This is a genomic window from Aquirufa sp. HETE-40SA, from assembly GCF_054558635.1.
The window spans coordinates 749459-807129 of record NZ_JBPXKN010000001.1 but is presented as its reverse complement, the minus strand read 5'-3'; the positions used below and the strand labels follow the sequence as shown (position 1 = coordinate 807129).

Here is a 57671-nt window from a genome sequence, read left to right as displayed (position 1 = left end):
TTATTTCTTTTATGAATTCCCTTTGCTATTAGCTGATCCTGTTCGGTTTTTTATCCAAATGATCACCCCACCGTTTTCAGGTTTAGCCTCTCATGGAGCAGCCATTGGTTTGTTTACTGCCTATTATTTGTATACTAAAAAGAATAAAGATCAATCCTATTTGTATGTGACAGATCGTATGGTGATAGTAACTGCTTTGGCAGGATTCTTCATCCGATTTGGGAATTTGATGAATTCGGAGATCATTGGAAAACCGACTGATTTGCCTTGGGGATTCAAATTTATGCGGGATTTTGAATTTAATCCGAGTGGATTGGCCTCTTTTGTCGAACCGCGCCATCCCTCACAATTGTATGAAGCGCTTTCTTGTTTAGTGATTTTTGCCTTTTTATTGTGGCTTTGGAGTCGCCAAAAAGAAAAGACACCTCATGGAATATTGACGGGTCTTTTTATGATCATCCTATTTACTTTGCGTTTTTTCTATGAATTTTTGAAAGAAAACCAAAGTTCATTTGAAAATAGTTTGACACTAAATATGGGCCAAATATTATCCATTCCAGCCGTTCTATTCGGAATAGGTGTTCTATTGTACGCAAAGAGAAGGGCTTAATTCGAATAGTCGAATCGCAGGTGATCTAAATTCGGAAGCTGTTTTTTAGGGCGCTTGACCTCGTAATCGTAAATGATCTGACCTAGGTTTTTATAGAAGGGAAATCCTATCGTATCATAATCGTATTTCTCATCGTTGAAGATCTCGTCTTCATTACATAGTACAACAGCCGTCACGATAAATTCGATTTTTTTGTCAAAATCTACCACATAGGCATTGTCCAAAAGGAAACCATAAGCGTCTCCTACTTTATTGAAAATTCGCAAGGAGGGATTCAAATCTGCATTTTTCTCCGATCCATAATACAAGAATTTACAGTAAGTAGCGTATTCCTCCTTGTAGATTGGCTCTTTTGATTCTGTCGGATACATCGACATATAGCGGTAGAGAAAATCGTAATCACCTTTTGATAAATTAAATCGGTCTTTGGCTGGGTAAGCTTCAGGTAGCATAAGTCTTTTTAGAAATTCATGTTGAGCCTGTAAGGGATAAGCGTTTTTTAAACTAAAATCTAATGGATGATCTTCTACTTTACCTGCATCATTCATGGTTCCTTTTCCAATTAAAATGGGAGTTGCAGCACTATATGGTGCCTCATTAAATGCTTCTGGTTGATGGTAAACAGCTTTTCCTGATCCGTCTATTAATTGAATGGGGTTTGTGTATTGATTTTCTAGCCTGGGTAGGGCAGTTTGTAAACGGTGGGTGAGTCTTATACCCTTAAATCCTTTTAAGTACATGGATTCATTGAAAGGCCTTTGGCCTAAAAATTCATATAGGCGGTTATAGGCTTCATTATCAGAGACTAATAAGATCTTTTTGATATAGTGCTCTACGCTGGGTAAACCTGATTTAGCCGAGGAGTCAGTCTTTATTTCATTCTGGGATGGACGATTTTTAAGCGTATGAAAGGTCGTTGATTTATCAATTTTTAAGGCGTTTAGTTTTTCTAAGGCCAAAACACTTGCCGCTAATTTGACTGTACTCGCTGGGTAGAAATATTCGGATGAATCTGACCGGTAGGAATAGGTGGTCAGTGTTGGTTTATTTTTCGCATCTCTATCAATCTGTGTATAGAGGATTTGGAGGCGGTATTTTTCCGGATTGTCCGTTAGTTTCTTGAATTTGTCCGGATGAGAAAGTAATAGCTTCTCTAGGATATTGGTGGGCTTTTGAGCGAATGTACTCATGCTGATCAGTAGTATAAACAGGATTTTAGGCATAGCTTTTAATGGCATCTGTTATCGTATCAATATCTTTTAATGTCAGAGAGGTAGGCAATATAGCACGGCAAACGGGTGGCGCAGTGATATCTGGATAGGCAAATTGGTTCACTAAAATGCCAGATAATTTTAGGTGTTCGAATAGGCCTGGCGCTTTGGAACAAAAGGCAGGATAACCTGCTTGATAGGTAACCGCTACCTCCAAACCCTGGAAGTTTGCTGCGAAGCGATCCGCCAAGGCTTTGCTCTGTTGAGCTTGCTCTTTATAGGCTTCCATCGATTTCAATCCAGCATGACAAAAGGCAGGATTAGGAGGTGAGGAACCCACCCAAAAAGAATCCTTTTTAATCTCTTCTATGACTGCAGCTGCACCTAAAATGACCCCTGCGGGCAAGCCAAATGCTTTAGAAAGTGAGGCCGTTTGAAGTAAATGACCAGCACATGGAAGATAAATATCTTGAATTCCCACTCGATGAGATTCGTCAACGATTAAGTAATTACTTGGGTCCATTTTAGACGCAAAAGAGAAATCAAAGGTTGTAATCCATGGGGTACCTATGCCATCTGTAACCAGTATTTGGCCTTTTTGATGGGTTGAGATCCATTCAGAATAGCTTCCAGCGAATGGTTTATAGGGGTGGCGCCACAAGGCAGGGTGTGCCTGGGGAGCTAGGTTTAAGGTTAATCCTTTTTGTTGTGTGAATTGGACGGCGATTTGGGCGGCAGCTAGACCAGAGGAACACAGGACAGCTGATTCCACCCCGAAATGGGAAGCTAAAGCTTGTTCAAAATCCTCCCAAATGGAGAATTGCAAATTGTTGCGACGGGAGCTGCCGAAGTTTTGGGAATACTGTTCAATTCCTTGTTTTAGCGCATTTTGAAAGGTAGGATGTGCACCAATATTCAAGTAATTCGTACCTCCGAGCCAAAGGTATTCAGATCCTTCAAACACTATTTTCCGACCTGGAATATGATTTTCTGTTAACGAATAGCTCATAGCAAAGTGGCACCGGTTCCGGGTAAATGAGAATAGGAAACTACCCCATAATCGATGGTAATTCCGCTTGAAATAGTATCTTCTACTAATAAACAACCGTCCATATCGACGTAATCTAACAAAGGAAGTAGCTGCGCAATGGCTGAGCAGCCTATGGTTGATTCGGTCATGCAGCCTACCATGACTTTTAGCCCGAGCGTTCTGGCTTTTTTGATCATGCGTAGGGCAGGAGTCAAACCGCCACACTTCATTAATTTAATATTAATACCATGAAAATAGCCCGCACATTTCTCTACATCAGACTCTAGAATGCAGCTCTCGTCTGCAATAATGGGTAAAGTAGATTCTAGGTAAACCCGTTTCATTCCTTCCCAGTTATCCGCTTTCAAGGGTTGCTCAATGAATTCTACTCCTAATTTTTCCAGTTCTGGGGCGAAATAAATGGTTTGTTCAGTAGACCAGGCGGTGTTCGCATCGACTCTGAATACCGCATTTGTTTCTCGGCGCAAGGCTTCTACGATTTCCAAATCATCCGGGGTGCCTAGTTTGATTTTATAAAGAGGGAAGGGGGTCTCCTGCATTTTGGCAACCATTTTCTCCACCGTATCCATGCCTATGGTATAATCCGTAATGGGATTGTTTGTAATATCTAAATCCCAAATTTCGTAAAGTGGCTTATTGTGCGTCTTTCCCCACAGGTCCCAATAGGCGACATCCAGCGCACAAAGGGCGAACGGATGTTCATCTAAGAGTGTTTTAGACATCATCGCCCAAAAATCACTCGGATGGGGAAGTATATCATGTGGTAAAAAATCAATTATGGACTCAATCTGTGCCTTCATCCTTTCCATCGTAACCCCATAGTAAGGGGTCTCAGTCGCCTCTCCAAACCCACTTTTACCACGCCATCTCAATTCCACAATTAAGGTGGGCTGAACATCTCTCGATTCGTGTGCAATCGTGAAGGTGTGTTTTAAGGGTAGATTGAAAGTATGAAGTTTCAGTTCCATACGCGTTTATTTGAGTGGAATATAGGGTAATTTTTTCGACTTATCACCCGCTTTTTGCCAAACTAATCCATCTGCACGAGACCAATTAATCAAGTCCCCTGATCCATTATGCGCTAATACTTCTCCATTCTCTACCGGGATCCATTGATCTAATTCCGCGGAGGGTTTAGGCAAGAATTTGATTTCTTTCACATTGTATTCAGCCCAATCGCCGGATACCCACGGTAAGAAATAGACCCAGAAACAAGTCAGCGTTGAGATCGGATTTCCAGGGAAGGCAAAAACGACTTTTCCGTCAGTACGTGTAGCAACTAACATCGGCTTCCCCGGTTTTTGGCTGATTTTGTGAAATACTGTTTCGAATCCAGCTTCCGCTAATACACCCGGAATTAAATCCTTTTTGCCCGCTGAAACGCCGCCTAATAATAAAATAATGTCATTTGATTCCAAGGCCTTATCGATGCTAGCTTTGATTTTTTCTACTGAATCAGGTAGGTGACTTGAGTTTGCTTTGAAACCTTTGGACAATAACACCGACTTCAGCATCATCACATTGGAACTGCGAATCTGGTGATCTTTCGGTGTCTCATGCAAACCTACGATCTCGTCTCCTGTGGAGAATATGTGTACGTGAGGCTTCGATTCTACTTCAATATGGGCTTTACCCACGGTCGCTGCGATCGCAATTTCCACTGGCCCAATCTTCGTTCTTTTCTTCACTAAAACGGAACCAGCTGGCGCATCAGCGCCTTGCAGGTGAATGAATTGCCCTTTTTCTAAAGGCGTTTTACCTATATAGGTAGCTATTTTCTTCTCAATACTCAGATCTTCTATCTTGATAATCGCCTCTGTGCCACGAGGAGCGGTGGCCCCAGTCATGATTTCTAAAGCACCATCCGTCTTTTTAATCGCTTTCACCGGTTCTCCTGCAAATAAAATACCTTCGATTTTCCAGGTAGGCGCACTAATATCTTTTACAGCAATTCCATCCATCATCACCCGGTCAAAAGGAGGAAAGTCGCGATCTGCCACTATTTTTTCGGCGATGTTCATTCCAAGCGTCTTTGCCAAAGGCATTTTCTCTGTACGGAAAGGAATGGTGATGTTTTTAAGGAGTTCAATCGCTTCAAGTGGGCTGATCATGTGTATGGTTTTATCGTATTTGATAAATTTCGCTATTTTTTGCTAATTCTCCTGTATTTTTGTTTTCTAAATTTCAAATTAGCTATGCCCATAGACTTTTCTCACTTGCAATCAGATGGCACCCCAGGAATGGTGGATGTTAGTGCTAAAAACGAAACGGTTCGGGAAGCGAAAGCGCAGTCCATCGTATTTTTAGGAGCAGAAATTGTGGGGCATTTTGAAGCGGCAGGTTGGCAAAACAAGAAAGGGAGCATACTTCAAACCGCGGTAATTGCAGGTACCATGGCAGCTAAAAAGACATCAGATTTGATTCCTTTGTGTCATCCCTTGGGTTTAGATTCCTGTAAGTTTGAAACAGAAGTTTTAAAAGATCAAATTGTCATTACGTGTATCTGTCGATTGCAAGCTAAGACGGGTGTAGAAATGGAAGCCCTAGTAGGTGCTTCTGTGGCAGCCTTAACGGTATACGATATGTGCAAGTCGGTTTCCAAAGGTATCGTTATCAAAGAAACTAAATTGATCTCTAAATCCGGCGGTAAGTCCGATTTCAAAGCCTAATATGTCTTCTCATCATATCATCCGAGACAAACAAGAACCCGCGCTGATCATCGCGAATGGGGAGGCTTGTTCGTTGGATTTGGTGGAACAATTATTAGAATGGTCACCGACGGTGGTGGTGCTAGATGGGGCGTTGGAGAGAGTCATTTCGCTAGGCATCAAAGTAGACGTCTGGTTAGGCGACTTCGATCACGCTCAGGCAGCTGATTACAGTGATTATCCCTTGAAAAAGGTGCATACGCCGGATCAAAATTTGACAGACTTAGAAAAGGCCTTTGAATATTTAATAGAGGAGGGTTATCCGGCTGTCAATGTCGTTTGGGCGTCAGGAAAGCGCATGGATCACACGCTGAATAATTTTCATTCGCTAGTGCGCTATGGCCGGAAATTGAAGATTGTGTTCTTTGACGATTATTCAACGTCTTATCTATTGCCTCCCTCCTTTGAAAAGTGGTATCAAGCAGGAACTCCGCTGTCACTTATGCCCTATGGCGAAGCATTTCAAGTAAAATCATCCGGTTTAGTCTACGATTTAAATCACCCTGTATTGAGTCTTGGAACTCAGACCAGTTCCAGCAATGAGGCGCGCGAAGATGGGATCGTAAAAATTTCGTACGAAAGCGGGGCGCTTATTTTGATGGAGTGCCACGATTAATTTTGTCCTGTTCTGACGGCTTGTAAAAGACCGGTCTCGAAGGAACCTCTGGAAAGTAATTCTGATCCACCCAATTGCCCGGAAAATCGTGCGGGTATTTATAATCAGCTCCATAATTCAAATCCTTCATCATACGCGTAGGTGCATTGCGTAGATGCAATGGCACCGGTAAATCCCCCGTCTGTTCCACATAGGCCATGGCCTTGTTGATGGCGTTGTAGGCGGAATTGCTTTTGGGAGAAGTCGCTAAATAGATAACCGTCTGAGATAAAATAATCCGAGATTCCGGATTGCCGATCACTCGAATGGAATCGAAGCAAGATTGGGCTAATAAAAGCGCATTGGGATTAGCTAAACCAATATCTTCCGAGGCCAAAATCAACAATCTACGACCAATAAACTCTAAGGATTCGCCACCCGCTAACATCCGCGCTAACCAATACACTGCCGCATCTGGATCAGATCCACGGATCGATTTGATAAACGCCGAAATGATATCGTAATGTTGCTCTCCGTCCTTGTCGTATTGAGCTAGATTCTTTTGTAAACGTTCGGTAACTAAGGCATTCGTCACCTCGAGCTCGTTTCCTCCCTCTGTGGTAAATAATAATTCGAATAGATTCAAAAGCTTTCTGCCATCACCTCCAGAGAAATGAAATAAGGCATCTGTTTCGGTTAGGGTAATTTTTTTATCCTTGAAAAGCGAATCTGTGGCGATCGCTTTTTGAAGCATCGTATGCAGGTGCTCATTCGAAAGTGATTCCAGCACATACACCTGACAACGCGATAAAAGGGCTGAAATAACTTCGAAAGAAGGGTTTTCTGTGGTCGCACCCACTAAGGTGACAATTCCTTTTTCGACTGCATTTAAAAGAGAGTCCTGCTGGGATTTCGAAAAACGGTGAATCTCATCGATGAATAGAATGGGCGATTGAGCCTCGAACATTCGGTTTTTCTTCGCTAATTCCAAGGTCTCCCGCACTTCTTTCACCCCAGATTGCACGGCAGAAAGCGAGTACATCGTTCGCTTAAGTGCACCAGATAATAAGGTTGCCAGCGTCGTTTTTCCCACACCAGGCGGCCCCCAAAGTATACATGAAGGCAAATGCCCCGCCTCGATCGCTTTTCGTAGCGGTGCGTTAGTACCCACAACCTTTTCTTGGCCGATGTATTCATCTAGGGTGGTGGGGCGCATTCGTTCTGCGAGGGGCTGCATCATGATTCGAAGTTACGGGATTTTTGTAAATTAGAAATAGAATTTGTAGCTTGAAGTCCTAAATAAACCTATCAAATATGAATCATTCTAGACGTTCCTTTTTACGCAATTCGGCTATGGGAATTGGGGCTTTGGCCTTCGCTTCTCCAGCCTTGCAAGCTTTAGCAGCTGCGAAATACAAGAAATTAGTGGGAGTTCAATTATACTCCATTCGCGAGGATATGCGAAAAGATCCACAGGGCACCTTAACTGCTTTGGCAGAAATGGGCTATAAATATGTAGAGCACGCGAATTACATTGGCCGTAAATTTTATGGTTGGGAAGCGAATGAATTTAAAAAACGCCTAGATGATTTGGGGATAAAAATGCCTTCAGGTCACACAGTAATGGGTAAACCGCATTGGGATGATGCGAAGAATGATTTTACCGACCTTTGGAAATATACGGTAGAAGATGCCGCTGTCATGGGTCAGGAATTAGTCATTAGCCCATCGATCGACATGGGGATTCGCAAGGATAAGAACTTATTATTAAAGTACATGGATATCTTTAATAAGTCTGGTGAATTATGCCAAAAATCAGGCATGCGTTTCGGCTACCACAATCACGATTTTGAATTCTCTGAGAAATTAGAGGGTGAATTATTATATGACATTATGTTGAATAATACCGATCCTACACTGGTTGCACAACAATTAGATATAGGTAACATGATTAATGGAGGCGGGGTTCCTGCCGAGGTTATGAAGAAATTTCCAGGTCGTTTCGTATCTATGCACGTGAAAGATGAAGTACCTTCATCAGCTGGACATGAGAAATTCGAATCCACTGTTTTAGGAAAGGGCTCTGGCCAAATCGACGTTCAAGCCCTAGTTAAATTAGGAGACAAAGAAGGCGGAACGAAGCATTTTATTATCGAACAAGAATCATATCAAGGATTACAACCATTAGATTGCATGAAGCAAAACATTGCTATCATGAGAGGATGGGGATATAAATAAAAAAAATACTATGAAAAAAATTGTTTTAATCAGCTTACTAGCTGCTCCCTTTTTAGCGGATGCACAATCTAATTTGAAACCTGTTATCGCTCAAAAAGCAGATGCGATGAAAGACAAGGTTATTGCCTGGCGTCGTGATTTTCACGAACATCCAGAATTAGGAAATCAAGAAGTGCGTACAGCAGGAATCGTAGCCGCACATTTACGTTCCTTAGGGATTGAGGTGCAAGAAAAAGTAGCCTTAACGGGCGTGGTGGGAATTCTGAAAGGAGGAAAACCGGGTCCGGTCGTTGCCTTGCGTGCTGACATGGATGGATTGCCGGTAACTGAGCGTGTAGATATTCCCTTTAAATCTAAAGTTGTTGCAGATTTTAATGGTCAAAAAACAGGTGTAATGCACGCCTGCGGTCATGATTCACATGTGGCTATTTTGATGGGTGTCGCAGAGATTTTGGCCTCAGAAAGAGCGAATTTAGCGGGAACCGTTAAATTCATTTTCCAGCCAGCTGAAGAGGGTGTTTACAATGATAAAGGTGAGACCATTCTAGCGGGTGCTGAATTAATGGTAAAAGAGGGCGTTTTAGAAAACCCAAAAGTGGATGTGATATTTGGTTTACACATTGGCGCGGGAAATGACAACGGGGTGATTGAATACAAACCAGGTGCAACGATGGCGGCTGTGGACCAATTGGACATTAAGGTCAAAGGAAAACAAGCGCATGGTGCAAGTCCTTGGACTGGAATTGACCCGATTGTGATTTCATCTCAAATCGTGATGGGGCTTCAAACCATCGTTTCGCGTTCGGTAAATATTACAGAAGATCCTGCGATTGTTACGGTAGGTGCGATTCACAGTGGTATCCGCCAAAATATCATTCCGGAATCTTCTCATATGATTGGTACCATTCGGACTTTTGGCACAGCGCAACGTGAATTAGTGCACAAGCGTATCAAAGATATCGCAACAAATATTGCTGAAAGTGGTGGAGGAAAAGCGGATGTGACCATTGGAACAGGATATCCTATGACCTATAATGATCCGCAATTGGTTGAAAAAATGTTACCTACTTTGCAAGGTGTGAATGGTAAAGATCGAGTAAGAACAGTTCCAGCACACACCGGTGCAGAGGATTTTTCTTTCTTCCAACAAAAAGTTCCTGGGTTCTTCTTCTTTTTGGGGGCAAGACCAGATAATAAAAAAGCGAACGAAGTGGCAGGTCACCACACACCCGACTTTCACCTAGATGAAGGTCAATTCCAAGTCGGTGTTAAAGCCCTTGGTAGTTTAGTTGTGGACTACATGGACATGGCGCAACTGAAGAAAAAGAAATAGATTTTAAGAGACGCGATTTTCGCGTCTCTTTTTTTATACTAGTTTCCTGTAAATCTGATTAATGCTAAATAAATAATTCGACCTACCCTAGGTAAACTAGGGTGATTGGGCCCTTTTGCTTTTGTAGTTTAGCTCATAAAAAAAATTCAACATGTACAAACACGTATCGTATCTCTGGGATGACGCAAAAGTAGCGGCGCTTGCTGGAAATGAAGTCGACCTATTCATCTACCGTTCTAATATTTTAGGAGCGGATTTACGCATTACCAATTATGGCGGGGGAAATACCTCGGTAAAAATTCAAGACAAGGATCCTTTAACCGGATCTGAGACGGAGGTAATGTGGATCAAAGGCTCGGGTGGAGATATCGGCACTTTGAAGAAGTCAGGCTGTGCGGCTTTGTACGTGGATCGATTGCTTTCCTTGACGAATGTGTACCGTGGTTTGGAATACGAAGATGAAATGGTAGAATTGTTTAATCATTGCATTTTTGATTTATCGTCCAAAGCTCCATCCATCGATACGCCCTTGCATGGCTTTTTGCCATTTAAACACATCGACCACTTACATCCAGATGCGGCGATTGCGATCGCAGCGTCTAAAGATGGCGAGCAAATCACGAAAGACTTATTCGACGGACAGATCGGTTGGGTAGGCTGGCAACGTCCTGGTTTCGATTTAGGCTTGCAATTAAAAGCCTGTTTAGACGAGGCAGCCGCACGTGGTGTCCAATTGCGTGGCATTATGTTAGGTTCACATGGATTATTTACGTGGGGAGATACTTCCTACGAATGTTACTTGAATACATTAGAGGTCATCGAGAAATGTGCGGAATATATTGAATCGAAAACAGGATCTGTTTTTGGCGGTGCGCGCATGTCTTCGTTTTCAGCGGAGGAACGTTCGGCGAAGGCAGCTTCTCTGGCACCCGTTTTACGCGGTTTCTGTTCCTCCCACGTGCAAATGGTCGGTCATTTCTCCGACGATGAGCGCGTATTACAATTCATTAATTCGAACGATTTAGACCGTTTAGCTCCATTAGGAACCTCTTGCCCGGATCACTTCTTACGGACAAAAATTTCGCCATTGGTATTGGGATCGGATGTTTCGGTAGAGGCTTTGACCCCTTTATTTGCTGATTACCGTCAGATGTACGGATCGTATTATGATTCTTGCAAACATGCGAATTCTCCAGCCATGCGTGATCCGAATCCCGTGGTGATTTTATACCCGGGTGTGGGGATGTTTACGTTTGCTAAAGACAAGCAAACAGCTCGCGTGGCCTCTGAATTTTATACGAATGCCATCAATGTCATGCGTGGTGCGGAGGCTATTTCTTCCTACACGTCCTTACCTCGTCAAGAGGCTTTTGATATTGAATATTGGTTACTGGAAGAAGCAAAACTTCAACGCATGCCGAAGCCAAAAGCTTTGTCAGGACGTGTGGCGTTTGTCACAGGATCCGGAGGTGGGATCGGTAAGGCGATTGCCAAAAAGATGGCTCAAGAAGGCGCCTGCGTGATTCTAAATGATGTGAATGCAGACCGTTTAGCGGAGGCGAAAGCCGAGTTTATTGGTTTATTCGGTAAGGACGTCGTTTCGACAGTGGTTGCCGATGTGACCAATCAAGAATCGATCGAAGCAGCGATGAAGCAAGCTTGCTTGGATTTCGGTGGGGTTGATTTGATTGTGAACAATGCAGGTATCTCGATTTCCAAAGGAATCCTAGAACATACGCAGGCCGACTGGGACAAATTATATGACATCTTAGTGAAAGGGCAATACCTGGTTTCTCAAGCGTCAATTGCCGTGATGCGCAAGCAAGGATTAGGTGGCGATATCGTGAACATTGTTTCTAAAAATGCCTTCGTGGCAGGTCCGAATAACGTAGGTTATGGTTCAGCGAAAGCAGCTCAGGCACACATGACACGTTTATTAGCTGCCGAATTAGGACCGGATCACATTCGCGTGAACACGGTTAATCCTGATGCGGTAATTGCTGATTCCAATATTTGGGCAGGCGGTTGGGCTGAAGGTCGCGCTAAAGCCTATGGAATTACCGTCGCTGAATTGCCAGCGTATTACGCGAAAAGAACCCTATTAAATGAATCTATTTTACCGGACGATATAGCCAATGCGTGTTTTGCATTCGTGGGAGGCTTGTTGAAAAAGTCAACCGGAAATGCCTTGAACGTGGATGGCGGTGTTGCCGCAGGATTTTTAAGATAGCATGATGAACATTTCGAACCATAATGATGCTTTATTGGCGGGGCACAACCGCCGCCTAGATTTCTTGAAATCCGAGGTAAATTTACCCGCAGGCATTTTACAGAAATTAAAAGATTTCCAAATAGCTATTCCATCCTGGGCCCTAGGTACGGGAGGAACGCGTTTTGGCCGGTTCTCCGGCGGAGGCGAACCCCGTAATTTGGAAGAAAAAATTGCCGATGTCGGTTTGCTACATGCGTTAAATCAATCCTCTGGTGCGATCTCCTTGCATATCCCATGGGATATTCCTACGGATCCCGCGGCGATTCGTTTGCTAGCTGCACAACACGGTTTAGCCTTCGACGCGGTGAACTCGAATACCTTTCAAGATCAAGCAAATCAAACGCACTCGTATAAGTTCGGATCTTTGCAACATGTTTCTGCGGCCACTCGGAAACAGGCGATTGATCATAATATTGAGGTAATTAAGCACGGTGTTTCGCTCGGTTCAAAAGCCTTAACCGTTTGGTTGTCAGATGGTTCTTGTTTTCCAGGTCAGCTGAATTTCCGTCACGCTTATGAGCGCACGGTGGATAGTTTGCGGGAGATTTATGCCGCTTTGCCGTCTGATTGGTCTTTGTATTTGGAATACAAAGCCTATGAGCCGAACTTCTATTCGACGACTGTGGGTGACTGGGGTGCGTCATATTCAATGGTGAATAAATTAGGACCACAGGCGAAGACCTTGGTGGATTTAGGTCACCATTTACCCAATGCAAACATCGAGCAAATTGTTTCGATTCTCTTGATGGAAGGCAAATTAGGAGGTTTCCACTTCAACGACTCGAAATACGGCGATGATGATTTGACAGCAGGTTCGATCAAACCTTACCAGTTGTTCTTGATCTTCAATGAATTAGTGGATGGGATGGATGCGAAGGGAATGAATCATGCTAAAGATTTAGGTTGGATGATCGATGCTTCACACAACGTGAAGGATCCTTTAGAGGATTTATTACAATCGGTGGAGGCAATTCAAATCGCCTACGCGCAGGCTTTATTGGTTGATCGAAAAGCGTTAGAGGAAGCCCGTGAAGCGAATGATGTGGTGCGTTGCCAAGAGATTTTACAAGCGGTATTCCGCACCGATGTACGCGCTTTAGTGGCACAAGCACGTTTGGAATTAGGCGGTGCCTTGGATCCGATTGCTTTGTTCCGTGAGGAGAAAATGCGTGATCAATTAATCAAGGCACGTGGTGCGAAAACGGTAGCGACGGGATTGTAATATGAGTTTGAGAACACCTGTCATCGCGGTATTTGACATTGGGAAGACCAATAAAAAGGTTTTTCTCTGGTCTACTGCGTTTGAGGTTGTTTTTGAAAAGCAGCAGCTTTTTTCCGAGATCTTAGATGAGGATGGTTTTGCTTGCGAGGATCTTTCTGCTTTGCAGCAATGGATTGTATCCACTTTCACCGAGCTCTGCCAAATGCCCGAATTCGAGCTTATCGGTTTGAATTTCTCCGCTTATGGCGCATCGTTTGTGTATGTGGATCGCACGGGAGAGCCTGTTGCGCCTTTGTATAATTATTTAAAACCTGTTAGCTCACCATTTCCCTATGCGGATTTCGGGGGTGAAGAAGAATTTGCCCGCAAAACGGCATCGCCCATTTTAGGGAATTTAAATTCGGGATTGCAGGTTTATGGTTCGACTTTCAAGCCTTTTTGGCCAGAGGTTTTCAAAGCTTTACATTTCCCTAATTACCTTGCTTCCCTGTTTACAGGTAAGTTTTTATCTGAGATTACGTCCATTGGCTGTCATACGGCATTATGGGATTTCGACACGGGTCAATATCATGCTTGGGTCTCTCTTATTGAAGATAAATTAGCTCTACTATCCTCTGCGAGTTTTATACCTATTGATGGGATTAATTACGGTCTCGGATTGCATGATTCATCGGCGGCATTAGTCCCTTATTTGCGCAGCATATCAGCCGATTTTGTGCTTTTATCAACCGGCACCTGGTGCATTGCGATGCATCCTTTCAACGCATCTCCTTTGACTTCAACTGAATTAGCGAATGACGTATTATGTTTTTTACAACCAAACGGCAAACCCGTTAAAGCCTCTCGATTATTTGGAGGACATTTTCACGAAGAGCAGGTTGCGAGGATGGAGAAGCATTTCGGTGGTTCGTTCAAGGATTTGAAATTTTCAGACACCGTTTATGAATTAGTACCGAAAACATCTAGCGTTTTTGAATCAGCCTTTGCCTCGCGTGATTTACATGATTTTCCAGATTTAGCATCGGCGTATGATCAATTCATGGTAGATTTGATAGGCCAACAAATCTTTAGCTTGAACTTGCTGCTGAAAGATGCACCGGTCAAACAATTGTTTGTAGACGGTGGTTTTAGTAAAAACGAATGGTACATGCGCTTATTAGCGCGGGCCTTTCCAGAGCTAGAAGTGTATGCCGCAGAGGTCGCACAAGCCAGCGCTTTAGGTGCGGCTTTACTAGTTTATGAGGGAGAAACCCCCAAGAATTTAATTCAATTGAAACGATATTAGGATGCGCGTTGCCCTGTTTGTTCCCTGTTACATTGACCAATTCTATCCGCAAGTCGCGGTGGCGAGTTTGGAATTGTTGGAGAAACTGGGCTGCGAGGTGGTCGTTCCTACAGATCAAACCTGTTGTGGCCAACCCATGGCCAATTCGGGCTTTGCCTCATCAACGGTAGGTTGCGACGCGAATTTTACCCATAATTTTGAAGGTTTTGATTACATCGTAGGACCGTCAGGCTCTTGCGTATTGCACTTGAAGGAACATCATCCATCGGAAAAAATTCGGAATTCGGTTTATGAGATTTGTGAGTTTTTGACGGACGTACTTCGCATAACGACTTTATCTGCGAAATTTCCACATCGTGTCGGATTGCACCAAAGTTGCCACGGACAGCGCGGCTTGCGTTTAAGTTCGATGTCTGAGCGCAATGAAAAGCCTTTTTCAAAAATACAAGATTTGCTTTCGCTCGTGAATGATGTCGAAGTCGTAATGCCTGCGCGGGAGGATGAATGTTGCGGTTTTGGCGGTACCTTCTGTGTGACGGAAGAAGCCGTTTCGGTTAAGATGGGTCAGGACCGTATCAAAGAACACGATGCGAATGACGTGGAATTTATTACTGGAGCAGATACCTCGTGTTTGATGCATATGGAAGGAATTCTGCGACGTCAGGGATCTAAAGTTCAAGTAAAACACATCGTAGAAATATTGAATCATGCTTAGTCACTCAGAAGCTTCGGAGAATTTCATTGCAGATGCTGAGCGAACCGATTGGCATGATGAAACCTTGTGGTTTGTGCGTGCAAAGCGGGATAAGGCCTCCAAGGTTTTACCTGAATGGGAGGCTATGCGTGAACATGCCTCACAAATCAAGGACCATACCTTAGCGAATCTAGGTGAATATTTACAAGCTTTTGAGTCCAAAGCGATAGCTAACGGAATTCATGTCCATTGGGCCGCTGATGCCGCGGAACACAATGCGATTGTACATGGTATTATAGCCGCACAAGGATCAAAAACGATTGTCAAAAGTAAATCCATGTTGACTGAGGAATGCCATTTAAATGATTATTTGGCATCCAAAGGCATCGAAGTCGTCGATACCGATTTAGGGGAACGCATTGTTCAGTTTAGAAACGAAGCACCAAGCCACATCGTATTGCCCGCGATTCACTTGAAGAAGGAGGATGTGGGGGAAACCTTTCACCAACATTTAGGAACGCCAAAAGGAAATAAGGATCCACAGTTTTTAACGGAGGCGGCGCGCCAACACTTAAGAGGTCATTTCTTGGCCTCTGAAGTAGCCATTACAGGAGTGAATTTTGCGGTGGCAGAAACGGGTGAATTTGTGGTTTGCACTAACGAGGGTAATGCGGATATGGGGGCACATTTAGCTAAAGTCCATATTGCTTGCACGGGTATCGAAAAGATAATTCCTAAAAGAGCAGATTTAGCCGTATTTTTGCGTTTGCTCGCACGCAGCGCTACAGGCCAATTAATCACCACCTATTCTTCTCATTTCCATCAACCTCGCGAAGGGCAACAGATGCATATCGTGTTATTAGACAACGGTCGCACGCGTCAACTCGCCGATCCGAAATACAAGAATTCTTTAAAATGTATCCGCTGCGCGGCTTGTTTTAATACCTGTCCAGTGTATCGTAGGAGTGGGGGGCATAGTTATCACCAACCGGTTGCAGGACCTATCGGATCTATTTTAGCGCCCAATATTGATAAAAAAGCCAATGCCGATTTACCTTTTGCAAGCACGCTGTGTGGTTCTTGTTCGAACGTTTGTCCAGTGAAGATCAATATCCATGAGCAATTGTGGTTTTGGCGTCAAGATTTAATGGAGGCGGGATTAGCACCGGCAGGAAAAACGATTGGAATGAAATTAATGGCATTCACATTAGCAAACCCGGTGATTTACCGAGTAGGAGGATCGCTTCTGCGACGCTTCTCCCACTTGTTAAATACACGATTAAACCCTTGGTACAAGCAACGGGAGATGCCAGTGGCCCCTAAAGAAAGTTTTCAAGAATGGTATAAGAAACGATGAGCGCAAGAGATCAAATTTTAAGGAAAATTGAGCCACTTGAACCAGTGAATCATCCAGGTGATTTTAAAGGTACAACAATTGATTTTGATTTTAGAGCCTCTCTAGAAGTGGTGGGTGCGCGAATTATGACTAAGGAAGAATTAGAAATAGTATTTCCAGGTAGACGTCGATATGACAAAACGTTGGATGGATTGAGTTTAGCAGAGGTGGAGGTGCTGGAGATTGATGGAGAATTTGGGGTGGCAGAAAATGGGGCAATTTGGTTGAAAGAAGAGGCCTTACCACATCGAGTGGCGCCGTTTATTTGCCAACATCTAGTCATCAACGTAAAAAAAATAGTCCCTCACATGCATGCGGCATACGAGGAATTAAAAAAACCGAATTCGAGCTTTGGTTTATTTTTAGCTGGTCCTTCGAAGACCGCCGATATTGAGCAATCGCTCGTGATAGGTGCGCATGGTGCACGAAGTTTGACGGTGGTAATCCACCCATAATTTCGTATTTTTGCCTCCTATGAAGCAAATCGCCTTATTTTTCTTTTTCTTCGTTTATTTAACGGCGAACGCAGTTGAGGGAACAAAGGAGAAAATCCAACGCTACAAACCCTTCATTGATTCTTTGTCATCAGTGTATGGAATACCCGCTAAATTAATCATAGCAGTAGGGATTTGTGAATCGGGTTTTGGACAATCTAAACAATCGATTAAACAGAATAATTACTTCGGTTTACGAGGTAAATATTCCAAAAAAAATAAATCAAGCTACACACATTTTGCACGTCCTGAAGATAGTATAATTGCTTTTTGCGAGGTTTTGGCCAGCAAAAAATACTATCCAAATTTAAAGGGTGATCCAGATTCGATGAAATGGACCAGAGCGATGGCAAAGGCACGCTACGCGGCGAATGCAAAGCGTTGGATAAGCTTAATGAAAAAATCTTTTGCGCGGATAGATTAAGGATAGATTAAGATGAAAAGGTTTTATTTGTTTTGGGCAGCTCTTGGTTTCATTTTAGCGTGTTCTGCGCTGTATTTGTATAGTTATATTCCTAGCACGTATTTAATAGCGGATCAAGAAATCAAGAAGTTATTCGAGATAGAAACACCCGTGGAACAGGTTTCACAAATCATCGAGGTGGCGAAAATTGACACCATTCCTACGTATGTAGTTCCTAAGGATACAGCAAAAATGGTTTACTCTGACATACCAGAGCCTGTTTTGCCTGATTCTAGCCTAAACGATTCTACGCGCCATCGGGTTATCTTAATTGGAGATTCTGAAGCGGGAGGATTAAAAAATGTATTAAATGATTATTGCCAAAGTAACGGTCACAAGCTAGTCGCCACCGTAGAATGGGCATCAGCCACTACGTTGAACTTTGCAAAGTCGGATACCATTTCTAAAATTATCAAACGCTACCGACCTACTTTCGTTTTTGTTTTATTTGGGCTTAATGAAGTTTTAGCAAAGGACTATCTGACAAGAAAAGCACTCGCTAAATCCTTTCATAAACGATTAAACGGCCTTCCTTACGCCTGGATTGGTCCTACGAATTGGGGGTATGATTATGTGGTCTCGGATGCATTTCAGGCTGCCGCGGATTCTGCGGCCTTTTTCTCCTCGAAACACTTAGTTTTACCTAAGGCAACGGACGGCAGACATCCATCCTTGCCTGGTTATCGAATTTGGATGGGAAATGTGGCGAATTGGTTACAAGAATCAAGTCGTTGGAAGATGCGGATGATGCCACCGGGACGTTTTGGGTATCCTAAAAAATACAAAGCTATTGTGTTAAATGCAGCAGATTACAGAGGTTATTGAAAAGGCGATAGGGTCAATCCCATTTGAGCAGCTCCTTCGTGAATTTATGCTGTATTCCACGAAAGAGCCCTGGTTTTTCACGGAGTTTTCTTTCCTATTTGCCTTCGGCCTTTTTTTGTTTTTCTATGCGATTCTATTTACCCAAAATTCATTGCGTAAGATTTATTTAATCGCCTTTAGTTTATTCTTTTATTATAAATCGAGCGGCCCTTTTTTAGTGCTATTTTTGTTTCAAATTGTCATTGACTTTTTTTTCGCTCGGAGAATCGATCAAACGGAGGGAAGCACCAAAAGGGTTTGGGCCTCGTTCGCTGTTCTCTTTAGTTTGTCATTTCTGCTGTACTTCAAATACGCTAACTTTATTTTAGCGAATACCAATTGGCTCTTGTTAACCCATTTCGAACCGGTGGATTTATTTCTGCCCATCGGGATTTCATTTTACACATTCCAATCGATATCCTATGTAGTGGACGTATTTCGCGGAGAGATTCGGTCCTCTAAAAGCTTCCTCGATTATGCCTTTTATATGACCTTCTTTCCTCATTTAGTGGCAGGTCCCATCGTTCGGGCCAAGGATTTTTTAGGCCAAATTAATTCTCCTGAAAGCCCTGATGCGCGTCGCTACAAAGAGAGTTTGTTTCGCATTATTTTGGGACTTTTAAAGAAACTTTTAATTGCAGATTATCTGGGAAAATATGTCGATATGGTTTTCGATAACCCGGCATTTTACAGCGGAGGAGAGAATATTTTAGCTGCCATTGCTTACAGTTTCCAGATCTATTTTGACTTTTCAGGTTATTCAGATATTGCCATTGGTTTAGCATTGTTGTTAGGTTATCGCTTGAAGGAAAATTTTGATAACCCCTATGGATCGTCCAATGTGACTGAATTTTGGCGCAAATGGCACATTTCTCTGTCTTCCTGGTTGCGAGATTACATCTACATTCCATTGGGTGGAAATAGAAAAGGTAGCTTTAATACCTATGTTTTTTTGTTTTTGACGATGTTAATTGGAGGTTTTTGGCACGGGGCTAGTTGGCAATTTGTTTTTTGGGGTGCAGCACATGGATTAGCGCTAGCCTTTCACAAATCGCTGCATAAATACCTGCCGAATGGACGTTTGATGGATTTTCTGGGCGGTATAATCACTTTTATATTTGTCACTTTCTGTTGGATTTTCTTCCGAGCCAGGGATTTTGATACGGCCCTCATTATGCTGAATCAAATGTTTACCCTAACCTCTGAGGTGAATTTTAAGGGTTTTTGGTTTTCTAGAAATGAACTCGCTATCTTGCTAATCGGGTTATTAATATGGATAATACTTCCATCAAACTGGAAGCAAAAAGGCTTTGAAACAAGCTTTTATGTCCCTTCCTTTTTTTGGTTTATCTTCTTATTAATCGCATTACAGTTTATTATTCAATTTCGTGACACCTTAGTTCAACCCTTTATCTACTTTCAATTTTGAGGTATCTCGTCTTTTTTTTATGGATGTCAGCACTGCCTCTTTTTGCCAAAGTGGATTCAGTCCAAGTGTGCCATTCCTGCAATGTCATTCAACGGGATTCAGACCTAAGTACCTTAGCAACAAAATGGAAATCAGGTACCTTAAAAGTGCTGCATCTAGGAGATTCTCACGTTCAGATTGGCCATTTCTCAACAGAGATAAAACGATTATTACAGGTTAAGCAATCAGGCATTCAATTTCCGTACAGTCTTGCCAAAAGTGTAGATGGTCGCATCTTTAAATCAAAAGAGGTAGGTCGATGGGAAGGGACTTCAATTTTACAGCCATCCCAAGGTTGGAATATAGGATTAGCGGGTTATGCCGTCTCTACGCGTGATAGTGCGGCTCAGATTCAGTTTGTTTTAAAAGATTCGCTAGCCAACCTTAATCGAATTCGCATTTGGGCTACTGCAGATTCCTGTTCGATGGAGCCAAATTTAGGTCCTAGTTTTAAACTTTCCCGGCGGGTAACTAGTGGCAAATTTACATTTTGGGATTTTGAAAGCGCTGAAGAGTTGCTCCAATTTTCTCTAAGCCTACAAAAAAGATTAGCCTCACAAGATGTGTTTACCTTTCATGGACTTGAAATTTTATCGGATCAAAAAGGCATTGAATACCTGGACCTAGGAGTGGCGGGAGCACAATTTACGCACCTTAAATCGCGGGGAAATTTGGTTTTAAATCACATTGAAATCTTGAAGCCTGATCTGATTATATGTTCTTTTGGTACCAATGAAGCCTACAATGCAAACTGGAATAGCGAATCGTACCGTCAGGCGCTTCAAACATTTATGCAAGAAGTGAAAGCCAAAACACCTGAAACCGTTTTTCTTTTTACTAGTCCTCCCGATACTCGTAGTCAAAAACGTATTCCGAAATACCAACAAGAAGTCGTTCAAGCCTTAGCTGAAATACAAGTACCTTTTTATGACTTGAATCAAGTGATGGGTGGGTTTGGATCAAGTGAGGAGTGGGTAAAAAATGGGTGTTTTTTAAAGGATCAATTGCACCTAACCAGAGAAGGGTATCAATTACAGGCAAAATTATTTGTTTTGGCCCTATTCAAATCTTGGGGAGACCTTCCAGCTTTCGAAAGTTTGCAAAATCAAGTCAATCAGCACACAGTCAGCATTGGAATTCCTAAATAATTCCTATATTTAGTGCAAAACCTGTTTACACATGTCAGTTTCAAGAAGAAAATTTATAGAACAATCTGTTCTAGGTTTGGCCGCGTTCAGCATTGTGCCACGCCACGTATTAGGAAAGGGCTTTTTAGCGCCTTCTGATCAATTAACGAAAGCGATTATAGGTACCGGAGGAATGGGCCGAGGACACATACCTTATGCAGGTACTCGGGTGGTTGCGCTATGCGATGTAGACAAAAAAAATCTACAGCTTGGTTTAGATAAAGTGGAGAAGGGTGTTAAATCATTCCACGATTACCGGGAGATGATTCAATTGCCAGAAGTAGATATTGTGCATGTGGCTACACCGCCTCATTGGCACGGAATCATGGCAGCGGATGCAGCGAGAGCTGGTAAAGATATTTGGTGTGAGAAGCCGATGACGCGTACAATTGGGGAGGGTAAACGCTTGAAAGAGGCTGTTCAGCAACATGGGCGTATATTCCGATTAAATACCTGGTTCCGTTTTGAAGGTAACTTCTATGGAATGAACACTACAGTCAAGCCGATGAAGAAGGTGGTAGATTCAGGCCTATTAGGCTGGCCATTGAAGTTTACGGTGAGTAAGCATACAGGTTTTGATTGGAAATTTTATTGGGTAGGGAAGACAGACTTGACACCGCAGCCAGTGCCTTTGGAATTAGATTATGAAAGTTGGTTAGGGCCTGCGCCATATAAGCCTTATAATGTACATCGTACCCACCAAACCTTCCGAGGTTATTGGGATTATGATGGAGGTGCTTTAGGCGATATGGGACAACATTACTTGGACCCGATTCAATATATGTTGGGTAAGGATAATGAGTCTCCTGTTTACATCGAAGTGGATGCACCCGTGCAAGACAAAGATGCAGTTGGTATCTTTAATCGCATTACGTATACCTATGCTGATGGATGCCAAATCGTCTTAGATGGAGAAGCAAAAGACGAAAAAGTCGCCTATATTGAAGGACCTAAAGGGAAACTGTACCGGAATATGCAGTCAGATATTCCAGATTTGCAAAAGAAATTAGCCGAGTTTCCAGACCCAGTGATACAACAAACAGATTTTGTCGATTCAGTAAAAAATCGCAAGAAATTTGCCTTGAATGAAGAAAATGGGTACCGTTCTTGCACCTTGATAAACCTCGGTTTAATTGCAATGAGGGTACACAGAAATTTAAAATTCGATCCAATCAATCAAGTAATCGTAGGGGATGATGAGGCAAATCGCCTAATGGATCAACCGATGCGCGCACCTTATATTTTGTAAAATGATGAGATACCTACTTCTATTTTTATTGATAAGTTCAGCTGGTTTCGCGCAAGATGCGAGTCGGGTAGAACAAAATCGCTTACGTTCCTTAGCAGAGAAAGGAGATTTTAAAAGTCTGAAATCAGCTGCTTATGCCTTGAAAGGCGCCTATGATCCTACACAAGTAACGGAATCTTTCATTAAATCCATTTCGAAAAACAAGGCAGAATTGTTGGCTTACTTGGCGATTGGATTAACCGAAAATGCGGAAATGATGACTTTGAGTCATTTGGATGCACCTGTTTGGTTATCTAGCTTTAAGTCGTCCAGACCTCAGGTGATGGCGTTTATTTTGAAGAACTATTTAAGCGCTCCGCGCGATGTGATAGCTTTGAAGGCTGCCTATAAATCCTGGGATGCGAATCACCAGAGCGCATTTGTCAAAGCAATTGGAACCTATAAAGCCTCTTGGGCCATTTCTGTGATGCCTGCAGGATTTACTTCAGAAAAGGCCTTGGCCCTGTTGCAAGCAGGTGGTGTAAATAACCTGGCGACTGTATGGTCCATGTTAGCTTCTTCAACCGAGGATCAGCTAGAAATTGCTGATTATTCCACCTCATTAAAAGCGAATGATTTCTTTAAAAAGGCATTAGAAACGTATGAAAATGCGAGTTTAGCACAAAAATCAGTCTTATTAGTTTATGGTTCATCCCGTCAATGGCCAGAGGTTAAGCCCTTGGTTTGGCGATCAGTTCAATCTAATTTGCCTACCCGGGCTGTTGCGTATTATGCCTTACCTCATTGGGCGGGTGTGGCAGATTTTGATATCATTGCGGGCAAGTTAGGGCAAGCCGAATTAGCTTCAGAGGTAAAGTCTCTTCAGTTAGCGATGACTAATATCACGAAACAAGATGGGACTTTAAATAGCAAAATAACGGCATTTGCCTTAAAAGCCAGTCAAAAAGCGAATTGGATTCCCTTCGTACAAGAAATGGAGAACTTGGGCTGGTTATATGCTGAAGCCAAAAAAACGAAAAATGAAGAGGCCATCCGCGCCTATGCACGTATTAATTCGAAATTATTCAAAAATGTGGATCAGCAGGTGTTAAACTACCGCAATGCGCTAGATTTAACGACCGATCTAGAGACCAGAGAGCAGATTTTTAGGGGCCTAGCAAAATGTAATTCCTTATCAGCGATGCGTACGCTTTACCTTGGTTTACAAGATCCTAATATACGTCAAATCGCTGCGGATGGTCTCGCTGCACTCTATCTGGCTAATGTAGATTTCAGAGGTCAAATGACGAAAGAATGGGTACAAGAAGTGTTTTGGCAAATTTCTGATTCTGCTGTTCGCGAGAAATTGAATGAAGCTTTTAAAATAGCTGATCGAGGTTTTTATACGATGTACAATGGCCAGGATTTACGAGGTTGGAAGGGACTTGTAGCTAATCCAGTGAAGCGTAGATCGTTGTCTGCGGATACGCTGGCTTTATTACAGGTAAAAGCTGATAAAATCATGAATGCAGGTTGGGAAGCGAAAGGAGAGGAGCTGCATTTTACAGGTCATGGTGATAATTTATGTTCTGTAAAAGACTACCAGGATTTTGAATTGTATGTAGATTGGAAGATTGAAAAAGAGGGGGATGCGGGCATTTATTTGAGAGGGTCTCCTCAAGTACAGATTTGGGATACGGCATTAACCAGAGTAGGGGCACAGGTGGGTTCAGGAGGTTTGTACAATAATCAAATCAATCCACGTAATCCCTTAAAAGTAGCCGATAATCCTGTTGAAGAATGGAATACTTTCCGAATTATTTTGAAAGGCGAGCGCGTAACGGTATATCTAAATGGGGAATTAGTGGTGGACAAAGCGATTTTGGAAAACTATTGGGACCGCAAAATACCCATTTTTGTGAAAGATGCCATAGAATTACAAGCCCATGGCAATCACATCGTTTACCGCAATATTTATGTCAAAGAATTGAAACCAGAGACTACCTATATCGCTCCTGAAGCTGATTTTGCAGCCCTATTTGATGGTTCATCTTTATTTAATTGGGCCGGAAATACGACGGATTATTTCCCTTCGAATGGCGAATTAGTCGTAGATCCTAAACGTGGAGGAAAAGGTAATTTGTACACGAAAAAAGAGTACGGTGATTTTCATCTGAAATTTGATTTTCAATTAACGCCAGGTGCCAATAATGGTTTAGGCATTCGCGCTCCTTTAGAAGGAGATGCTGCTTATGTGGGGATGGAATTGCAGATTTTGGATAATACAGCTCCTATCTATGCGAAATTGCAACCTTATCAGTACCACGGTTCCGTTTATGGTGTTATTGCAGCGAAGCAAGGATTTTTGAAGCCGGTAGGAGAGTGGAATGAAGAAGAGGTAATCGCGCAGGGAAATAAAATTAAAGTAATCTTAAATGGTGAAGTTATTCTCGATGGAGATATCGCATTAGCTTCTAAAGACGGAACAGCTGATCATCGGGAACATCCAGGTTTGTTAAACAAAACAGGCCATATTGGGTTTTTAGGACATGGTTCTCCTTTGAAATTTAGAAATATTAGAATAAAAGAATTGATCAAGAAAAAATAATCCTATGGCAATCAATTGCACGGTTAACAAGAAAAAGGTCTCGTTGGACATAGATCCCAATACTCCCTTATTATGGGCCTTAAGAGATCACCTGTCCTTATTAGGGACAAAGTATGGTTGTGGTATTGCTCAATGTGGGGCGTGTACCGTTTGGGTAAATGGAGAACCGATGCGTTCTTGCGTATTACCTATATCTGCTGTTTCAAATGCTCAGATTACCACTATCGAAGGACTTGATCCTGCGGGTAAACATCCGGTTCAACTAGCTTGGGATGAGTTAGATGTACCTCAATGCGGGTATTGTCAAGCGGGTCAAATCATGACCGCAGCTGGACTATTAAAAAACAATCCTCATCCAACGGATCAAGAAATTGTCGATGGTATGTCGGGTAATATCTGCCGTTGTGGAACGTATCATCGTATTCAAGAAGCCGTAAAATTAGCCTCTAAAAAAATCAAGAAATGAAAACATCGAGAAGAGATTTTATACAAAAAGCCTCCTTATTTACAGGTGTATTCACCTTAGGTTTTGATTGGTTTTCGGCAGATGCCTCTGCTATGGAGGTGGTGGCCTCTGCTGGTCGATTTAATGCTTTTTTATCCATTGATAACTTAGGCAAGATCATTTTATATTCTCCAAATCCTGAAATAGGACAGGGAATTAAGACGGCTTTTCCGGTCGTGGTGGCAGAAGAATTGGATGTAGATTGGGCACAAGTTCAAGTAGAGCAAGCGAATTTAGATACGAAACAATTTGAACGTCAATTGACCGGAGGAAGTGGTGCCTTAAAGCATTCCTGGGATCGTTTGAGAAAGGCTGGAGCTACCGTTCGTAAGATGATGATGCAAGCAGCAGCTGATCAGTGGAAAGTAGATATAGCTAAGACAAAAACATCGAAAGGTTTTGTTTTAGGTCCTGCTGGACAAAAAGCATCTTATGGATCTTTAGCCGAAGCAGCCTCTAAATTACCAGTTCCTAGTGAAGTGACTTACAAGGATCGCAAGGATTATAAAATTATTGGAACGCGCGTAAAGGGCGTTGATAATAAAAATGTGGTGACTGGAAAACCTTTATTCGGTATTGATATTAGAAAGCCAGGAATGGTCTTTGCACAAATCGTTCGTCCCCCTTTTGGTGCAACGTTGAAATCATTTTCAGCGGAGGATGTGAAAAAAATGCCTGGAATTATTGATGTCGTATCATTCAAAAACAAAGTGGCTATTGTAGGTTCAACTACTTATGCGATTTTGCAAGCACGTGCTAGTTTACGATGTGATTATAGTTCTGATGCGCCTTTGGAAAGCACAGAAACCCATCAAAAATGGTTTGATGAGGGGATGAAATCAGACAAAGCGCAGATTATGCGCAAGGATGGAGACTTTTCTGCGGCAATTGCTAAGGCGGTTAAGGTAGTCGAGGCAACGTATGAATGTCCATTTATTTCACACAGCCCTATGGAACCGATGAATTTCTTTGCGGATGTTCAAAAAGATTCAGTATTGTTAGCTGGACCTACTCAAGTTCCTCAGCCTGCTCAAAAAGCGGTTTCTGATCTTTTGAAAATTCCGGTAGAAAAAATTCAATTAGAAATTTCCAAAATGGGTGGAGGTTTCGGTCGCCGTCTTAATAATGATTTTGTGTTAGAGGCAGCAGAATTATCGAGTATCATTAAAAAGCCTGTTTTAGTGATGTGGACGCGGGAAGATGACATGTCAGGTGGAATTTATCGTCCGGCAGCACGTTATCATTTTAAAGCAGGTTTAGACGCCAGCGGTGAGATTATTGCCTTTTATTTACGAGGTGTAGGAATTAATGCGGGTAACTCTACCAGACAAGATAATTTCCCAGTAGGAGCTATTGAGAATGTGTTAATTGAATCTTTTGATCAAAAATCGGCCGTTACTACTGGTCCTTGGCGTGCTCCAATTACTAATTTCTTGGGATTTGCGGAGCAAGCCTTTTTAGATGAGATAGCTGAGGTAGCAGGAAAGGATCCGATTCAGATGCGCTTAGCCCTTTTAGAGAAAGTAAAAACAAAACCAGTTGGTAAAATAACGTATGAGCCCGATCGCTTCGAAGAAGTCATCAAGCAAGTAGCTGAAAAGGCACAATGGAAGAAGAAGCCGGGTGTTCACCAAGGCTTTTCAGTCTATTACTCTCACTTATCCTACGTGGCACAAATTGCCGAAGTGAAGGTGGAAAACGGCAAACCTAAGGTGACGAAAGTGACTGCTGTAACCGATTGCGGGGAGGTAGTTAATCTGAGTGGAGCTGAAAATCAAGTAAAAGGGGCCATTATTGACGGAATGGGACATGCGATGTTCGCAAAATTAAGTTTTCAAGCTGGAGTGGCTAGCCCTAATAACTTTAATACGTACCGGCTTATTCGAGGTAATGAGATTCCTGTTATTGATGCTCATTTCGTCAATAATGGTATAGCACCTACGGGATTAGGTGAGCCAGCTTTACCTCCTACAGGTGGGTCAATAGCAAATGCTATTTATGCTGCGACGAAAAAACGTCAATACAAACAGCCATTTAGCTAGATGAAAATTACCTGGCTTGATAACCTTCGTGTGAATGCGACCATTGGTGTGATTTTAATACACGCTTCGGCGACGATTTTATTTCGATTCACGAAAGTGCCAGCAGATCATTGGTGGTTTGCAAATTTATATAATGGTGGGTACCGCTACGTGGTACCCATTTTTGTGATGTTATCTGGGGCCTTGTTGTTGCCTCGGGAAGAAGCCATTGGGCCTTTCTTGAAGAAGAGTTTTAATAGGATCGTTTTGCCTTTTCTCTTTTACAATTTGATTTTCACTCTCTTTAATTGGCAGGTACGATTACGCGGAAAAGCCTTTGGGTTTTCGGATGGAATAAGCTGGTTAGGAGAGCAATTTTTCAATGGTGCATCCTACCATTTCTGGTATATCTACATGATCATAGGGATCTACCTTTTTATTCCCATTATTGGAAGGTGGATTAGATCAGCACCGGAATCTCACATTCAGTATTTTTTAGGGATTTGGGGTTTGACGATTTTGTTTAACAATCCCCATTTTCCCTACTTAAAATTGCCGGTTGCCTTAACCGATTTTACGGGCTATGTAGGTTATTTAGTACTTGGTTATTATTTAAGCACAAAGGATTTTTCTGCCGGAATTAAAAAAATGGCCATAGCGCTATTTATCATTGGTACATTGTGGACGATGGTAGGATCTTACTATTTTACCGCTGAGAGTGGTAAATTCTACGGCTTATTATATGCTAATTTTTCGCCCAGCGTCGTGTTAGCAACAACCGGCTTATTTTTATTTTTCAGGTACCAAAACCTTGATATTATTTTCTTAACTCCATTTCGTGATTGGGTGAGTTCGCATAGTTATGGCATCTACTTGGTGCATATAATTGTGTTGTTTTACCTTGCCAAAGCAGGTGTTTATGGCGAAATGCTTCATCCGAGTATAGGCGTACCTTTAACTGCCTTAGCTTGTCTTTTGATTTCGGGTGGAATCGTTTGGGTATTAAGAAAAATACCCCTCATTAAATACATGGCTGGTTGATTGATTGTGGTGGTATTTTTGTACATTCGTTAGAATACCTTTAACCACTCATACCTTACCACTTAATGCACGAAATTTATAAGTTTGGACACAGTCTTGCTGTGTTCATGAGCTTTTTCATTATCCTGCTTTTACTTTTGAAATCCTCTGGGCCTTTCTTTAATAGTCCGAAGCGTTTCTTGTTTTTCTATTTCTTGATTTTCGGCCTATTCACACTTCTTCATTACTGCCTTTTTGTCGATTGGCATGTGGAAATCGTAGCTGTTTTATTTGGGAATTTTGATGCCTTTTACTATCTGCTTTATCCTCTTGCCTATTTTTATGTTAGGGGTATGGTTCAGGAAGATGCTGTTTTACGTCCGAAAGACCTGTTTCATCTCCTACCTTTTTTTGTACAGTTGTTAGATATGTTACCTTATTCGCTAACGTCGTTTGCGCATAAAATGGTAATAGCTGAATTAATCAAATTTGATATACATGAATTAGTTAAGCAGCAGCTAGGATTATTCTTTTCTGCCCGTTTCCATTTCTATGTCAAGTTGCTACTGAGTAGTTTGTATGTTTTTTATAGTTGCCAAATTTATTTCCGCTTTCGTCCTCGAAATGAAAAAAATTTCATGTTGCATTATTGGATTCCAGCCTTTCTAATACTTCAAGTTTTATTAATTCTTTTTTTGGTCTATTTCTTTTTAATCGTGCCTAGTGGAGATCAATTTAAATTAACCTATCAAGGTAATACTTCTTGGAATTACCTCGGTCTTGGATCTTATTTGGTGCTCTCTTTAAGTGTCTTTTATTTTCCTGAATTTTTATATGCTCCGTATATTAATGCAGAACGGGAAGCTAAATTAAAAGTTCCTAACTATGAATTGTCCGCTGAAAAGCTAATCGAAATAGAGACGAAATTAGATTTGTATTTAGAAGAATCTAAACCCTTTTTAAAAGCGACTTTTTCATTAGCACAATTATCTGCTTCCCTTGATATTCCAGTCCACCATTTTAATTTCTATTTTAGAAAAACACAACAATCCAATTTTTTAGAACAAAGGATGCGTTGGCGTATTCGACATGCGAAGGAATTAATTGATGCGGGAAAAGACAAGTTAATTACCTTAGAAGCGATCGGATTAGAGTCTGGTTTTCAATCCAGGACGACCTTTTTTGTGAATTTCAAGGAGTTGGTGGGTGAATCTCCTTCTGCCTACTCAGATAGGAAAAACAATATATAAGCCTATGTAGGGTGTATTTTTAAGTGATTTGTTCGGATTTTCGAAAATGGAACATACAGGTGGTTATTTTTTCTCTTCTATCAATTTAAATCCCTACTATTGTTTAAGCGAATTTGATACCGCCTAACCACTAAAAATAATAATAGAACAGATGAATGCAGGGAGCGAGGGTTACTGACCCTTTGCTCCTTTTTTTATTTGATATGCCCGTCTTCCATCTCGATGATTCGGGTCGTTCTAGCAGCGAATTCATTATCGTGAGTAACAATTAGCAGAGTTTGCTTGTATTCTTCTGCGAGCTCTTGGAATATATTGAAGACTATTTCGGAATTCTTTTTATCCAGGTTTCCTGTGGGTTCATCTCCCATAATTAATAGGGGGTCATTGATAAGGGCACGAGCTATAGCAACGCGTTGTTTTTGACCTCCTGATAATTGATTAGGATCTTTTAGGGCTTCATTCTCTATGCCTAATATTTTTAATTTTTCGTAGGCCCTATGCTCGATTTCTTTTTCAGAAAATTGACCTAGTTTCAACCCTGGTAGCATCACATTACGAAGAACTGAGAATTCGTTCAGTAAGTAATGGAATTGAAAAACAAATCCAATTTTTTCGTTTCGAACAATGGCAAGTTCTCCTTCTTTTTTGTCACGCATTGATATGCCGTCAATTAGTAGATCACCTTCATAATCTGTATCCATTGTGGATAAGATGTAAAGCAAGGTAGATTTGCCACAGCCAGAACGGCCTATGACGGATACGAATTCGCTTTGTTCTAGCTGGAAACTTACTTTATCTAAAATCTTTACTGTCACGGGATCGTGAAAGTATTTAGTGATTTCTTTTGCCTCTAAAACTACCTTGTTCATATTATTTACCTCTGATTATGATGACAGGATCAATTCCACTCGCTTTTCTGGAAGGGAAAAAACCGGCGAAATAGGTAGTTACTATGGCAAATGTGCCCCCAATTAAGTAGAATCTAGGATTATAGTTAATGGGGTAGGTTTTAATCGTAGGAAGAGATTCTGTATTGAAAGGAATTTGGTCGATGAGTGATGATAAGCCAAAGCCCATTAGTAAACCCATTATTCCGCCAAAAATTCCAATACTTAAAGCGATCGATATAAATATTTTATTCACATCTTTTCCTGAAAATCCCACTGCTTTTAATATGGCAATAGAATCCATTTTTTCATAGATCATCATATTTAAAATATTATATATACCGAATCCAGCCACTAATAAAAGTGTAATTCCTACGGCATAGGAGATGAGTGTTCTCACGGAGCTTCCGGTTTCAAATTGAGAATTGGCGGTCTGAATATCCACCGCATTCAATTCGTAAATTTTCCGGTATTCCTTAGCTACTTCAGGAGCCCATAAAATGTCTTTAAGTTTTACCTGAATATCGGTGATATAATTACTCGGCTGTCCCAATATTTTTTGTGTAGTAGAAAGTGAACAATAACTTTGGACATTATCTAAATCTTGAATCCCGGATTGAAATACACCTACCACTCTGAGTGCCACTTGATCTCCTTTGCTAGTAGTTATTTGAATCACATCACCTACATTAGCCATCATTTTAGTGGCCACTCCTTTTCCTAAAACGATACTATTTGGAATATTTTTAAGGTCGATATAGTTTCCTGCGGTCACATAATCACTAAACTTGAATAATCTATTTTCTTCCACTGGATCGATACCAAAAATAGCCCCTGTCAAATCAACTGCTCCTACGTTATAAAATACTTGAGCATTTATTTTAGGTGCTACTCCTAAAACGCGGTCATCTTTCTTAATGGATTCAATAATCGTCTTGCTATTATTGATCCCGAGTAACTCATTTTTAGGTTTGATGGAGGAAACGAAATTGTGGCCTTGTGGGTTTAGATAATCCGCCGGTTGTTTATCTGATATCTGAATCTCTTTATAAATTCTTACGTGAGCTGTACGATTGGTAATTAATCCATCTAACATATCATTGAGTCCAGACATAAAACTTAGGACGGTAACAAACATAGTAATACTGATCGTAACACCTATGGCTGCCACTAGCGTTTGTTTCCAACGAGCAATTAATAAGGAGAAAGCAACTTGATAAACGAGTTTGAATTTCATTATTTCGGCTTTATGATCTCATCAGCTGCTGTTAATCCGGAGATAATCTCTGCTTTTTGGAAATCTTTTAATCCTACCCTAACTACCTTTTCATCGCCATTAGCCAAAGTGACAATCGAATCATTTTTTAGGTAATTTCTTGGAATTAAAATCACCTTTTCTTTTTGACTTAACAAGATGTTTGCCTCAAAAGTGATATTTGGAAATAATTTAGGCGGGGCTTTTGTAAATTTAGCTTCCACTAAAAAGGTCTTACTTCTCTCGTTCATTATTTCTGAGAGCTTAGTGACTTTTGCTTCGAATACTTGCTTTTTATAGCTGTCTAAAGTCACAAGCACTTTTTGACCTTTTTGGACTCTCAATATATCGTTTTCATCTACTTGTAATTCCAAAATGAAATCTTTGAAATTACCAATGATGGCAATCGGTGTTTGAGGGCTTACAATTTCTCCTTTTGATTTTAATAGGCTGTAAACAATACCATTCGTTTTAGATTTCAATGTGAAATCTTGTGCCTGATTTGTCGAAATTTGTAGGTTTTTCTTGGCTTGTGAAGAGCTGAATTCGAGTGCTCTTTTTAAATCCTTGTATTTCTGGATGGCTGATAAATAGTTTGACTTTGAAGTCTGAAAAGCTAACTCTTTAAGTTCAAAATCTACTTTGGTTCCGATTTGCTGATTCCAAAGGTTTTTTTGGCGATTATAAAGAGAAGAATCAACACGATACTTATTCTTAGCCGTTTCGATTAACAGTTTAGCTTCATCTAATTTACCTTGATTAGCAGAAAAGTCATTGAAATTTGCTGCTAATGCAGCATTTTCTGCACTAAATTGCTGCGTTTCATTCGTAATGGTTAATAAAGGACTTCCGATGTGAACGGAATCACCCTCTTGGACTAATAGATTATTAATGATCCCATTTACCGTTACAAATGCTTGGTATTGATCAGCCGTCTTTAAAACGCCAGATGCATAAATGGATTCAGTGATGGGGCCAACAGTTGGAAGACTCGTTTCTTGTTTCTTTCCACAAGAAAAAAGTAAGATTCCTACAGCAAAAAGGACTAGTTGTTTCATTTTGTAAATTACCCAAAAAAAGAAACATTTTAGAATGATAAAAGTCAATTTATTCAAAAAAGATGTTCGGACTTCATTATTTCAGACAAGTTTTCAGGAATTGCACTAATTCTCCTGCTTTTTGAGTTCAGTAAAAATAGACTAGGTGTTGAGATTACCCCATAGATTTTGCGTATTTCTGCATTTGCTTTTACACTTTTCCAATTTTTAGGAAATACAAATGGATTGATATCTTCATCTATCTGTAATGCTATAACGGGTAAGTTTTCTTTTTCCGAATAGGGTATTAAATCGATTAGCAATTCAGTGCAATGGAAACAAGATGGGCTGTAAAAAAGTAGTAAAATACTGGATTTTTCTGTTTTAAAATTAGATAGTCTGAAATCCTCTACTATAAAATCCGGTGCTTTTTCACCTATTTGCACCGTTTGAGTGCGCTGAATTAGTTCATTTATTTTTACTTTATTTTTTGCTGGACATGAAGGGTCTAAGCTAAATTCTTCTAGTTTTTTAATTAAATTATTTTTACCTCTTTGAATGAATTTTATGAAATAATAATCCACTGCTTCTCCATACTTTATGGGCGAAATAGATTTTAATTCGCGTATTCGATTTAATACATTTTCAAGAGAAATATAGCGCGCCTTATTGTTTTCAAAAACAGGAAACATGTCATTAGAAGCTTGGCTATAGCTTTGGAATGATAAAAACAATAAACAAAAGAATAGCAGTCTCATTTAATCTCGAATGCACCGAACCGAAAGTCCGGCATCTTTGTCGTTATTTGAAATTTGGTTGTAGGTTTGAGTAGTATAAATAACTAGCCCTTTACCATTTGATAAATCTGAATTAGTGGAACTCCAATAGAAAAACATGGACCCTCTGTTCATTAATGCACTATTTGTACCAGTGCTTAAGTAACCAGCTGCGTGCATTTTTAATGCACTAGAATAGGCTAGAGTTCTTAGATTAGTGTTATTTACAGCAGTCCATTCATTAACCGTGGGAATTCTCCAACCTGTTCCCAGTTCAATGGTACAGGGGTCATTAGTCGCTGCCCAATTCACCATATCAGTATTCGAGTTAGAAGAGGGGAACGTTGGCGTTGAAGTGGTCCCACTATTTTTATAGCCTTTTTTCTTATTGAATTGCCAATACCAGCCTGCTGCATTTTCAGTTGCATCTGTTTCTGATGTCGCTTGATTCGTAGATCCTAGATTTTGGGTTATCCAGCATTTTTCAGATCCACTTAGAGAAGATTTTACAGTTCCATAAGTCACGGTTTTATTGAGAGGTGCCACTCCTTTTACAGTTGTATGAACGACTGTTAATGGGTTTCCGCATACAAAGGTAATTGTTTGCTTTCCAAAGCGTTCTAGTCCTTTTCCTCCCCCGATTCTTCCACTAAAATCTACATATAGGTTTGGATTCGTATGCCGAAATCCCGTTTTCGTTAGTTGAGCAAAACTAAAAAATGGTATAATTAGAAGTAATAGGGTTCTTTTCATCCTTAATAAAAATAATCAATTTGAATTCGGTCACCAGCAATTAGCGTATAGGTTTCATTATTTGAAGGTATATACGTGAATGCAGTTCCAGATAGGCTGAAGGCTGTTTTCGAAATGCGAACACCATTGATGTAAAATTTCAGTAATGCATTACTTGATTTAGTTTGCGTCAAGTTAAAAGCTGTTTGACCTATTGTTGCCGTATATTCATCTGATATTTCACGTACTAGACTATAATCTGTTCCAATAATAGCGGCTGACATTGCTGAAGTTCCATTGCCTTTTACAATGCCACTAATCGTTGCGGCACCTGTGCCTCCGTTGGAAACTACTAAAGTGCCGATTACACCCGTTGACAAGGGTAATCCTGTTAAATTAGTGGCTGTACCTGACGCTGGGGTACCGAGAACTGGAGTAGTGAAGGTAGGCGCAGATAACGTTTTATTTGTTAGTGTCTCTATACCAGTTAAACTTGCTTTTAAATTTAAGGCAGTTTGTGACGCTGTACTGATAGGCTTTAGTAAATCCGTTGTGTTATCTACGTTGGCTAACCCAATCATACTTTTGGTAATACCAGCAACTGTCCCTGTGAATGTTGGAGATGCAATGGGCGCTTTAAGATTCAAGTCAGAGATGTCTGCTTTTAAGTTAAGGTCTGCAGTATTTGCTTTTAGTGCGAGTGCAACATTAGATGCTTTTAAATCTAGAGCTGTTTGGGTAGCATTGCTGATAGGCTTTAGTAAATCTGTTGTGTTATCTACGTTTGCGAGTCCTATCATTGATTTAGTTATTCCAGATACGATACCTGTAAATGTAGGAGCATCTAAAGGAGCTTTTAATGCCAAAAATACATTGCTCGCTTTCAAGTCTAAAGCAGCTTGAGTAGCATTGCTAATTGGTTTCAATGCATCAGTTGTATTGTTTACATTTCCCAAACCAACCTTAGTAGGGTTTATTCCAGAAGCTATTTTTGCATCAGTTACAGCACCTAAAGCTATAGTGGGGCTATCTGCAGTACCAGTTAAATCGCCAGCTAATCTTACTTTCCCATTCAATGAATTGGTAGCATCCAGTGTTTTTGTTGCATCAACATAGGCCATATTTGCAGCATCGGTGGGTTGATTTGGTAGATCGGTCAGTGTGATTTTCTTACCTGTAGGGAATTGTAAATTTCCTTGCAAGGTACTTCCGGCTAATTGAACATAGCGAGCATCTGTAGTCCCTATATTGTTTGTTATTTCATTCCAAACTGTACTAACATAGATGAGTCCTTCCATTATTTGCAGTGGTAGGGTCAGTAGAAACAATAAAAATGTCTCCTTCGACAGGGGTGCCAGAGATTGTAAAAGAACCTCCATTATAGACACCTGTATAATTTCTTCCCAAAGAGATGGCAATTTCTCCATTCGCATTTGGAGAAACCCCATTTACTTTTTTAACTGTACCTTTTTGATCTAGGGCAGTTTGGGTAGCAAGACTGATTCCTTTATTTATATCGGATGTATTATCTACATTGGTTAATCCCACCATCGATGCCGTAATTCCACTAACGATTCCTGTAAATGTTGGAGAATCAATGGACGCCTTTAGATTTAATTCTGAGCTATTAGCTTTTAAATCTAAAGCGGCTTGATTAGCAGAACTGATAGATTTATTAAGATCAGAGGTGTTATCCACATTGCTAAGCCCTACCATAGATGCCGTAATTCCACTCACGATTCCTGTAAAAGTAGGTGAAGCAATAGGGGCTTTTAGATTTACGGTAGTCAGGTCTGCTTTTAAGGCTAAATCACCGGTATTAGCTTTTAGGTCTAAAGCAAGGTTAGATGCTTTTAGATCAAGCGACGTCTGAGTGGCATTGCTGATTACTTTTTCTAGATCAGAGGTATTGTCCACGTTTGATAACCCAATCATAGATGCGCTTATTCCTGAAACATTACCTGTAAAAGTAGGGGAAGCAAGCGGGGCTTTTAGATTCAAATCCGTAATATCTGCTTTAAGTGCTAGATCACTTGTATTTGCTTTCAGATTTACAGACGCTATATTAGCTTTTAGATCTAAAGCCGTTTGTGTATTTGTACTAATTGGTTTTGCTATATCGGATGTATTATCTGCATTACCTAAACCTACCTTACTCGCATTTATTCCAAGAGCAATTTTAGAGTCAGTAATGACGCCATTTGCAATTTCTGGACTATCCGCTGTCCCTGTTAGATCACCAGCTAGTCTCATTTTTCCGTTAATTAAGGCAGTTGCATCAAGCGTTTTGGATGCATCTACATAGTCTTTATTAACCGCATCTAAGGAAGTAGTGGGTGAATCATTTAGCGTAATTTTTTTACCTGAAGGAATAATTAAATCACCTTGAAGAGTACTTCCAGCTAACTGAACATATCTCGCATCCGTGGATCCAATATTATTAGTTATTTCATTCCATGCAGGGTTTAGGTAGATGAACGTTCTTCCATTATTAGCGCCTTCTGGATCGGTAGAAACGATAAATACATCCCCATCCACTGGTGGAGCACTGGTAATAAAACCCCCACAATTATATAATCCGGTATAATTTTTGCTTAACGAAATAGCTACATTGCCATTCATATCTGGTGAAACTCCATTGACTTTTTTGATGTTTCCTTTCAAGTCAAGTGCCGATTGCATGCTAGTACTAATTGGCTTCTCAACATCTGAAGTATTATTTACATTCGCTAGCCCTACCATAGTTGCTGTGATTCCAGCTACGGTACCCGTAAAAATGGGAGAGGCAATAGGTGCTTTTAAGTTCAAGTCTGTTGTATTAGCTTTTGTCGCCAGTTCACTAATGGACGCCTTTAAATCAAGAGCAGTTTGCGTGGCCGAGCTAATTGGTTTATTTAGGTCAGACGTATTGTTTACTAAATCAAGACCTACTTTAGCAGGATTAATGCCAAAGGCTATTTTTTGATCTACTACACTAGAATCTTTTAGCTTAGAACTGTGTACTGCGCCATTTAAAATTTTCTCCTGAGTGATCGCATTTTCTTTAATCAAAGGTGCAATAGCTAAGCCGCTCAAATCACCTGAAAGTTTGATTTTCCCAGGTAAAATTTCTGATGCCAAAGGGACATCATTTAAAATGATTTGATCGATTTGATTTTTAATTTCAAGTCGTAAGGTTGTTAAATCTGCTTGATTTAAAAGTCCGACATCATTTTGGAAGTAGGATAATTTAGTAGGAGTCCCTTTTACATTTAAATAATCTACTGATTTAGCATAAAGCGCATAAGGACTATATTGAAGGCTAGATCGACTGATCTCAATAAAATTATCTGTAGAAGAGAATTTCAACTCCACTTGAAGTGTTTTGAGTGTATCCGTCCATCGCATTTCATCAAATGTATTCGCACTTATTTTTTGACCTTTCCCAATAATCAAATTCACTAGTCCATACGCATCTGTTTTTGTCGTATGTGATTCTTGATAATCAAGGTGCTGGCCACTAAATAGGCTGAATTTTATTTCAAGATTAGTATTACCAAGAGGTGGGGAGTTATAATTATTTCCAGGCATCATGATCGGATTAGGATCTAAAATGACAGCTTGGTAATTGATTCCAGAATTTTGACCAAAAGAAACAAGGGAATAGCCTATAAATAGGATGATTAATATACTTTTTTTCATGGCTATTTAAGGATAGAATATTGAATTCCAAACCCAAATGAGGTTGGATTAATAGCAAATTGACTGCCATCTACTTGGCTTTTATTTACCTGCCAAGCCTCTGAAAAGAAAATGAAAGTTGCGACTTGTGAATTTATTTTTTTAGATAATTTCACTTCCCCACCAAGTTGCCATTGAATTCGTTCAAATTGGGAGTTGCCTTGTAGATTGTATACTTCATTACCCATTTTTTGAGATCCTAAAACCATTTTGTTCGCCTGCAATTGAGCTCTATATGCAAGATTCAATCCCCGGCCTAGATTCGTATTTGATCCGATTCCTAGTTTGACTCCTACAAAAGTGGAAGTGTAGGAAAAGGGAACATTTTGGGTTACGCCTACAGCATTGTATTGGTTGATATCAAGTCCCATTTGGTAGTCTAATTTTTTAAGAAACCGGCTCTTTGTTTTGCTTGGATTGATTAATCGATTACTACGAAGAATGGATAGATGTAATCCTGCATCTGGTTGGAAGGAATTTAGGGATAAACCTGAGGGGCTTACGTAGCGGAATCTTGCTGCATTTATACCCATCTGATAATTCCAATCTTCCGCTTTCAGCTTTGATATCGGAATTAAACAGAAGAGTATAAAAGTAAAAAAAGGGGTTAGGTATTTAAGGGTATTCATCTGATTGTGGTTAGGCATTCTTTAAAAGGTTTTGGCAAGCTACAGAAAAGCTATTAAAGGGTTTAGGGTGTAAAATATTGTAAAACTGATAATAGTTAATAAACTGTCATTTTGATTCTCAATAGGCATTGTATAAGTGAATTTATTCGATGAATTATCAACTAACTGATAATCTCATTTTCTAGTTAGGATTAGAGCGTAATTATTTGCAAAGCCACCTAAAAAGGTTCTATTATTTATTTGGTATATTGCCGCCATAAAAGAAGCAAGATGAAAATCACCTATTTAGATAATTATGCCGCTTTGAGCGAGAATGCTGCTCAATTAATTGCAACTGAAGTACATAAAAATCCTGAATTGTTATTTTGTGCGGCTACAGGAGGTAGTCCTACTGGCATGTATGCGGTAATGGCTAAAGAAAAGGCAATTTATTCTAGAATGCGCGTAATTAAGATGGATGAGTGGGGGATTATTCCCTTGAGTCATCCAGATTCCTGTGAGAGTTATTTAAAAAAGCATTTACTTGAGCCTTTAGACTTTACAACTGAACGCTACATTACTTTTGATACTGCACCTGAGTTAGTAGAATCAGAGTGTAAGCGTATTAGCCACTTTATTAAGGAAAATGGGCCATTAGATATTTGTATTTTGGGCTTGGGCAAAAATGGGCACATAGCTTTTAATGAGCCGGCTGAAGTATTAAATCCTGATTTCCATAAAGCGGTGTTAGCTGAATCAACTATTGCTCACGATCCAACTCTTTCACAAGGTTCTGAGCCAGCCTATGGACTTTGCGTGGGAATGGAAGGGATAATGCAATCCAAGAAAATCATTTTCTTAGTTACCGGAAAGGGCAAACAAGACGCTGTAAAACGTATAATGGAGAAGAAAATTGGAACGGATTGTCCTGCTTCTTTTTTATGGATGCATCCGGATGTGGAATGCCTAATTGATTCCTCCGCTATTTAATCTTTAAATGGATTACGTTGAATCCAATTTGCTTTAGGTTCAAGCAGGGGAAAAATCCATGGTAGGTTTGAATGAACGAGTGAATAGGAATGACGCATAAATCCGTTTAATTCAACCGGTTTTGCCCCAATTGAGCTCTTTATTTCGAGTGCTGTTCTGCCTAAAATGATTCGGTGAAAACCTTGGGCTATACCACAGTCTATGATGTCATAAAGCATATTCAAATAAAGCATTTTCTCTCGCTGAATGCTCACGTCATAACCTAAAAAATAGGTTTCTAATTCCTTTCCATGGCGAATAACCGATGTAAAACCCACAAGCTTCTCATTTTCATAATAACCTCGTAATATAAAGTCGGAGCCTAGTTGTTTTTTAAATATGGAGAAGTGCTTAGATGGTAAAATAAATGTATTAAATGGGGAATTTATAGCCACATGTAGGTAGAGGGAATAGATTGTTTCTTCATTAAGGATGATCTCTTCTAAACTTAATTCCCGATTATGAAGGCTACTTCCCTTTTTTCGACAACGTTTGAATTGATCACGGTATTTTTTTGTTAAATCCAAAACGTAATCTTCTTCCCTTTTCCAATTCGATTTTATCTCGAAGATCATATTAGGTTGTGAGCTAAATGGATAATCAGATGAAAATTGAGGTATTTTAAAAGGCTTTGTCTGGTCTTCTGTAAAGTCTTTAAAAATAGTAAGATGTGGTTTATTGGGCCAGGAGTTACAAATATTTTTAAGAGTTCTTAAAATCTTTACTTCATTAGAGCCAGGTAAGCAGGCGTAAGCGTTTTGGCCACTTAACATGTTATTTCCTACTAATAGCAATTTTGATGCGAAGTGACGGAAGAGAAAATTTCTTAATCGGGTTAAGAGGAAGTGATCTCGATCACCGAAAGTAGTTAATAACGCTAAATCAATTTCCTGAAATACGGCCGTGGCGATTAATTCGTCTTTCTCAAAAACACCTACAAACGTGCATTGCATATTAGCAGGAGATGATTTCTCCAAAACACCTAGGTAAATAGACTGCAAAAAAATACACGATTCAGAAACATGATCCCATTTTTCAGGTAAATCGTTAACGTGAGTGTAAAGTTGATGGGTATAGGTGCTACTCAATTGAAGTGTTTAATTAGTTTGTAACACCAAGTGGAGGGAAATTGTTCCGAATGAAGAAACAAAGCACAAAGAGCAAAGCAAAAAGCACAAAGCAGGAATCCGCTTCGCGGATGACCTTGTGAAATGTCTCCTCCGGACTCATTCCCTCCGGACTGTCCACTGTCTACTGTCCACTGACTACTGTATTGTGGCCCCGCCGGGAATCGAGTCGAGCGCGACCCCGGCCGTCTCTAGCGTTTAGAGGGGGCGCTCGTCTGCTTCCCTCTGGGTGGCCCCGCCGGGAATCGAGTCGAGCGCGACCCCGGCCGTCTCTAGCGTTTAGAAGGGGCGCTCGTCTGCTTCCCTCTGGGTGGCCCCGCCGGGAATCGAACCCGGATCTAGCGTTTAGGAAACGCCTATTCTATCCGTTGAACTACAGCGCCAATATCTCTACTCTCTACTCTCTTATCTCTACTCTCCTTCAGGAGTATACCCATCACTATGCCCCATCAAGTGGTTACCCTCCAGCCAGTTAGGGAAAATCTGCATATGCTTATCCTTTAACATGCCCATGATCGTCTCGCGAAGCTCGGCCAAATTACTGCGTTGCTCAGCAGAAATGAAAACGGTTTTAGGTGTATTAGTTTTCCAGTGTGTGTTCTTCAAAAAGGCCGTTACCCGGTCCATTTTACTCAATTGAGGCTCGCCGTCTATTCCGACTTCAGATCCTTCGAAGAAAATATCTTCGACAGGGAAGAGGTCGATTTTGTTAAAAACTAAAATAGTCGGTTTGTCTCCTACACCCATTTCATTTAGAATTCCTTGAACTACTTCGATTTGTTCTTCAAAATTAGGGTGGGAGATATCCACCACGTGCAATAAGACATCTGCCTCTCGCACCTCATCTAAGGTCGATTTAAAGGATTCGATCAAGAGGGTAGGGAGCTTGCGAATGAAACCCACTGTGTCGGTTAATAGGAAAGGGATTCCTTCCCAAACTACTTTTCGGACTGTGGAGTCCACGGTGGCGAATAATTTATTTTCGGCGAAAACGTCTGTTTTAGCTAATTTTTGCATTAAGGTCGACTTGCCCACGTTCGTATAACCCACTAAGGAAACGCGGACCATGCGGTCGCGGTTCTTGCGTTGGGTATAGGACTGCTTGTCTATGGCTTCGAGTTTCTCCTTTAAAAAGGCGATACGGTCGTTCGCGATACGACGGTCGGTTTCTAATTCTTTTTCACCTGGACCACGCATACCTACGCCACCACGTTGCTTGGAAAGGTGAGACCACATACGAGTTAATCGAGGTAACATATATTGGTATTGTGCGAGTTCTACCTGAGTGCGGGCCTGAACGGTTTGGGCTCTTTGGGCAAAAATATTTAGAATCAATAAACTGCGATCTAATACTTTGACCTCTTTACCGTATTCCTGAATGTTAAATTCAATATTACGTACTTGGGATGGGCTTAAGTCATCGTCAAAAATCAGCATGTCGACATCCTTTTCAATAACATAGGCCATGATATCTTCAAATTTCCCTTTACCTACGTAGGTTTTGTTATCTGGTTTCGCGAGGTTCTGTGTGAAACTGTGGAGCGTGACCACTCCGGAGGTAGAAGCCAAAAAAGCTAATTCCGCGAGGTATTCTGCCGTTTGTTCGGCATTTTGCTTTTGGGAAGTGACGGCTACTAGGACGGCTGTCTCTTGTTCCTCGTCTGTACTATGGACTACGTTATTTTTCATTTTAGCTAAAAAAAGCCTTCCCGGTCAGAAAGGCTTTTGATTGGAGGTTGTTTCGTTTATAAGCTTTGAATTAACTTTAAATTCAACGTCACATAATCCTCATTTTTTCCTTCTTTGGCAAGGGCGATTGATTTCTCTGCACTTGCTTTAGCGCCTACTTTATCGCCTAATTTTGCTTGAATTTTAGCTTGTAAATGCCAAATCCAATAGGCAGATGGATTCGAGACCACTGCTTTGCCTACCCACTCCAATGCTTTCTTTAAATCACGACCTGTTTCAAAATAGTAAGAGGCTGATTCAAAATAAGGTCTTGTGTCTGCTGCCATTGCTTTATCAATCGAAGCAGTAATTTTAGCATCAATTTCCGTTTCAATTGGGATGGAAACAGCTACCTTCTCCCAAGAAATGACCATTTCCATTTTGTTGGCGGTTACGTTCGCAAAATGAATGGTAAATGATTCAACCGATTGAGATAATACACTTGCGGCAATTTTTACCTTCAATACATCTTCCTCAGGCTTGTAATTAAACACGCCATTTGTGCCTTTATTGAAGATGATTTCCCATGAAAATTGAGAAGGGATTGAAATTAATTGGTAGGTTCCAGCCTTTAGAGGTTGGCCTGCTATTTTTACATCTTCATTGAATGTAACAGTAGTAGGAGAATTTGCTCCTGTACGCCATAACTTTCCAAAAGGAACTACATCACCAAAAATCTTACGGCCTTTAATGACAGGGCGAGAATATTTAACCTCTACTGATGATAAAGAAAAGTCTTGCTTGATACTTTGTCCCGGACTTGGCGCAGGCATTTTTATGCCTTGGGCAAAAGCACTTGTAGAAACTACAAAGAATAGTAAACAAAGAACTTTTTTCATGATTTTATGCGTTTAACGCTTCTGCACCTCCTACGATCTCTAAGATTTCCTTCGTAATAGCTGCTTGACGTGATCTGTTATACTCTAATTTCAATGCTTTAATTAATTCTCCCGCATTCTCCGTTGCTTTATCCATTGCTGTCATACGCGCACCGTGTTCAGATGAGTTGGACTCAAGTAAAGCCCGGAAGATGGATAATTTAATAGACTTTGGAATTAATTCAGAAATAATTTCCTCTTCAGTGGGCTCAAAAATATAATCAACTGAGCTTGCTTTCTCGCCTGATTCTGAGGCTACTAGAGGAAGTAATTGTTCTGTTTGAATAATTTGAGTCGCTACGTTTTTAGAGAAATTAAAAAGAACTTCTACCACATCGTATTGTTTCTCCGTGAACGCGTTTAAAACTGTTTCACCAATTTCGCGCACATTTGAGAAATTCAATCGAGTGAAAATGTCTGCATGCGCATCATTCACTTTGTATCCACGACGCGAAAGGTATTCTCCCCCTTTTTTTCCTAAGGCCAAAATCTCCACATTCCCACTTGCCTGAAGAGAAGCATATTTCTCATTCACTAAGGCCATGGTCGCTTTTCCTACGTTTGCATTGAATGCTCCGCAAAGTCCACGATCAGAGGTAACTACAATGATTAGGGCATTCTTAATTTCACGCACCTCAGTGAAAGGATTTTCCGAACCAGCATCTGATTGTGCAGAAACTGTGGCAATCATTTCGGCTAATTTCTTAGCATAAGGACGCATCTGGTGTATAGCATCCTGAGCGCGACGCAACTTAGCCGCCGAAACCATTTTCATGGCTTTCGTGATTTGCTGCGTCGAGTTAACGGATACAATTCTATTTCTTACTTCTTTTAAGGAAGCCATAGTATGTTAATTTTATTCTTTGTATTTAGCTGCTACTTCATTGCCCACGCGCTTCAAGGTAGCTGTCAGGGTATCATCGTATTTACCTTGACCTAAAGCTACTAACGTATCATTTTCTGTCGCACGTAAAACTTGAATGAAATCTTGTTCGAATTCACGAACTTTTTCAACTGGTACATTATCTAGGTTACCCGTTGTTGCTAAATAAATCATCGCCACTTGCTCTTCCACACGTTGTGGTGCAAATTGTGGTTGCTTTAACATCTCTAAGTTACGGCGACCACGGTCGATCGTTAACTTAGTGGATGCATCTAAGTCAGAACCGAATTTAGAGAAGGCCTCTAATTCACGGAATTGTGCTTGATCTAATTTTAACGTACCTGCCACCTTCTTCATGGACTTAATCTGTGCATTACCACCCACACGTGATACCGAAATACCTACGTTAATAGCTGGACGAATACCTGCGTTGAATAAGTTTGTTTCTAAGAAGATCTGACCATCTGTGATGGAAATTACGTTCGTAGGAATGTAAGCCGAAACGTCACCCGCTTGAGTTTCGATGATCGGAAGAGCAGTTAAGCTACCGCCACCTTTCACTAAGTGTTTAATCGATTCTGGTAAGTCGTTCATGTTGCGAGCGATTTCGTCCGAGTTGTTGATCTTCGCCGCACGCTCTAATAAACGAGAGTGAAGGTAGAAAACGTCTCCTGGATACGCCTCACGTCCTGGTGGACGACGTAATAGTAGGGAAACTTCACGGTAAGCTACCGCTTGCTTCGATAAGTCATCATAAACGACTAAAGCAGGACGACCTGTATCACGGAAGAATTCACCGATCGCTGCACCTGTAAATGGAGCGTAGAATTGCATCGGAGCAGGATCACCCGCAGAAGCTGAAACAACAACTGTATAATCCATCGCACCAGCTTTACGAAGCGTTTGCTCGATTTGCTTAACGGTAGATGCTTTTTGACCAATGGCTACATAGATACAGAATACCGGCTCGCCCTTGTCATAAAATTCTTTTTGATTGATGATCGTATCAATACAAACAGCTGTTTTTCCTGTTTGACGGTCACCGATTACTAACTCACGTTGACCACGACCTACTGGGATCATCGCATCGATGGCTTTGATACCTGATTGTAATGGTTCAGTTACTGGTTGACGGAAGATTACCCCTGGAGCTTTACGCTCTAAAGGCATCTCATATAAATCCCCGGTAATAGGACCATTTCCGTCGATAGGCTCACCTAACGTGTTCACTACACGACCTAAAATGCCATCACCTACCTTAACAGAGGCAATAAGGTTAGTTCTTTTAACGGTATCACCCTCCTTAACAGAGCTAGAATCTCCTAATAATACGGCACCTACATTGTCCTCTTCTAGGTTCAAGGCTAAAGCTTTTAGACCGTTTTCAAAAACGATCAACTCACCTGCTTGTACGTTAGATAGGCCGTAAATACGTGCCACACCATCACCCACTTGGAGTACGGTACCTACTTCTTCTAATTCTGCGACAGTTTTAGCTTGGGATAATTGTTCCCTTAAAATTGCTGAAACTTCGTCTGGTCTTACTGATGCCATATAAACTGGAGGGTTTATTGATTTTTACTAATTTATTTTGAATCAAATTTCGGGTGCAAAATTAGCTATGAAATTTGAATAATCCCATGATTTAACAAAAAAAAAGTCGATAATCATAAGACTTTTTGAAGAATCGAGAATAGGGTGGTAATTGACACTTGTTAAATGCGGTTAAAATTCTTGAAAAAAAGGCAATTTTGCTTATCTTCGAATCTTTGATTAGAAAAAATAAAACATCTTATGAAATTTAAAATTATAGCCATCCTAACTTGCCTTGTGTCCCTATCAGCTTTGGCACAAACAAAGTCCAAGCCTAAACCTACAACGAAACCTAAGTTAACCGTTTCTCTAACGAAAGTGCCTGTTCAAGGATTTTTGAATCAAGTGGATTCCGTTTCCTATGCAGTGGGCGTATTAGTTGCGCAAAACTTTAAGTCTCAAAAAGTAACTTTAAACCCCGCGATGGTTGCAAAAGGCTTCGAAGCGGCAACTCAAGGTGCAACTTTGAAAATGACAGAGCAAGAGTGTCAAAACATTGTTCAATCTTACATGATGAAGAGTCAAGAAGCTCAAGCTTTGGAGCAGTCTAAGCAGTTTTTGCCTAATAAAGAGGCTGGAGAGAAGTTTTTAGCTGAAAATAAAAAGAAAGATTCCATCATGGTGACCGAATCAGGTTTACAATACAAAATTATCAAATTGGGAACGGGTCCTAAACCGGTCTTAACGGATAAAGTGAAAACACATTACCACGGGACTTTGATCAATGGAGAAATATTTGATTCATCCGTACAGCGTGGTGAGCCTATCACTTTCCCGGTGAGTGGCGTAATTCAAGGCTGGGTTGAAGCCTTGCAATTAATGCCCGTTGGTTCTAAATTCAAGTTATTTGTTCCTCAAAATTTAGCCTATGGCGTACGTGGAGGGGGACAAGCAATCAAGCCTTATTCTGCTTTAATTTTTGAAGTGGAGTTATTAGAGATCGAAAAGTAAACCTATGAAGAAGATACTTCCTATTTTCATTCCGCTTTCCTTATTGGTAGTTTGGTATATGCATGGTTCTAACCTGCAAACTCAGATGAGTTACCAAGAGGGTGATTTGCAACCATCTGCTCTGCAACGCAAAGTAGAAAGCAAAGTCTTTGAGATTTTAAGCAATTACCATTACCGTAAGGTACCAGTGAATGATTCTTTGTCATCTAAGATTTTTGACTCGTATATCAAGCAATTAGATCCTAACAAGGTGTTCTTTTTAGAAGAGGATATGAAGGAAATAGAAAAGTATCGTTTCACCATAGATGAAGCGCTGAATTTAGGTGATCTAACATCAGCCTTTCAGATTTACAATAGGTATCAAAAGCGGATGAAAGAGCGTTATGCCTTTATTCATGCGCAATTAGATAAGCCTATTGACTTTACAGTCGATGAAACGTATCAGCCTAACCGGGAGAAAGCTACCTGGGCGAAGTCGGAGGCAGAGTTAAATGATTTTTGGCGTAAAGATTTAAAACGTCAATTATTAGACTGGAAAATTGGAGGGAAAGCGGATACAACGTCTGTGCGTGAATTAAAAGAGCGCTACAAACGTACGGAGAAATACATTGCTAAGACAAAGTCTGAGGATGTATTCCAGGTTTTCATGAATGCCTACACAGAAAGTATCGATCCACATACGACGTATATGATTCCGAAGGCAGCGGAGGAATTTAATAAGGATATGGCCCAAAGTTTTGAAGGAATTGGGGCAACACTTCGTTTAGATGGTGATTATGTAGGTATCGTTGATTTGGTACCTGGCGGCCCAGCTTATCGAAGTAAGCAAGTTAATCCAAAGGACCGAATCGTAGGTGTAGCTCAAGGAGAGGATGGAAAGTTTGTCGATATCATCGGTTGGTTTACAGATGACGCTGTGAAGTTAATTCGTGGTCCTAAAGGTACAGTTGTCCGTTTAAAGATTTTGCCCGCTTCTGGTGTAACAGGTTCTCCTACCACGGAGGTTCGCATCGTGCGCGAGAAGATTAAATTAGAAGAGCAAACGGCGAAGAAAGAGATTTTGTTCCAAAAACAAGGTGATAAAACGGTCAAAATTGGATTAATCACCATCCCTATGTTCTACCGGGATTTTGAAGGGGCACGGAATAATGAAGCTGGATTTAAATCGACATCGGCAGACGTGCGTAAGTTCTTGTTAGAATTCAAAAAAGAGGGCATAGATGCTTTATTGATTGATTTAAGAAACAATGGTGGTGGATCTTTAATCGAAGCGGTTGATTTGACAGGTTTGTTTATTGGTTCAGGTCCTGTGGTTCAACGCAAAGAATCAACAGGTCAAATCACGCAAGAAAACGATGAAAATCCAGAATTAGTTTATGATGGCCCAATGGCGGTTTTAATTAATCGTTTCTCTGCATCCGCATCAGAGATTTTTGCAGGAGCCATTCAAGATTACCAGCGTGGCATTATTGTAGGAGAACAAACGTACGGTAAAGGAACGGTACAGAGTGTCTTAGATTTAAGCCGTTTTGTTCGTTCTGAAAAAGAAAATCCAGGCGTTTTAAAGATTACTTTAGAGAAATTCTACCGTGTGACAGGAAGCTCAACTCAGCACAAAGGGGTAAGTCCAGATTTCGCGTTACCCTCTGCTTTCTCTGCGGAGGAGTTTGGTGAAAGTTCACAACCGAGTGCTTTGCCTTGGGATATGATTCGTTCGACGACGTTTACGAAGACAGGAAAAGTGAATCCTGCGACGGTTAAGACCTTGCAAGTGGCTTTCCAAAATCGTTTAAAAACAAAGCCTGAATTGTTAAAATTGAAAGAAGATCTTGTACGTTGGAAGAAATTAAAGGAAACGAATTCGATTGCCTTGCAATTTGATAAGCGCAAGAAGGAATTAGATGACCAAAAGAAAAAGCCAGATGAGACTTCAGCCGTGATGGAAGCGATGGCTGGAGCAGTGGCTACCGATTCGGATGGTAAAATCGTGGAGTCGAAAGAAAAAGATAAGCACGCGAAAGATGCGTATTTGAAAGAAACACAGCAGATTATCGCGGATTGGTTGAAAGGACCCGTAGCGCCAGCGGTGAAAGCAGTAGCAAAAAAATAATGAAATCGCTGACGGATGTATTGCAGGAGTCTTCGCAGCTGGTTCGAGAGACCGGCCAATGGATTCTGCAGCAATCATCTGAGTTTACGAGTTCAGACATTATATATAAGGGGACAAATGATTTAGTTTCCTTTGTGGATCAACAGGCGGAAGCGAAATTGAAGCAAGGACTTTCATCCATTTTCCCTGAAGCCGAATTTATCGCGGAGGAAACTTCATCTAATTATTCAGAAGTAGGGGATGGTTACTATTGGGTGATTGATCCCCTAGACGGTACAACTAATTTCTTGCATAAGCTGCCGGTATTCGCCGTTTCGGTGGGTTTGATCCTGAATAAACAGCCTATTCTAGGTTTGATTTATGAGCCTAATCGCGATGAATTATTTACCGCGGTGAAGGGACACGGGGCGCATTTGAATGGTAAGCCTATTCAGGTGTCACCAGAAAATTCAATGGCTAAGTCCTTACTAGCGACCGGTTTCCCTTACTATGATTTCACTTACCAAGATCGTTATTTAGATTTGTTGAAGGAACTAATGCGTTCTTCGCATGGTTTAAGACGGATGGGAGCCGCAGCCATTGATTTAGCTTATACAGCTTGCGGTCGCTTTGAAGGCTTTTTTGAGGCTAATTTGAAGCCTTGGGATGTTGCAGCTGGTAAAATAATTATGGAAGAAGCAGGAGGGAAGGTTACAAATTTTTCAGGTGGCCAAGAGGTGATTTTTACGGGTGAAATTATTGGAGCAGGCCCTATATTCTCAGAATTTTTAAGAACTTTGCAGTCCAAGTGGTTTGATTAATATGGAAAACGGGATCATCTTTCTGGTATTTGCAGCGGCACTCGTTTATTTAGTTCGCCTGGTTTACAGTCAGTTTTGGGGAAACAATGCAGGGAATTGTGCCAAAGGCTGTGGAACTTGCGCAGCTTCTACCACTATCGATAAAATGAACAGTGAAAGAAGCTAATTCCGGTAAGACATTTGATTTTCAGATTATTAAACGGTTATATGGCTTTATTCTGCCTTACCGTTTTCGTTTTTGGTTTCTTGTTTTTTTGATCCTCTGTATGGCGGGTATTTCTCCTGTCGTTCCTCTTTTAATTCGGTATACCTTAGATAATTATTTAGGACTCTCATTTCAATCTGATTTGCTGCGAATGCTAGGCTGGATGTTAGGCGCCTTATTCTTGCAAACAGGTTTACAATTTTCTACCTCCTACTTAGCGGGCTACTTAGGCCAAACCGTCATTCGCGACATACGTATACAATTGTATGAGAAGATCGTTAATCTTCGTTTGGCCTTCTTTGACGCAACTCCCATTGGGCGTTTAGTGACGAGAACGGTTTCGGACATTGAGACATTAAATGATGTTTTTTCAGAAGGCCTAGCCTCTATCGCTGGTGATTTACTGCAGTTATTCTTGATTTTAGGGGTCATGTTTTACGCAGATTGGCGATTAACTTTAATCATCATAGCGACCGTTCCTTTTATGGTTTTTTCTACTTATGTTTTTAAGGAATACATTAAGAAGTCGTTTAATGAAGTTCGTACGGCTGTCGCTAATTTAAATTCCTTTGTACAGGAACATATTTCTGGCATGTTGATTGTCCAAATGTTCCATGCCGAAAAACAAGAATTAGCGAAATTCAATCGTATTAATGTGGAGCACCGTGACGCAAATATCCGAGGTATTTTTGCGTATTCGGTCTTTTTTCCTGTGGCTGATGTTATTGCAGCGATAGGGACAGGGCTTGTGGTTTGGGCGGCGTCGACCTACATTGTGAAGGAGGAGATGGGAGTGGGGACCTTGACCGCATTCATTATGTTTATTAACTTATTTTACCGACCTATTCGTATGCTGGCTGATCGCTTTAATACCTTACAAATGGGGATTGTGTCGACAGAACGTATATTGACGCTCTTAGATTCGACGGATTATATCCAAAATAACGGCACCATTCAGGCGGATCACATAGATGGTAAAATTGATTTTTCGGATGTCACTTTCGCTTACCAAGAGCCAGAATGGGTCGTTAAAAACGTGAGCTTTACGGTGGAAGCTGGAAAAACCTGTGCGATTGTGGGAGCGACTGGTGCGGGGAAATCGTCCATCATCGGTTTATTAGGACGATTATATGATTGCCAAAGCGGTGAAATCAATATCGATGGCGTTCCTTTGACCTCTTATGAAATAGGCTCATTGCGAAAAAATATTGCGGTGGTTTTACAGGATGTATTCTTATTTAGCTCCTCGATTGCGTACAATATTCATTTAGGGGAAGACTCCATCACGAAGGATAAGATGGAGGAAGCTGCTAAAGCGGTGGGTGTCCACGATTTTATTCTTTCTTTGCCGGGGGGCTATGATTATGAGGTTAAGGAGCGTGGCGCTACCTTAAGCGTGGGACAAAGGCAATTGATTTCGTTTGTGCGTGCTTTGGTCCATAATCCAAAGATTATTGTACTTGATGAAGCCACCTCCTCCGTGGATTCTGAGACAGAAGTCTTGATTCAGCAGGCGATTTCAACCCTAATGAAAGGACGCACGGCTGTGGTGATTGCTCATCGATTGTCAACCATCCGAAATTCGGATCAAATTTTAGTACTGGATAAAGGAGAAATTAAAGAACGGGGAACCCAAGAGGAATTAATGGCAACGAACGGTTTATATGCACAACTCTATCATTTACAATTCAGAAAATAAACGTATCTTTGCGGGCTTATGAATTTGAAAAATAAAATATTAATTGCTTTAATCGCCTTAATTGGTTTAAGTGCGTGTGGAAAGTTTGAAAAATTCAGAAAGAACGCCAGCGTTCCTTCAAAATACAAAGCTGCACTAGATTATTTCAAAAAAGAGGAGTTTGATAAAGCAGGAATCCTTTTTGATGAGGTTTTGCCCTTATTAACAGGTGATTCTACTCAAGAGATGGCCACTTTTTATCAAGCCAAATGTGACTTTGAATTAGGTAATTATACAGTAGCAAATGCCCATTTTAAGCGTTTTTCGGAAATTTTCTCCCGCTCTGAATTCGCAGAGGAGTCAATCTACATGGCTGCCTTTTCTTTGTACAAAGATTCTCCTACATTCAATCTCGATCAAACAGGTACTTTATCTGCCATTAATGAATTGCAGAGTTATCTGAATAATTATCCTGACTCAAAATACCGCGAGGATTGTAGTATTATGATTAAGGATTTGCGTAAAAAGTTAGAGAAAAAAGCCTACGAAAAGGCAAAGCTTTATAACAAAACTTCGCTTTTCAACATTGCTTCGTTGAAGTCAGCTGTTATTGAAATTACAAATTTCCAACGTGACTTCCCGGATTCAGATTATAATGAGGAGATGGCCTATTTAAAGGTGGTTTCACAATATGAATTAGCTAAAAGTACGGTTGAATACAAGCAAAAAGAACGGTATGAAGATGTGGTTAAATTCTATTTAGAATTTATCGATAAATATCCTCAGAGTGCGTATTTAAAAACGGCTGAAAAATGGTATTCAGATAGCCAAGGTGAGGTAATTCGAATCGCCAAGCTAGAAGCTGAATACAAGGCAATGCAAGAAAAAGAGAAATCGAATACTTCGAAAATTGCCACAAGCCCTCAATAGTATTTCTTAAAAATTAACGTTAAATTTGCAATCTTAAATTATATAGAGATGTCTAAGACACCAACAAATCCATCCATCATTACACGTGATGTTGACAAGATCGCTGCTAAAACTGGTAACGTATATGAATCAATTACCATCGTAGGTCAACGTGCTCGTCAGATTTCTAGCAAGATGAAAGAAGAATTGTCAGGTAAATTATCTGAGTTTGCTTCATCAGTAGATAATTTAGAGGAAATTTTTGAGAACCGTGAGCAAATCGAAATCTCTAAATATTATGAGCGTATGCCTAAGCCATCAGCTTTAGCCATCGATGACTTTTTAGCTGACAAAGTTGATTTCAGAAACCGCGAAGAAGGTACAACTGAAAACTAAATAATAATTTGATATTAATACATCGATCATGAAATCTATTCGATTTCTGTTGATATTTATTTTAAGTTCTTGGGCTGTTCAAGCTCAAGAACTTTTAACTTCTATTAGTATCAGTACCGAGCAATTACAGCTCGATCAGCAAAGAGGCGGTTCTAATGTCTATGCTGAACTTCAAAGAACCATGCAGGAGTTTATGAATGGCCGGCGATGGTCTTCAGATAATTTTTCACCTGAGGAAAAAATCAAATTAAATATCAATTTACTTTTAACGAAATCTTCTGCTCAAGGGGATATAGAAGCGACTGCGCGTGTTCAAGTGTTGCGACCGGTATATGGTACTTCTTATGAAACAGTCCTGTTAAATTTTGTGGATAAAAATTTCAATTTCAAATACCAATTAGGTAATCCTATAACATATAATGACAATAGTTTTACTGATAATTTAAGCTCTCTTATGGCCTATTACGCCAATTTAGGGCTTAGCTATTCCTATGATTCTTTTGGGACTAGAGGTGGAGAGCCCTTCGTTCAGAAATTAAATAACCTGACCAATTTAGCTCAAAATTCTGGATCAGGTTGGGGCGTCATGTCAGATGTCCGAAGCCGAATAGGGGTGTCAGAGAATTTGATTAATCAAAATCTGCAACCGATGCGTGATGTTTATTACGACTATCATAGATTGTATTTGGATAAAATGACGGAGAATCCGGATGCAACCCGCAAAGGTATTTTGGAAATTTTAAAGCAAATTCGACAAATTAATTCCTTGCGTCCTGGTGCTGCCAGTATTCGTGTGTTTTTTGAGGCAAAATCTGAAGAAATCATATCCCTACTAGACGAAGCTCTTCCAGCAGATCGTCAACAAGCCTTTACGTATTTGAGCACATTGGATCCGATCAGGACGGAGGCGTATCGCAGATTGATAAAATAGCGAGCTGCTTCGCAGCAGTATCCAGTGGACAGTGGTCTGTTGACAGTAGCCGCAAGCGGCTTAGTGATTAGTTCGAAGTCCGAATAAATAAAAGAGGTTTTTTGATTGAAATCCCTGAGCCTGAAATTTTATTTGGCTGAGAGTATTTTAAAAAGCAATTCAGAAAATTATTGCGTAGCACAATTTTCAAATTGTTATTTAAAATGCCTCAGCTTAATTCTTTTCCGGTGAGGATTTCAACTCAAACACCGCCACCAACTCCGTCTTATCCGTCACCTTATTCCGGTTATCAATTCTTTGTCCAATAATCCAGGCTACGGAGCCTTTACTTAATAGGATTTGAGTGTTCTTTTTGATCGCCAAAGGTACTTTTTTGTCCGTCAGAAAATCAGAGATTAACTTCTTTTGGTTCATCCCTAAAGGGCAAAACCAATCTCCATCCTGTACTTTTCTGATTTCTAAAGGAAAATCTAGTGTGTCTGCATCGAGGCAGGCCACATTCGGATCTGTAATTGCTTTCCAGTCTGGGGTTCGTTCTTCGATAAATAGGTGAAGCTCTTGATTCCCTAATTGAATAATTTCGTCTTCCTCTGAAATAACGATGGGTTTATAGTCTGCTTGACTTTTCAATGATGCTATCCATTGACCACGGTCTATGTTCAGGGTGTGGCTAGGGGATTCAAAAATGGCTCCTACTTTTTCTGCTTGTAAGATAGCTTCGATGGACGTCGAATTGAAATGGTAGTGGAGCAAGAGCTCGGTTAGTAAAACGGTGATTTTAGGTGAAGCAGGCGGTATTTTTATCGTTGTATTTCCTGCGGAATCACTAGTACAGAACTCGCTTACAAAGGCTTGTAACTCTGCCTGCATCCAGGCTTCAATTCCCTTGATTTTTGAGCTGGTGGATGCTAAGGTTTGTTCGAAAATTGCATTTAGTTCTTGGAACTTGGGCATAATTTCGTGGCGAATGAAGTTGCGTTGGTATTTTGTCGACTCATTAGAGGAATCTTCACGCCAGGCTAGTTTATTCGCAACGACAAAGTCAAAAATAGTTTCTTGGCTAGCAAAGGATAGAGGACGAATTAGATTTCCTGATTTAATAGGAATTCCATGGAAACCTGCGATACCGGTTCCACGGACTAGGTTAATGAGCATCGTTTCCGCGCTGTCTAATTGGTGGTGACCGGTTGCAATATAATCGTACCCATCTTTCACTCGAATTTCTTCAAACCATTGATAGCGCAATATGCGCGCGGCCATTTGGGTGGAGATCTTTTCTTGTGCCGCAAATGCGTTCGTGTCGAAGCAGATGGTGTGGTAGGGAACTTTGAGCGTTTTGGCAAACTTCTTTACAAAAAGCTCGTCAGCCAAAGACTCTTCACCCCGAAGACTGAAGTTAACATGAGCAATTCCAAATTTAAATTTGGCCAAAGAAAAGAGCTTACTTAGCACGATCGAGTCGATTCCGCCACTCACGGCGATTAATATTTTCTGATCAGGTTGGAATAAATTCTCTTTTGTGACAAAATGGTTAAAATCTTCCAGCATAAATATGGTAAATTGCGAGTTCAATGGAGCTACGAAATTAGCGATTCAATTTCAAGATGCGTTACAAAGGTTGGATTTTCCTGGTTTTTTTGCTGAGTTTGCCTCTATTTATGCAAGCTCAGGGCCAATTATTGCAAGTTATTCGGGCGGATAGCTTGAATGGAATGCAGCAGGAATTAATTATGCGCAAAACCTTGATTGGTCGTGTATTACTGCAGCAAGGAACAACTACTCTTTCTTGTGATCAGGCAGTCTTAAATTCTACTACAAATAATGTGGAAGCCTATGGTCATGTGCGAATTATTCAAGCAGATACGGTGACCATTACGGGTGATACCGCCTTATACAATGGGAATTTGCGTCAGGCTTATATTAGTGGCCGAGTGAAATTAGACGACCATACCATCCTATTAAATACGCCAAAATTAGACTACGATTTGAATTCCAAAATGGCGATTTATCATTCTGGAGCTAAGATTATTGACAAGAAATCTACTTTGACAAGTCGAGAAGGATTTTATAACACGGTCACTAAAAATTTCTTATTTAAGGAAAAAGTGAAGGTGCTCGATAAGGATGGAGGAGTGGTAAAAGCTGATTCTTTAAAGTACAATACAGCCTCTAAAGAAGCTTATTTTATCGCACCCACGGAGATTGTAACCAAGAAAGATACAGTACTCACCAGTCGTGGTTTTTATAATACCATTTCGAAAGTTTCGAATTTCACGGGTCGTTCAACTGCCAAAACAGATGAATATATTTTGACGGCAGACACCTTATTTTATGATTCACCTACGCAAATTGGGGTGGCAAAAGGAAAGGTTGAATTTCTGAGTCAAAAAGAAAAGGTGATTTTAAAGGGAGATAATGGGCGTTATGCCGGGAAAACTGGAGTCACTAGGGTCTATGGTCATGCTTGGATGCAAAATATTATGGAAAAGGATACCTTGTATTTAACAGCAGACACATTGGTTTCAGTCAATATTAAAAAGGATTCCATTCGAAAGTTATATGCTTACAAAAATGTACTTATATATAAGTCCGATCTTTCTGGTAAGTGTGATTCGTTAGGTTATAATGTGCAGGACTCGATCATTCATTTTTATCAAAAGCCTATCCTTTGGACTCAAGATTCACAATCCCAAGCGGATTCAATTTCCTTGTTTATGGGAAATCAAAAGTTAAAGGAAATGCGTTTGCGCGGTAAGTCATTTGTGATTTCGATCGATTCTTTAAATCAATTTAATCAGATTAAAGGCCGAAAGATTTGGGTGCATTTTAAGGGAGACTCTAAATTGAATCGTGTCAATGTAGAAGGGAATGGAGAGAGTATCTATTATGTTATCGACGATAAAAAGGCTACTACTGGATTAAATCGGGTGGAATGTAGTCGGATGAATTTGTTTTTTGAAGATAATACAGTTAAAAGAATTGCTTTTATTACAAAGCCCGAGGCTAAGTTTGTTCCTCCCAAAGAGTGGAAAGAGGATCTCCAACAATTAGATGGTTTTCGCTGGCGAATTACAGAAAAGCCATATCTCCAAACAATCTTGAGACGTGTTGAATATCAAGATCTTGTTAAAATACCTTAAAAAGGATAGCGCATGCTAAAATTGTACTAATTTCGTCTTAACGATTTAAGAATGAAAATAGTATTGCGATATATCACTTTAATTTTAGTCCTAGCTACCTTGTTTGGATTTAAAAATGACCCTTATTTATTTCAAGGGGATCGCATTTACGTATCCCATCTTTACCCTAATCCCGCCGTTGATTTTGCCCTAGTTGATTATCAATTTTCTGGAAATAACCAGGAGGTTAAAATTGTGATCTATAATGTGTTAGGGCTGGTGGTGAAAGAAATTGACCTAGATAAAGTGGAACGCTCGGTTAAAATTTCTTTACGAGAATTAAATAGTGGACTTTATATGTATCAGCTGCTCGTTGATGGTAAACCGGTCGCCACGAAGAAGTTGATGGTCCGAAAGCAATAAAATAGTTTTTTGCAAAAAAAAAGAGCTGCCTGTATGAAACAAGCAGCTCTTTTTTTATTTAATCACTTGCCACTAAAAACCTCCCACCGTTCTTTTAATAAAAGCTGTTAAGTCAGCCCCCGTCAATAGATTTTGCGATAGTAAAGCTAGGTCAGAGATTTGTTTCGCTAGCG

Annotated in this window: 52 protein-coding genes and 1 tRNA gene (2 of these 53 running past the window's edge); 32 read left to right on the top strand and 21 right to left on the bottom strand. The window is 40.5% G+C overall.

From position 1 onward, the window contains the following. Nucleotides 1-610: the 3' portion of a prolipoprotein diacylglyceryl transferase gene (gene lgt / locus ACRZ9O_RS03695; protein WP_459456475.1), read on the top strand. Its footprint begins 218 nt before the window's first position; the window shows 610 of its 828 coding nt (coding positions 219-828); its start codon lies off the left edge, out of view; it ends in the stop codon at nt 608-610. On the opposite strand, the gene ACRZ9O_RS03690 is transcribed toward lgt, so the two are convergent. From ACRZ9O_RS03690 to ACRZ9O_RS03675, 4 genes are read right to left on the bottom strand one after another with little or no spacing between them, the layout of a single operon-like run. Further along, nucleotides 607-1800 carry a serine hydrolase gene (locus ACRZ9O_RS03690; protein WP_459456473.1) on the bottom strand — a complete coding sequence of 398 codons (1194 nt, stop codon included), beginning with the start codon at nt 1798-1800 and terminating at the stop codon, nt 607-609. The genes lgt and ACRZ9O_RS03690 overlap by 4 nt on opposite strands. A 25-nt stretch (nt 1801-1825) precedes the next feature. Continuing rightward, a complete protein-coding gene (locus tag ACRZ9O_RS03685; RefSeq protein ID WP_459456471.1) occupies nt 1826-2830 on the bottom strand; it encodes an aminotransferase class I/II-fold pyridoxal phosphate-dependent enzyme in 1005 nt (334 codons plus the stop codon). Continuing rightward, entirely contained in the window at nt 2827-3840 is a 1014-nt protein-coding gene (locus ACRZ9O_RS03680; protein ID WP_459456469.1) for a dipeptide epimerase, read from the bottom strand. Before ACRZ9O_RS03680 ends, ACRZ9O_RS03685 begins: the two co-directional genes overlap by 4 nt. 6 nt (nt 3841-3846) lie before the next feature. Beyond that, entirely contained in the window at nt 3847-4983 is a 1137-nt protein-coding gene (locus ACRZ9O_RS03675) for a molybdopterin molybdotransferase MoeA (protein WP_459456467.1), read from the bottom strand. Between the two features lie 84 nt (nt 4984-5067). Here ACRZ9O_RS03675 and moaC point away from each other — a divergent pair, with 84 nt between their 5' ends. Together moaC and ACRZ9O_RS03665 are read left to right on the top strand one after the other, a co-directional pair. Further along, nucleotides 5068-5541, top strand: coding sequence for a cyclic pyranopterin monophosphate synthase MoaC (gene moaC, locus ACRZ9O_RS03670; RefSeq protein WP_459456466.1), 474 nt, complete (start codon nt 5068-5070; stop codon nt 5539-5541). A 1-nt stretch (nt 5542) separates the two neighbouring features. Beyond that, on the top strand, nt 5543-6196 hold the full coding sequence (locus ACRZ9O_RS03665) for a thiamine diphosphokinase (protein WP_459456464.1): 654 nt from the start codon (nt 5543-5545) through the stop codon (nt 6194-6196). On the opposite strand, the gene ACRZ9O_RS03660 is transcribed toward ACRZ9O_RS03665, so the two are convergent. Further along, on the bottom strand, nt 6171-7415 hold the full coding sequence (locus ACRZ9O_RS03660; RefSeq protein ID WP_459456462.1) for a replication-associated recombination protein A: 1245 nt from the start codon (nt 7413-7415) through the stop codon (nt 6171-6173). The genes ACRZ9O_RS03665 and ACRZ9O_RS03660 overlap by 26 nt on opposite strands. Nucleotides 7416-7489: 74 nt before the next feature. On the opposite strand from ACRZ9O_RS03660, the gene ACRZ9O_RS03655 reads away from it, so the two are divergent. From ACRZ9O_RS03655 to ACRZ9O_RS03570, 18 genes are all read left to right on the top strand, one after another. Next, complete coding sequence (locus tag ACRZ9O_RS03655; protein WP_459456460.1) at nt 7490-8413, top strand: sugar phosphate isomerase/epimerase family protein; 924 nt, start codon at nt 7490-7492, stop codon at nt 8411-8413. 10 nt (nt 8414-8423) lie between these two features. Beyond that, nucleotides 8424-9746, top strand: coding sequence for an amidohydrolase (locus ACRZ9O_RS03650; RefSeq protein WP_459456458.1), 1323 nt, complete (start codon nt 8424-8426; stop codon nt 9744-9746). A 151-nt stretch (nt 9747-9897) separates the two neighbouring features. Continuing rightward, nucleotides 9898-11976, top strand: coding sequence for a bifunctional aldolase/short-chain dehydrogenase (locus ACRZ9O_RS03645; RefSeq protein ID WP_459456456.1), 2079 nt, complete (start codon nt 9898-9900; stop codon nt 11974-11976). Nucleotides 11977-11980: 4 nt separating this feature from the next. Continuing rightward, nucleotides 11981-13240, top strand: a complete 1260-nt coding sequence (locus tag ACRZ9O_RS03640; protein ID WP_459456454.1) for a TIM barrel protein — start codon at nt 11981-11983, stop codon at nt 13238-13240. A 1-nt stretch (nt 13241) separates the two neighbouring features. After that, nucleotides 13242-14525, top strand: coding sequence for an FGGY-family carbohydrate kinase (locus ACRZ9O_RS03635; protein ID WP_459456452.1), 1284 nt, complete (start codon nt 13242-13244; stop codon nt 14523-14525). 1 nt (nt 14526) lies between these two features. Further along, nucleotides 14527-15240: a (Fe-S)-binding protein gene (locus tag ACRZ9O_RS03630; RefSeq protein WP_459456450.1), complete on the top strand. Its 714-nt coding sequence runs from the start codon at nt 14527-14529 to the stop codon at nt 15238-15240. Continuing rightward, nucleotides 15233-16576: a lactate utilization protein B gene (locus ACRZ9O_RS03625; protein ID WP_459456448.1), complete on the top strand. Its 1344-nt coding sequence runs from the start codon at nt 15233-15235 to the stop codon at nt 16574-16576. Before ACRZ9O_RS03630 ends, ACRZ9O_RS03625 begins: the two co-directional genes overlap by 8 nt. Further along, on the top strand, nt 16573-17070 hold the full coding sequence (locus tag ACRZ9O_RS03620; RefSeq protein WP_459456446.1) for a LutC/YkgG family protein: 498 nt from the start codon (nt 16573-16575) through the stop codon (nt 17068-17070). The genes ACRZ9O_RS03625 and ACRZ9O_RS03620 overlap by 4 nt, the downstream gene beginning before the upstream one ends. A 19-nt stretch (nt 17071-17089) precedes the next feature. Beyond that, a complete protein-coding gene (locus tag ACRZ9O_RS03615; protein WP_459456444.1) occupies nt 17090-17533 on the top strand; it encodes a glucosaminidase domain-containing protein in 444 nt (147 codons plus the stop codon). 12 nt (nt 17534-17545) lie between these two features. Further along, nucleotides 17546-18397 carry a hypothetical protein gene (locus ACRZ9O_RS03610; protein ID WP_459456442.1) on the top strand — a complete coding sequence of 284 codons (852 nt, stop codon included), beginning with the start codon at nt 17546-17548 and terminating at the stop codon, nt 18395-18397. Then, nucleotides 18372-19865: an MBOAT family O-acyltransferase gene (locus tag ACRZ9O_RS03605; protein WP_459456441.1), complete on the top strand. Its 1494-nt coding sequence runs from the start codon at nt 18372-18374 to the stop codon at nt 19863-19865. The genes ACRZ9O_RS03610 and ACRZ9O_RS03605 overlap by 26 nt, the downstream gene beginning before the upstream one ends. Before the next feature lie 23 nt (nt 19866-19888). Then, the gene (locus tag ACRZ9O_RS03600; RefSeq protein ID WP_459456439.1) at nt 19889-21052 is read left to right on the top strand and encodes a GDSL-type esterase/lipase family protein; all 1164 of its coding nucleotides are present in this window, start codon (nt 19889-19891) and stop codon (nt 21050-21052) included. A 31-nt stretch (nt 21053-21083) separates the two neighbouring features. After that, the gene (locus ACRZ9O_RS03595) at nt 21084-22340 is read left to right on the top strand and encodes a Gfo/Idh/MocA family oxidoreductase (RefSeq protein WP_459456437.1); all 1257 of its coding nucleotides are present in this window, start codon (nt 21084-21086) and stop codon (nt 22338-22340) included. Between the two features lies 1 nt (nt 22341). Then, on the top strand, nt 22342-24927 hold the full coding sequence (locus tag ACRZ9O_RS03590; RefSeq protein ID WP_459456435.1) for a 3-keto-disaccharide hydrolase: 2586 nt from the start codon (nt 22342-22344) through the stop codon (nt 24925-24927). A 4-nt stretch (nt 24928-24931) separates the two neighbouring features. After that, a complete protein-coding gene (locus ACRZ9O_RS03585) occupies nt 24932-25393 on the top strand; it encodes a (2Fe-2S)-binding protein (protein WP_459456433.1) in 462 nt (153 codons plus the stop codon). Beyond that, on the top strand, nt 25390-27474 hold the full coding sequence (locus ACRZ9O_RS03580; RefSeq protein ID WP_459456431.1) for a xanthine dehydrogenase family protein molybdopterin-binding subunit: 2085 nt from the start codon (nt 25390-25392) through the stop codon (nt 27472-27474). Before ACRZ9O_RS03585 ends, ACRZ9O_RS03580 begins: the two co-directional genes overlap by 4 nt. After that, nucleotides 27475-28494, top strand: coding sequence for an acyltransferase (locus tag ACRZ9O_RS03575; RefSeq protein ID WP_459456429.1), 1020 nt, complete (start codon nt 27475-27477; stop codon nt 28492-28494). Nucleotides 28495-28559: 65 nt separating this feature from the next. Continuing rightward, on the top strand, nt 28560-29723 hold the full coding sequence (locus ACRZ9O_RS03570) for a helix-turn-helix domain-containing protein (protein ID WP_459456427.1): 1164 nt from the start codon (nt 28560-28562) through the stop codon (nt 29721-29723). 194 nt (nt 29724-29917) lie between these two features. Here the strand turns inward: ACRZ9O_RS03570 and ACRZ9O_RS03565 are convergent, their stop codons facing one another. The 8 genes from ACRZ9O_RS03565 to ACRZ9O_RS03530 all read right to left on the bottom strand — a co-directional run bounded on the left by ACRZ9O_RS03565 (nt 29918) and on the right by ACRZ9O_RS03530 (nt 38777). After that, nucleotides 29918-30592 carry an ABC transporter ATP-binding protein gene (locus ACRZ9O_RS03565; RefSeq protein ID WP_459456425.1) on the bottom strand — a complete coding sequence of 225 codons (675 nt, stop codon included), beginning with the start codon at nt 30590-30592 and terminating at the stop codon, nt 29918-29920. 1 nt (nt 30593) lies between these two features. Then, complete coding sequence (locus ACRZ9O_RS03560; protein ID WP_459456423.1) at nt 30594-31847, bottom strand: ABC transporter permease; 1254 nt, start codon at nt 31845-31847, stop codon at nt 30594-30596. Next, nucleotides 31847-32923, bottom strand: coding sequence for an efflux RND transporter periplasmic adaptor subunit (locus tag ACRZ9O_RS03555; protein ID WP_459456422.1), 1077 nt, complete (start codon nt 32921-32923; stop codon nt 31847-31849). The genes ACRZ9O_RS03560 and ACRZ9O_RS03555 overlap by 1 nt, the downstream gene beginning before the upstream one ends. Before the next feature lie 53 nt (nt 32924-32976). Next, nucleotides 32977-33594 carry a peroxiredoxin family protein gene (locus ACRZ9O_RS03550; RefSeq protein WP_459456420.1) on the bottom strand — a complete coding sequence of 206 codons (618 nt, stop codon included), beginning with the start codon at nt 33592-33594 and terminating at the stop codon, nt 32977-32979. A 66-nt stretch (nt 33595-33660) separates the two neighbouring features. Then, on the bottom strand, nt 33661-34431 hold the full coding sequence (locus tag ACRZ9O_RS03545) for a fibrobacter succinogenes major paralogous domain-containing protein (protein WP_459456418.1): 771 nt from the start codon (nt 34429-34431) through the stop codon (nt 33661-33663). A 2-nt stretch (nt 34432-34433) separates the two neighbouring features. Further along, complete coding sequence (locus tag ACRZ9O_RS03540; RefSeq protein WP_459456416.1) at nt 34434-35708, bottom strand: hypothetical protein; 1275 nt, start codon at nt 35706-35708, stop codon at nt 34434-34436. Then, nucleotides 35686-38091, bottom strand: coding sequence for a hypothetical protein (locus ACRZ9O_RS03535; protein WP_459456414.1), 2406 nt, complete (start codon nt 38089-38091; stop codon nt 35686-35688). Before ACRZ9O_RS03535 ends, ACRZ9O_RS03540 begins: the two co-directional genes overlap by 23 nt. A 2-nt stretch (nt 38092-38093) precedes the next feature. Then, complete coding sequence (locus ACRZ9O_RS03530; RefSeq protein ID WP_459456412.1) at nt 38094-38777, bottom strand: hypothetical protein; 684 nt, start codon at nt 38775-38777, stop codon at nt 38094-38096. A gap of 252 nt (nt 38778-39029) precedes the next feature. Here ACRZ9O_RS03530 and ACRZ9O_RS03525 point away from each other — a divergent pair, with 252 nt between their 5' ends. Further along, complete coding sequence (locus ACRZ9O_RS03525; RefSeq protein ID WP_459456410.1) at nt 39030-39728, top strand: 6-phosphogluconolactonase; 699 nt, start codon at nt 39030-39032, stop codon at nt 39726-39728. On the opposite strand, the gene ACRZ9O_RS03520 is transcribed toward ACRZ9O_RS03525, so the two are convergent. The 6 genes from ACRZ9O_RS03520 to atpA all read right to left on the bottom strand — a co-directional run bounded on the left by ACRZ9O_RS03520 (nt 39725) and on the right by atpA (nt 45937). After that, nucleotides 39725-40855, bottom strand: a complete 1131-nt coding sequence (locus tag ACRZ9O_RS03520; protein WP_459456408.1) for a hypothetical protein — start codon at nt 40853-40855, stop codon at nt 39725-39727. The two genes, ACRZ9O_RS03525 and ACRZ9O_RS03520, sit on opposite strands and share 4 nt — an antisense overlap. 346 nt (nt 40856-41201) lie before the next feature. Beyond that, nucleotides 41202-41278: transfer RNA gene (locus ACRZ9O_RS03515), tRNA-Arg, on the bottom strand. A 27-nt stretch (nt 41279-41305) separates the two neighbouring features. Then, entirely contained in the window at nt 41306-42583 is a 1278-nt protein-coding gene (gene hflX, locus ACRZ9O_RS03510) for a GTPase HflX (protein WP_459456406.1), read from the bottom strand. 56 nt (nt 42584-42639) lie between these two features. Beyond that, a complete protein-coding gene (locus tag ACRZ9O_RS03505; RefSeq protein WP_459456404.1) occupies nt 42640-43461 on the bottom strand; it encodes a DUF2911 domain-containing protein in 822 nt (273 codons plus the stop codon). Nucleotides 43462-43465: 4 nt separating this feature from the next. Beyond that, a complete protein-coding gene (gene atpG / locus ACRZ9O_RS03500; RefSeq protein WP_459456402.1) occupies nt 43466-44344 on the bottom strand; it encodes an ATP synthase F1 subunit gamma in 879 nt (292 codons plus the stop codon). Nucleotides 44345-44356: 12 nt separating this feature from the next. Then, nucleotides 44357-45937 carry a F0F1 ATP synthase subunit alpha gene (gene atpA, locus ACRZ9O_RS03495; RefSeq protein WP_459456400.1) on the bottom strand — a complete coding sequence of 527 codons (1581 nt, stop codon included), beginning with the start codon at nt 45935-45937 and terminating at the stop codon, nt 44357-44359. Nucleotides 45938-46177: 240 nt separating this feature from the next. Here atpA and ACRZ9O_RS03490 point away from each other — a divergent pair, with 240 nt between their 5' ends. From ACRZ9O_RS03490 to porD, 8 genes are read left to right on the top strand one after another with little or no spacing between them, the layout of a single operon-like run. Continuing rightward, nucleotides 46178-46927, top strand: a complete 750-nt coding sequence (locus ACRZ9O_RS03490) for an FKBP-type peptidyl-prolyl cis-trans isomerase (protein WP_459456398.1) — start codon at nt 46178-46180, stop codon at nt 46925-46927. Between the two features lie 4 nt (nt 46928-46931). Further along, nucleotides 46932-49037, top strand: a complete 2106-nt coding sequence (locus ACRZ9O_RS03485; protein ID WP_459456396.1) for a carboxy terminal-processing peptidase — start codon at nt 46932-46934, stop codon at nt 49035-49037. Then, the gene (locus tag ACRZ9O_RS03480) at nt 49037-49837 is read left to right on the top strand and encodes an inositol monophosphatase family protein (RefSeq protein ID WP_459456394.1); all 801 of its coding nucleotides are present in this window, start codon (nt 49037-49039) and stop codon (nt 49835-49837) included. The genes ACRZ9O_RS03485 and ACRZ9O_RS03480 overlap by 1 nt, the downstream gene beginning before the upstream one ends. Nucleotide 49838: 1 nt before the next feature. Then, nucleotides 49839-50003, top strand: a complete 165-nt coding sequence (locus ACRZ9O_RS03475; RefSeq protein ID WP_459456392.1) for a FeoB-associated Cys-rich membrane protein — start codon at nt 49839-49841, stop codon at nt 50001-50003. Next, complete coding sequence (locus tag ACRZ9O_RS03470; protein WP_459456390.1) at nt 49990-51741, top strand: ABC transporter ATP-binding protein; 1752 nt, start codon at nt 49990-49992, stop codon at nt 51739-51741. The genes ACRZ9O_RS03475 and ACRZ9O_RS03470 overlap by 14 nt, the downstream gene beginning before the upstream one ends. A gap of 18 nt (nt 51742-51759) precedes the next feature. Continuing rightward, entirely contained in the window at nt 51760-52650 is an 891-nt protein-coding gene (locus tag ACRZ9O_RS03465) for an outer membrane protein assembly factor BamD (RefSeq protein ID WP_459456388.1), read from the top strand. Between the two features lie 48 nt (nt 52651-52698). Continuing rightward, complete coding sequence (locus ACRZ9O_RS03460; RefSeq protein WP_223130338.1) at nt 52699-53025, top strand: DNA-directed RNA polymerase subunit omega; 327 nt, start codon at nt 52699-52701, stop codon at nt 53023-53025. Nucleotides 53026-53053: 28 nt separating this feature from the next. Beyond that, the gene (gene porD / locus ACRZ9O_RS03455; protein ID WP_459456386.1) at nt 53054-53956 is read left to right on the top strand and encodes a type IX secretion system protein PorD; all 903 of its coding nucleotides are present in this window, start codon (nt 53054-53056) and stop codon (nt 53954-53956) included. A gap of 213 nt (nt 53957-54169) precedes the next feature. On the opposite strand, the gene tilS is transcribed toward porD, so the two are convergent. After that, nucleotides 54170-55504: a tRNA lysidine(34) synthetase TilS gene (gene tilS / locus ACRZ9O_RS03450; RefSeq protein WP_459456384.1), complete on the bottom strand. Its 1335-nt coding sequence runs from the start codon at nt 55502-55504 to the stop codon at nt 54170-54172. Nucleotides 55505-55614: 110 nt separating this feature from the next. Here tilS and ACRZ9O_RS03445 point away from each other — a divergent pair, with 110 nt between their 5' ends. Both ACRZ9O_RS03445 and ACRZ9O_RS03440 read left to right on the top strand, forming a co-directional pair. Further along, nucleotides 55615-57096 (top strand): OstA-like protein, encoded by a 1482-nt coding sequence (locus ACRZ9O_RS03445; protein ID WP_459456382.1) that lies wholly within the window; start codon nt 55615-55617, stop codon nt 57094-57096. Nucleotides 57097-57147: 51 nt separating this feature from the next. Further along, nucleotides 57148-57498 carry a T9SS type A sorting domain-containing protein gene (locus ACRZ9O_RS03440; protein ID WP_459456380.1) on the top strand — a complete coding sequence of 117 codons (351 nt, stop codon included), beginning with the start codon at nt 57148-57150 and terminating at the stop codon, nt 57496-57498. Nucleotides 57499-57570: 72 nt separating this feature from the next. On the opposite strand, the gene htpG is transcribed toward ACRZ9O_RS03440, so the two are convergent. Further along, a protein-coding gene (gene htpG / locus ACRZ9O_RS03435) for a molecular chaperone HtpG (protein ID WP_459456378.1) crosses the window boundary here: on the bottom strand, nt 57571-57671 show its 3' end. It continues 1717 nt past the right edge of the window; the window shows 101 of its 1818 coding nt (coding positions 1718-1818); the start codon falls outside the window, past its right edge; it ends in the stop codon at nt 57571-57573.

What these genes read in the sequence shown, in the direction of transcription:
- ACRZ9O_RS03690 (WP_459456473.1), bottom strand. Translation starts at nt 1,800, where the DNA reads ATGAGTACATTCGCTCAAAAGCCCACCAATATCCTAGAGAAGCTATTA.
- ACRZ9O_RS03685 (WP_459456471.1), bottom strand. Translation starts at nt 2,830, where the DNA reads ATGAGCTATTCGTTAACAGAAAATCATATTCCAGGTCGGAAAATAGTG.
- ACRZ9O_RS03680 (WP_459456469.1), bottom strand. Translation starts at nt 3,840, where the DNA reads ATGGAACTGAAACTTCATACTTTCAATCTACCCTTAAAACACACCTTC.
- ACRZ9O_RS03675 (WP_459456467.1), bottom strand. Translation starts at nt 4,983, where the DNA reads ATGATCAGCCCACTTGAAGCGATTGAACTCCTTAAAAACATCACCATT.
- moaC (WP_459456466.1), top strand. Translation starts at nt 5,068, where the DNA reads ATGCCCATAGACTTTTCTCACTTGCAATCAGATGGCACCCCAGGAATG.
- ACRZ9O_RS03665 (WP_459456464.1), top strand. Translation starts at nt 5,543, where the DNA reads ATGTCTTCTCATCATATCATCCGAGACAAACAAGAACCCGCGCTGATC.
- ACRZ9O_RS03660 (WP_459456462.1), bottom strand. Translation starts at nt 7,415, where the DNA reads ATGATGCAGCCCCTCGCAGAACGAATGCGCCCCACCACCCTAGATGAA.
- ACRZ9O_RS03655 (WP_459456460.1), top strand. Translation starts at nt 7,490, where the DNA reads ATGAATCATTCTAGACGTTCCTTTTTACGCAATTCGGCTATGGGAATT.
- ACRZ9O_RS03650 (WP_459456458.1), top strand. Translation starts at nt 8,424, where the DNA reads ATGAAAAAAATTGTTTTAATCAGCTTACTAGCTGCTCCCTTTTTAGCG.
- ACRZ9O_RS03645 (WP_459456456.1), top strand. Translation starts at nt 9,898, where the DNA reads ATGTACAAACACGTATCGTATCTCTGGGATGACGCAAAAGTAGCGGCG.
- ACRZ9O_RS03640 (WP_459456454.1), top strand. Translation starts at nt 11,981, where the DNA reads ATGAACATTTCGAACCATAATGATGCTTTATTGGCGGGGCACAACCGC.
- ACRZ9O_RS03635 (WP_459456452.1), top strand. Translation starts at nt 13,242, where the DNA reads ATGAGTTTGAGAACACCTGTCATCGCGGTATTTGACATTGGGAAGACC.
- ACRZ9O_RS03630 (WP_459456450.1), top strand. Translation starts at nt 14,527, where the DNA reads ATGCGCGTTGCCCTGTTTGTTCCCTGTTACATTGACCAATTCTATCCG.
- ACRZ9O_RS03625 (WP_459456448.1), top strand. Translation starts at nt 15,233, where the DNA reads ATGCTTAGTCACTCAGAAGCTTCGGAGAATTTCATTGCAGATGCTGAG.
- ACRZ9O_RS03620 (WP_459456446.1), top strand. Translation starts at nt 16,573, where the DNA reads ATGAGCGCAAGAGATCAAATTTTAAGGAAAATTGAGCCACTTGAACCA.
- ACRZ9O_RS03615 (WP_459456444.1), top strand. Translation starts at nt 17,090, where the DNA reads ATGAAGCAAATCGCCTTATTTTTCTTTTTCTTCGTTTATTTAACGGCG.
- ACRZ9O_RS03610 (WP_459456442.1), top strand. Translation starts at nt 17,546, where the DNA reads ATGAAAAGGTTTTATTTGTTTTGGGCAGCTCTTGGTTTCATTTTAGCG.
- ACRZ9O_RS03605 (WP_459456441.1), top strand. Translation starts at nt 18,372, where the DNA reads ATGCAGCAGATTACAGAGGTTATTGAAAAGGCGATAGGGTCAATCCCA.
- ACRZ9O_RS03600 (WP_459456439.1), top strand. Translation starts at nt 19,889, where the DNA reads ATGTCAGCACTGCCTCTTTTTGCCAAAGTGGATTCAGTCCAAGTGTGC.
- ACRZ9O_RS03595 (WP_459456437.1), top strand. Translation starts at nt 21,084, where the DNA reads ATGTCAGTTTCAAGAAGAAAATTTATAGAACAATCTGTTCTAGGTTTG.
- ACRZ9O_RS03590 (WP_459456435.1), top strand. Translation starts at nt 22,342, where the DNA reads ATGATGAGATACCTACTTCTATTTTTATTGATAAGTTCAGCTGGTTTC.
- ACRZ9O_RS03585 (WP_459456433.1), top strand. Translation starts at nt 24,932, where the DNA reads ATGGCAATCAATTGCACGGTTAACAAGAAAAAGGTCTCGTTGGACATA.
- ACRZ9O_RS03580 (WP_459456431.1), top strand. Translation starts at nt 25,390, where the DNA reads ATGAAAACATCGAGAAGAGATTTTATACAAAAAGCCTCCTTATTTACA.
- ACRZ9O_RS03575 (WP_459456429.1), top strand. Translation starts at nt 27,475, where the DNA reads ATGAAAATTACCTGGCTTGATAACCTTCGTGTGAATGCGACCATTGGT.
- ACRZ9O_RS03570 (WP_459456427.1), top strand. Translation starts at nt 28,560, where the DNA reads ATGCACGAAATTTATAAGTTTGGACACAGTCTTGCTGTGTTCATGAGC.
- ACRZ9O_RS03565 (WP_459456425.1), bottom strand. Translation starts at nt 30,592, where the DNA reads ATGAACAAGGTAGTTTTAGAGGCAAAAGAAATCACTAAATACTTTCAC.
- ACRZ9O_RS03560 (WP_459456423.1), bottom strand. Translation starts at nt 31,847, where the DNA reads ATGAAATTCAAACTCGTTTATCAAGTTGCTTTCTCCTTATTAATTGCT.
- ACRZ9O_RS03555 (WP_459456422.1), bottom strand. Translation starts at nt 32,923, where the DNA reads ATGAAACAACTAGTCCTTTTTGCTGTAGGAATCTTACTTTTTTCTTGT.
- ACRZ9O_RS03550 (WP_459456420.1), bottom strand. Translation starts at nt 33,594, where the DNA reads ATGTTTCCTGTTTTTGAAAACAATAAGGCGCGCTATATTTCTCTTGAA.
- ACRZ9O_RS03545 (WP_459456418.1), bottom strand. Translation starts at nt 34,431, where the DNA reads ATGAAAAGAACCCTATTACTTCTAATTATACCATTTTTTAGTTTTGCT.
- ACRZ9O_RS03540 (WP_459456416.1), bottom strand. Translation starts at nt 35,708, where the DNA reads ATGGAAGGACTCATCTATGTTAGTACAGTTTGGAATGAAATAACAAAC.
- ACRZ9O_RS03535 (WP_459456414.1), bottom strand. Translation starts at nt 38,091, where the DNA reads ATGAAAAAAAGTATATTAATCATCCTATTTATAGGCTATTCCCTTGTT.
- ACRZ9O_RS03530 (WP_459456412.1), bottom strand. Translation starts at nt 38,777, where the DNA reads ATGCCTAACCACAATCAGATGAATACCCTTAAATACCTAACCCCTTTT.
- ACRZ9O_RS03525 (WP_459456410.1), top strand. Translation starts at nt 39,030, where the DNA reads ATGAAAATCACCTATTTAGATAATTATGCCGCTTTGAGCGAGAATGCT.
- hflX (WP_459456406.1), bottom strand. Translation starts at nt 42,583, where the DNA reads ATGAAAAATAACGTAGTCCATAGTACAGACGAGGAACAAGAGACAGCC.
- ACRZ9O_RS03505 (WP_459456404.1), bottom strand. Translation starts at nt 43,461, where the DNA reads ATGAAAAAAGTTCTTTGTTTACTATTCTTTGTAGTTTCTACAAGTGCT.
- atpG (WP_459456402.1), bottom strand. Translation starts at nt 44,344, where the DNA reads ATGGCTTCCTTAAAAGAAGTAAGAAATAGAATTGTATCCGTTAACTCG.
- atpA (WP_459456400.1), bottom strand. Translation starts at nt 45,937, where the DNA reads ATGGCATCAGTAAGACCAGACGAAGTTTCAGCAATTTTAAGGGAACAA.
- ACRZ9O_RS03490 (WP_459456398.1), top strand. Translation starts at nt 46,178, where the DNA reads ATGAAATTTAAAATTATAGCCATCCTAACTTGCCTTGTGTCCCTATCA.
- ACRZ9O_RS03485 (WP_459456396.1), top strand. Translation starts at nt 46,932, where the DNA reads ATGAAGAAGATACTTCCTATTTTCATTCCGCTTTCCTTATTGGTAGTT.
- ACRZ9O_RS03480 (WP_459456394.1), top strand. Translation starts at nt 49,037, where the DNA reads ATGAAATCGCTGACGGATGTATTGCAGGAGTCTTCGCAGCTGGTTCGA.
- ACRZ9O_RS03475 (WP_459456392.1), top strand. Translation starts at nt 49,839, where the DNA reads ATGGAAAACGGGATCATCTTTCTGGTATTTGCAGCGGCACTCGTTTAT.
- ACRZ9O_RS03465 (WP_459456388.1), top strand. Translation starts at nt 51,760, where the DNA reads ATGAATTTGAAAAATAAAATATTAATTGCTTTAATCGCCTTAATTGGT.
- ACRZ9O_RS03460 (WP_223130338.1), top strand. Translation starts at nt 52,699, where the DNA reads ATGTCTAAGACACCAACAAATCCATCCATCATTACACGTGATGTTGAC.
- porD (WP_459456386.1), top strand. Translation starts at nt 53,054, where the DNA reads ATGAAATCTATTCGATTTCTGTTGATATTTATTTTAAGTTCTTGGGCT.
- tilS (WP_459456384.1), bottom strand. Translation starts at nt 55,504, where the DNA reads ATGCTGGAAGATTTTAACCATTTTGTCACAAAAGAGAATTTATTCCAA.
- ACRZ9O_RS03445 (WP_459456382.1), top strand. Translation starts at nt 55,615, where the DNA reads ATGCAAGCTCAGGGCCAATTATTGCAAGTTATTCGGGCGGATAGCTTG.
- ACRZ9O_RS03440 (WP_459456380.1), top strand. Translation starts at nt 57,148, where the DNA reads ATGAAAATAGTATTGCGATATATCACTTTAATTTTAGTCCTAGCTACC.